This window comes from Arenicella xantha, from assembly GCF_003315245.1.
GTDB classification, from domain to species: domain Bacteria; phylum Pseudomonadota; class Gammaproteobacteria; order Arenicellales; family Arenicellaceae; genus Arenicella; species Arenicella xantha.
In genome coordinates this window covers 641,350-699,020 of record NZ_QNRT01000001.1, presented here as the reverse complement: position 1 = coordinate 699,020, position 57,671 = coordinate 641,350, and the positions used below count along the sequence as shown (strand labels likewise).

The 57,671-nt window shown below is 48.5% G+C and carries 35 protein-coding genes (2 of these 35 only partly in view); 20 read left to right on the top strand and 15 right to left on the bottom strand.

All coding sequences use genetic code 11. From position 1 onward, the window contains the following. The 3 genes from DFR28_RS02925 to DFR28_RS02915 all read left to right on the top strand — a co-directional run. Nucleotides 1-1,103: the 3' portion of a vWA domain-containing protein gene (locus DFR28_RS02925; RefSeq protein ID WP_211316827.1), read on the top strand. The gene continues 298 nt to the left of window position 1, outside the view; only the last 1,103 of its 1,401 coding nucleotides appear in the window; its start codon lies off the left edge, out of view; it ends in the stop codon at nucleotides 1,101-1,103. Between the two features lie 75 nt (nucleotides 1,104-1,178). After that, nucleotides 1,179-2,948 (top strand): sensor histidine kinase, encoded by a 1,770-nt coding sequence (locus tag DFR28_RS02920; protein WP_113952795.1) that lies wholly within the window; start codon nucleotides 1,179-1,181, stop codon nucleotides 2,946-2,948. Then, nucleotides 2,945-3,649, top strand: coding sequence for a response regulator transcription factor (locus DFR28_RS02915; protein ID WP_113952794.1), 705 nt, complete (start codon nucleotides 2,945-2,947; stop codon nucleotides 3,647-3,649). The genes DFR28_RS02920 and DFR28_RS02915 overlap by 4 nt, the downstream gene beginning before the upstream one ends. 32 nt (nucleotides 3,650-3,681) lie before the next feature. Here the strand turns inward: DFR28_RS02915 and DFR28_RS02910 are convergent, their stop codons facing one another. Further along, nucleotides 3,682-4,773 carry a Gfo/Idh/MocA family protein gene (locus DFR28_RS02910; RefSeq protein ID WP_113952793.1) on the bottom strand — a complete coding sequence of 364 codons (1,092 nt, stop codon included), beginning with the start codon at nucleotides 4,771-4,773 and terminating at the stop codon, nucleotides 3,682-3,684. Between the two features lie 45 nt (nucleotides 4,774-4,818). After that, nucleotides 4,819-7,089 carry a beta-glucosidase BglX gene (gene bglX / locus DFR28_RS02905; RefSeq protein WP_113952792.1) on the bottom strand — a complete coding sequence of 757 codons (2,271 nt, stop codon included), beginning with the start codon at nucleotides 7,087-7,089 and terminating at the stop codon, nucleotides 4,819-4,821. Between the two features lie 500 nt (nucleotides 7,090-7,589). On the opposite strand from bglX, the gene DFR28_RS02900 reads away from it, so the two are divergent. From DFR28_RS02900 to DFR28_RS02870, 7 genes are all read left to right on the top strand, one after another. Then, a complete protein-coding gene (locus DFR28_RS02900) occupies nucleotides 7,590-7,772 on the top strand; it encodes a hypothetical protein (protein ID WP_147250911.1) in 183 nt (60 codons plus the stop codon). Then, nucleotides 7,753-10,707 carry a TonB-dependent receptor gene (locus DFR28_RS02895; protein WP_113952790.1) on the top strand — a complete coding sequence of 985 codons (2,955 nt, stop codon included), beginning with the start codon at nucleotides 7,753-7,755 and terminating at the stop codon, nucleotides 10,705-10,707. The genes DFR28_RS02900 and DFR28_RS02895 overlap by 20 nt, the downstream gene beginning before the upstream one ends. 313 nt (nucleotides 10,708-11,020) lie before the next feature. Further along, a complete protein-coding gene (locus tag DFR28_RS02890) occupies nucleotides 11,021-12,583 on the top strand; it encodes a tryptophan halogenase family protein (RefSeq protein WP_113952789.1) in 1,563 nt (520 codons plus the stop codon). Nucleotides 12,584-12,602: 19 nt separating this feature from the next. Continuing rightward, nucleotides 12,603-14,111 carry a tryptophan 7-halogenase gene (locus DFR28_RS02885; protein ID WP_113952788.1) on the top strand — a complete coding sequence of 503 codons (1,509 nt, stop codon included), beginning with the start codon at nucleotides 12,603-12,605 and terminating at the stop codon, nucleotides 14,109-14,111. An 89-nt stretch (nucleotides 14,112-14,200) separates the two neighbouring features. Beyond that, nucleotides 14,201-15,709 (top strand): tryptophan halogenase family protein, encoded by a 1,509-nt coding sequence (locus DFR28_RS02880; RefSeq protein WP_211316826.1) that lies wholly within the window; start codon nucleotides 14,201-14,203, stop codon nucleotides 15,707-15,709. A gap of 61 nt (nucleotides 15,710-15,770) precedes the next feature. Continuing rightward, complete coding sequence (locus tag DFR28_RS02875) at nucleotides 15,771-18,599, top strand: Kelch repeat-containing protein (RefSeq protein ID WP_113952786.1); 2,829 nt, start codon at nucleotides 15,771-15,773, stop codon at nucleotides 18,597-18,599. A gap of 54 nt (nucleotides 18,600-18,653) precedes the next feature. After that, on the top strand, nucleotides 18,654-19,229 hold the full coding sequence (locus DFR28_RS02870; RefSeq protein ID WP_342773276.1) for a CoA transferase: 576 nt from the start codon (nucleotides 18,654-18,656) through the stop codon (nucleotides 19,227-19,229). A 12-nt stretch (nucleotides 19,230-19,241) separates the two neighbouring features. Here the strand turns inward: DFR28_RS02870 and DFR28_RS02865 are convergent, their stop codons facing one another. The 3 genes from DFR28_RS02865 to DFR28_RS02855 all read right to left on the bottom strand — a co-directional run bounded on the left by DFR28_RS02865 (nucleotide 19,242) and on the right by DFR28_RS02855 (nucleotide 21,858). Beyond that, entirely contained in the window at nucleotides 19,242-19,574 is a 333-nt protein-coding gene (locus DFR28_RS02865) for a YciI family protein (protein WP_113952784.1), read from the bottom strand. A 104-nt stretch (nucleotides 19,575-19,678) separates the two neighbouring features. After that, complete coding sequence (locus DFR28_RS02860) at nucleotides 19,679-20,215, bottom strand: DUF2937 family protein (protein WP_113952783.1); 537 nt, start codon at nucleotides 20,213-20,215, stop codon at nucleotides 19,679-19,681. 44 nt (nucleotides 20,216-20,259) lie between these two features. Continuing rightward, entirely contained in the window at nucleotides 20,260-21,858 is a 1,599-nt protein-coding gene (locus DFR28_RS02855; protein ID WP_113952782.1) for a phytoene desaturase family protein, read from the bottom strand. A gap of 246 nt (nucleotides 21,859-22,104) precedes the next feature. Here DFR28_RS02855 and DFR28_RS02850 point away from each other — a divergent pair, with 246 nt between their 5' ends. Together DFR28_RS02850 and DFR28_RS02845 are read left to right on the top strand one after the other, a co-directional pair. Then, nucleotides 22,105-23,622, top strand: a complete 1,518-nt coding sequence (locus tag DFR28_RS02850; protein WP_147250910.1) for a right-handed parallel beta-helix repeat-containing protein — start codon at nucleotides 22,105-22,107, stop codon at nucleotides 23,620-23,622. A 378-nt stretch (nucleotides 23,623-24,000) separates the two neighbouring features. Further along, entirely contained in the window at nucleotides 24,001-24,396 is a 396-nt protein-coding gene (locus DFR28_RS02845) for a hypothetical protein (protein ID WP_113952780.1), read from the top strand. Between the two features lie 47 nt (nucleotides 24,397-24,443). Here DFR28_RS02845 and yghU read toward each other — a convergent pair whose 3' ends face one another. Continuing rightward, nucleotides 24,444-25,319, bottom strand: coding sequence for a glutathione-dependent disulfide-bond oxidoreductase (gene yghU / locus DFR28_RS02840; RefSeq protein ID WP_113952779.1), 876 nt, complete (start codon nucleotides 25,317-25,319; stop codon nucleotides 24,444-24,446). A 323-nt stretch (nucleotides 25,320-25,642) separates the two neighbouring features. On the opposite strand from yghU, the gene DFR28_RS02835 reads away from it, so the two are divergent. Continuing rightward, nucleotides 25,643-26,860, top strand: coding sequence for a serine hydrolase domain-containing protein (locus DFR28_RS02835; protein WP_211316825.1), 1,218 nt, complete (start codon nucleotides 25,643-25,645; stop codon nucleotides 26,858-26,860). 26 nt (nucleotides 26,861-26,886) lie between these two features. Here DFR28_RS02835 and DFR28_RS02830 read toward each other — a convergent pair whose 3' ends face one another. The 5 genes from DFR28_RS02830 to DFR28_RS02810 form a co-directional block, all read right to left on the bottom strand. Next, entirely contained in the window at nucleotides 26,887-28,662 is a 1,776-nt protein-coding gene (locus tag DFR28_RS02830; protein WP_113952778.1) for a DUF885 domain-containing protein, read from the bottom strand. A gap of 72 nt (nucleotides 28,663-28,734) precedes the next feature. Beyond that, a complete protein-coding gene (locus tag DFR28_RS02825; RefSeq protein WP_113952777.1) occupies nucleotides 28,735-29,397 on the bottom strand; it encodes an LON peptidase substrate-binding domain-containing protein in 663 nt (220 codons plus the stop codon). Nucleotides 29,398-29,528: 131 nt separating this feature from the next. Beyond that, nucleotides 29,529-29,876, bottom strand: a complete 348-nt coding sequence (locus tag DFR28_RS02820; RefSeq protein WP_113952776.1) for a DUF4870 family protein — start codon at nucleotides 29,874-29,876, stop codon at nucleotides 29,529-29,531. Between the two features lie 222 nt (nucleotides 29,877-30,098). Next, nucleotides 30,099-30,308 (bottom strand): hypothetical protein, encoded by a 210-nt coding sequence (locus tag DFR28_RS02815; protein ID WP_113952775.1) that lies wholly within the window; start codon nucleotides 30,306-30,308, stop codon nucleotides 30,099-30,101. 26 nt (nucleotides 30,309-30,334) lie between these two features. Continuing rightward, nucleotides 30,335-30,679, bottom strand: a complete 345-nt coding sequence (locus DFR28_RS02810) for a DUF3622 domain-containing protein (protein WP_113952774.1) — start codon at nucleotides 30,677-30,679, stop codon at nucleotides 30,335-30,337. A 187-nt stretch (nucleotides 30,680-30,866) separates the two neighbouring features. On the opposite strand from DFR28_RS02810, the gene asnS reads away from it, so the two are divergent. From asnS to DFR28_RS02795, 3 genes are all read left to right on the top strand, one after another. Further along, nucleotides 30,867-32,264, top strand: coding sequence for an asparagine--tRNA ligase (gene asnS / locus DFR28_RS02805; protein WP_113952773.1), 1,398 nt, complete (start codon nucleotides 30,867-30,869; stop codon nucleotides 32,262-32,264). Between the two features lie 181 nt (nucleotides 32,265-32,445). Next, the gene (locus DFR28_RS02800; protein WP_113953388.1) at nucleotides 32,446-32,817 is read left to right on the top strand and encodes a VOC family protein; all 372 of its coding nucleotides are present in this window, start codon (nucleotides 32,446-32,448) and stop codon (nucleotides 32,815-32,817) included. 185 nt (nucleotides 32,818-33,002) lie between these two features. Further along, nucleotides 33,003-35,918, top strand: coding sequence for a TonB-dependent receptor plug domain-containing protein (locus DFR28_RS02795; protein ID WP_113952772.1), 2,916 nt, complete (start codon nucleotides 33,003-33,005; stop codon nucleotides 35,916-35,918). 164 nt (nucleotides 35,919-36,082) lie between these two features. Here the strand turns inward: DFR28_RS02795 and DFR28_RS02790 are convergent, their stop codons facing one another. Genes DFR28_RS02790 through DFR28_RS02775 form a run of 4 tightly spaced genes read right to left on the bottom strand, consistent with a single transcriptional unit; the run spans nucleotide 36,083 to nucleotide 41,183 of the window. Continuing rightward, nucleotides 36,083-36,823: a sugar-binding protein gene (locus tag DFR28_RS02790; RefSeq protein ID WP_113952771.1), complete on the bottom strand. Its 741-nt coding sequence runs from the start codon at nucleotides 36,821-36,823 to the stop codon at nucleotides 36,083-36,085. A gap of 41 nt (nucleotides 36,824-36,864) precedes the next feature. Further along, nucleotides 36,865-37,416: a gluconokinase gene (locus DFR28_RS02785; protein ID WP_211316824.1), complete on the bottom strand. Its 552-nt coding sequence runs from the start codon at nucleotides 37,414-37,416 to the stop codon at nucleotides 36,865-36,867. Then, complete coding sequence (locus DFR28_RS02780) at nucleotides 37,413-39,779, bottom strand: GH36-type glycosyl hydrolase domain-containing protein (RefSeq protein WP_113952769.1); 2,367 nt, start codon at nucleotides 39,777-39,779, stop codon at nucleotides 37,413-37,415. Before DFR28_RS02780 ends, DFR28_RS02785 begins: the two co-directional genes overlap by 4 nt. Before the next feature lie 3 nt (nucleotides 39,780-39,782). Further along, nucleotides 39,783-41,183 carry an MFS transporter gene (locus DFR28_RS02775; protein WP_113952768.1) on the bottom strand — a complete coding sequence of 467 codons (1,401 nt, stop codon included), beginning with the start codon at nucleotides 41,181-41,183 and terminating at the stop codon, nucleotides 39,783-39,785. Between the two features lie 503 nt (nucleotides 41,184-41,686). Between DFR28_RS02775 and fbaA the strand changes: the two genes are divergently transcribed. The 4 genes from fbaA to miaB form a co-directional block, all read left to right on the top strand. Further along, the gene (gene fbaA, locus DFR28_RS02770; protein WP_113953387.1) at nucleotides 41,687-42,763 is read left to right on the top strand and encodes a class II fructose-bisphosphate aldolase; all 1,077 of its coding nucleotides are present in this window, start codon (nucleotides 41,687-41,689) and stop codon (nucleotides 42,761-42,763) included. 905 nt (nucleotides 42,764-43,668) lie between these two features. Then, nucleotides 43,669-54,543 carry an SdrD B-like domain-containing protein gene (locus tag DFR28_RS02760; protein ID WP_170131953.1) on the top strand — a complete coding sequence of 3,625 codons (10,875 nt, stop codon included), beginning with the start codon at nucleotides 43,669-43,671 and terminating at the stop codon, nucleotides 54,541-54,543. Nucleotides 54,544-54,558: 15 nt separating this feature from the next. Beyond that, on the top strand, nucleotides 54,559-56,718 hold the full coding sequence (locus DFR28_RS02755; RefSeq protein ID WP_113952765.1) for a C25 family cysteine peptidase: 2,160 nt from the start codon (nucleotides 54,559-54,561) through the stop codon (nucleotides 56,716-56,718). Between the two features lie 271 nt (nucleotides 56,719-56,989). After that, a protein-coding gene (gene miaB, locus DFR28_RS02750; RefSeq protein WP_425455468.1) for a tRNA (N6-isopentenyl adenosine(37)-C2)-methylthiotransferase MiaB crosses the window boundary here: on the top strand, nucleotides 56,990-57,671 show its 5' portion. It continues 608 nt past the right edge of the window; the window shows 682 of its 1,290 coding nt (coding positions 1-682); the start codon lies at nucleotides 56,990-56,992; the stop codon falls past the right edge of the window.

Sequence of the window (57,671 nt, the reverse complement as noted above, 5' to 3'; positions counted from 1 at the left end):
AAGCCGCTATTCTCGCTGTCAGCAAGCTTTCGTCCAACGACGTTGTATCCATCATTACCTACGACAGTACTGTCAATGTGTTGGTGCCAGCGACACGGGTTACAGATAAAGATCGTTTCTACACTGCAATCGAGTCGATTCGAGCGGCAGGCAGCACCGCCTTGTTTGCAGGTACCAGTAAGGGGGCATTTGAGGTTAGAAAGTATCTCGATCGAGAGCGTGTTAATCGAGTGGTGTTGCTGTCTGATGGCATGGCGAATATCGGTCCTGACTCGCCGTCAGCCTTGGGTCAGTTAGGTAAGTCCCTGGCCAAAGAGGGCATGAGTGTTTCGACCATTGGTTTAGGCTTGGGTTACAACGAGGACCTGATGACTCAACTCGCGAATTACAGTGATGGAAACCATGAGTTTGTTGAAAACTCAGCTGACCTAGCACGCGTGTTTGATAAAGAATTTGGTGACGCAATGTCGGTTGTTGCGCAGAACGTACAAATAGAAATCATCTGTGAGGACGGTGTTCAGCCGATTCGTATTGTCGGGCGTGATGGCAGTATTATTGGCAATCGAGTTGTAACGTCAATGAATCAACTTTATAGCGCACAACAAAACTACGTGGTTTTGGAAGTGGCGGTGCCAGCCTCTAAAGCGGGCCAGCAGCGTCAGGTGGCAAGCGTCAAAGTAACTTACGATAATATGGCGAACCAGCAGTCTGAAACCGCCAATAATAGTATTGCGGCAACCTTCACTCGTTCAACTCAAGAGGTTAAACAAGCCATTGATAAAGTAGCTTATGAGTCGGCGATAGAGCAGGTGGCAAATGAGCAAGCAGCGCAAGCGGTAGAGTTACGAGACAAAGGCGATATTATCGGCGCGCAGGCTGCCCTGAAGTCCAACGCGGCGTTTTTAGATGATGCAGCTGGGTTGATTGAATCGCCTAAATTAGAACAACAAAGCCTAGAGTCACTTGAGGAAGTCCAAGTGGTGGGTCAACAGGGTTCTTGGAATAAAAACCGCAAGCTATTGAAGGAGAAAAACTACAAGCGTTCTAAGCAACAATCGCTACGTAGTTCATCTAGTTCACAAGATCAGTCGGGTCAAGAATAGAGGGCCGTAGCGGACTCGGCGTGTGCTACTATTTTTGTTTATGATTAGTTTAGTACGCGCCTGGCGCTGCATGTAATGAAATACAAGTTCCCACTATTGTTTGCCATTCTGGTGGTTGTGCCGCTGGCGGTTTTAGCCAGCTTAGCGGCGCGCTTGTACTCACAAGAAAGTATTGTGCAAGATCATCAAGCTCAAGTGTTGGCGGATCTAAGGTTGCGCGAGGCGAGCAATGTTATTGATCGTTACTTCGATGGGCTTAAGCAAGATTCATTTAATGCTTTGCAGTTTCTAGAGATTGAGGGTAACGCACTTAAGTCTGAGCAAATCAGCGCGATCAGGGGGTTAATTCAAGCGGACCCGATTCTCGATCAAGTATTCGTTTTGAATGCCGACGGTGAGCGTCTGTTTCCGCCGAAAGCAGCCTTGGCTTCGCGCAGTGAAGAGAACTTTGTCTTAAATACCCAAACTTTGTGGAACGACCAAGATGCGTTTCGAGTGCGAGCGATTGAAGCACCGCTAATGGCCGCTAATACGAATGATCGCTCCGCTATTACGAGTCCAGCCGTTACCAGCTCAACAAACAGCAGCGTTAATTTGTCTAAGTCGATCGATGAGTATCGAAGTAGTCGTGTCTCGGCTCAGTCTCTCGCAGACGCTTCTGAGCGAGTCACGCAACAATCGGGTTGGACCACATGGGATGTCGGTACCGAAACTCAAACATTTTTTTGGTATCGTGATGCTGCTAATAATTTGATCGGTCAAAAGCTCGCTCAGGCGTATTGGTTATCTGAGTTGATAAACCGTTTACCCGACGACCGTGATGCGCGAGCTCTGTTAGGTGATGCGAGAATTAAACTAACTGATCGAAGTCAGGAGACGGTGTATCAATGGGGGCCGTATGAGCCGAGCGTACACGGTCATGTTGAACCCAATGCGCAGAAATTATTGGGGCATCCACTCGACGGTTGGCGGCTCGCTTATTTCAATTCAAAGGCCGGCGTTATTGGTGGTTTCAAGCAACTAGTATTTATTAGTTCGTTGTTGGCATTAGGTTTAGTGTTGTTGGGCTTGAGTGTTTATATTTGGCGCGAGATGCGCCGTGATTTGCGTGTGGCAGAGCAGCGCGTCACGTTTGTTAATCAAGTGTCGCATGAGCTTAAAACACCGTTAACTAATATCTGTATGTATTCGGACATGTTGGACTCGGAAGTCAACGAAGCCGAACAGATCGACCGTGCTCGGGTAGGCAAATACAGCGAGGTGGTGCGCTCTGAGAGTCAGCGTTTAGCCAGACTCATTAATAATGTGCTTGGCTTCTCAAGAGCACAGCAGCACGATGTACAGCTGCGGAAAAGCAGCGTCATTGTGGACGAGGTGATCCGCCAAACTGTGAAAGTATTCGAGCCCGCGTTGAACGCTAAAGGTATAGCGGTCGAATTGGTTTTGGATGCTAGTACGCCCGTGCTGATTGATGCTGGTGTGCTGGAACAGGTACTCAATAACCTGTTGAGTAATGTCGAGAAGTACGCGGCCAGTGGCAAGTGGTTGAAAATCACATCGCATATTGATAATGGTGCGGTGCAGCTTGATGTAATCGACGCAGGCCCCGGTTTAGGTTATGGCAACGACCGCCTGTTTGAGCCGTTTGAACGTGGCGACTCTCGCCTTAACCAAGGTATCTCTGGTACCGGAATTGGTTTGAGTATTTCGCGCCAACTAGCTCGTGCGCACGGTGGCGACTTGACGGTTAAAACTACTGAACGAGGTGCTTGGTTTATTCTGACATTGAGCGCTGATGATAGCGATGAACTCGATCAAAAATCCCATACGGACCGCGCGCTATGAAATTGCTAATTGCCGAAGACGATTCTCTGATACGTGAGGGTTTAAGCGATATTCTCGTGGCCGAGGGCTATGACTGCATACTAGCCGAAGACGGAGAGCAGGCGTTACGCATATTTACTGAGCAGCAACCGCAAATGGTGTTGTTGGATATTATGATGCCAAATATGGATGGCTATAATGTGTGCCGCGAAATCCGACGTCTCGATCAGCACACGGCGATTATCTTTATAAGTGCAAAGTCAGAGGAAATTGATCGCGTGTTGGGCTTAGAGTTAGGTGCTGATGACTACATTATGAAGCCATTTGGTAAGCATGAGGTGGTGGCTAGGGTGCGTGCCGTGACACGGCGTTATCGCTTGTCTGAGCAGAACTCAGCTGATAGCGAACTTGAGGTGTTTGCGATGGGTGACTTGCGTGTCAATCTCAAGGAAATGCGGGCCGAACGTAATCAGCAGTGTGTCGACTTGAGCTTGCGTGATTGTAAGATTCTACAGTTGTTGCACGCTAACTGCGGGAATGTCGTTAGTCGAGAGCAGCTATTTAATGTGTGTTGGGGGCGCGATTATTTGGCCAGTAGTCGTACCCTAGATCAGCATATTTCAATGCTTAGAAAGCGAATTGAAATCGACCCATTAACACCGAGTATTATCAAAACAATACACGGTGTTGGTTATCGTTATGATGCGTCAAACACTGTTTGAGAGTCTACAGCTAGCTTGACTGTAGCTAAATACTAAATAAGCACTCGTCGAGATTGATTCTTGGCGGATTCAAATATGGCTTCAACAATACGAATGTCTTTTTGCCCTTCAATGCCAGGAACCAGTGGTTCGACCTGGTTGATAATCGCCAGGGCGTCGTCATCCATCTGTCGAGCCTGTTGGTGTTCGACGGTTTTTACTAATTGAGTGCCATCACTCGTTTCGCCGCGAACTCCTGAATAGGATTGAAACGGTTCCAGTTTGTACCAGCCATTCTCGCAATCTGCTCGCAGTGTATTCATTGATTCATAGACGCTGGTGGCGCATTCGGCGCGAGCACCACTGGGGAACTCTAATTCAAAAAATGTGGCCTCATCGACTTCGCTGAAGGTCTTCGGTCGATAAATTTTGTGTCGTGCGGTTACCGCGATTGGTTCTTCGCCGGTGGTGTAACGCGCCGCATTGAGTGGGTAGACGCCCATGTCGTACATGGCTCCGCCGCCCATTGCTTTCTGGATTCGCCAATCATCGGCCGACGGTGCGCCTCCTTTATAGCCAGCGCGCGCCACTACCTGTTTGATTGCTCCGAACGGGCGTTGCTTAGCGTATTGCATGAGTGTGCGAGTGTTGGGTTCGTGTTGTAAACGATAGCCGATTGCTAACTGCACTTTGTTGCGGGCGCAGGTGTCAATCATGATTTGGCAATCGTCAGCCGTTAGCGCCATTGGTTTTTCACACCACACGTGCTTGCCGGCGTTGGCGGCAATTAGGGTATATTTTTTGTGTAGTGAGGTGGGTACAACAACATAAACCACATCGATATCAGGGTTGTTAGCGATTTCGTGCATGGTTTCGTAACTATACACATTGCTGTCTTTTATGCCGTATTGTTGTTGCCAGCGCGGGATTTTGTCGGGGCTGCCGGTGACAATGCCACGTAATTCACAATGACTGGTCAACTGCAGTGCAGGGGCTAGTTGGCCTTGGCTGTATGAGCCTAGGCCAACTAATGCGACACCGAGTTTACGGCGTGGCGCTGGGGCGTTTGCCCATAGTGTCTGGGTATTTGCCAATAGAGAGGCACTGCCAGCCCAGCTTAAAAAACGTCTACGATTAAATGACATTGTGTTCTCCTCTCTAGTTGAGTATTGCTCTAGTTGGTGTGTTGTTTATTTCATCGACAGTGTGAATTGCCCAGTTAAACCTTCACGAGAGTTCGATCCAACCAATATATCAAACTCCCCAGGTTCAACGATCCAGTTTCCTTCTCGGTCAAAGAAGCCGAGTTTGGATGAGTCTAAAGTGAAGTTGACGGTCTTGGTTGCGCCAGGCTCGAGTTCGATTTTCTCGAAGCCTTTTAGCTCCTTGATGGGGCGGGCGACCGAGGCGACTTTATCGTGCATGTAGAGCTGTACGACTTCTTCTCCAGCGCGCTTGCCAACATTTTTAACCGTCACACTCACGTCTACCTTGGCGGGGTCATCGGCGTTGATGCTTAACTTGCTATAGTCGAACTGGGTGTAACTTAATCCGTGGCCGAATGGGAACAGTGCTTCGCTAGGGCTGTCGGAATAGTGCGACCAGAATACATTGCTGTCTTTGTCGATTGGGCGACCCGTGTTCATACGGTTGTAGTAAAGCGGCATTTGCCCAACATTGTAGGGAAAGCTAACGGGTAGTTTTCCTGATGGGTTGTAGTCTCCGAAAAGCACCTCAGAAATCGCGTTACCACTCTGCGAGCCGAGTTGCCAAGTTGCCGCAATGCTGGGGATATGTTCCGCGGCCCACGGTAGTGCCAATGGTCGGCCGCTGGCAATTAGTAAGACGATATTTGGGTTTACTGCATAAACGGCTTCGAGCATTTCTTGTTGTAAGCCAGGTAGACCTAGATCGGTACGACTCCGTCCTTCGCCGGATTGGAAGCCATGTTCGCCGAGGAGCATTACTACAACATCAGATTTTTTCGCCAACGCGACGGCTTCGTCGATGCCCGTTGCGTCGGTTTGGTTGACAGTGATTTCTTGTACGAAGCTCTCTTCGCCAGTAACGACTTTAACGCCTTGCGCAAACTCTATGTCATCTCGATACTTTGCTAAGCCTTCTAATAGTGACACCGCCGAGTTGTCGATCGAGCCGAAACGCCAGCTACCAAGTGGGCTGTTCTTATCGTCGGCAAAATCGCCAATTACTGCAATTTTCCCGCTAGTTTTTGAGAGTGGCAGCAAGTTGCCTTGATTTTTCAGCAGAACAATCGAGCGCTTGGCGACATCTAATGCGGCGGCCATATGGTCGGCATGTCCTAATAAGGTGGCTTCGCGTTCTTCGTTAATGTACTTGTACGGATCATCAAATAAGCCAAGCTTGAACTTAAGTCGCAGAATACGTCGCACGGCGTCGTCGACTAAGGCAATGTCCACTTTACCTTCATTTACTAGGGCTTCGAGATGCTTAACGTACATGTAGCTTTCCATGTCGACGTCTGAGCCGGCGGTTACGCCGAGTTGCGCTGCATGTTTTAAATCTTTAGCAAAACCGTGTTGCATCATTTCTTTGCCTGAGCCCCAATCAGACACAACCAAGCCATTAAAATCCCAAGCGCCTTTTAGAATGCCTCGTTGTAAGAAAACATCGCCAGTGGCAGGAATTCCATTTAACGTATTGAAGGCGTTCATAACACTTGCGACGCCAGCATCGACTGACGCTTTAAATGGCGGCAGGATCATATTGTATAAAGTATTTGTGCCGACATCGACGCGATTGTATTCGCGCCCAGCTTCGCCGAAACCGTAGCCGGCAAAATGCTTGGCGGTGGCAGCGATGGTGTCGATATCAGTTAGGTCATCACCTTGAAAGCCGCGCACTCGTGCAACCGCGACTTTTTGACCTAGAAAAGTGTCTTCTCCGGCACCTTCCATGACGCGACCCCAGCGCGCATCGCGCGAGATGTCGACCATCGGCGCAAAGGTCCAGTTGATGCCGCGTGCAGAGGCTTCAATCGCACCGATTCGAGCGGATTTTTCAATAGCGTTTAAGTCCCAGCTTGCGGCTTCAGCCAAGGGGATCGGGAATACTGTTTGGTGGCCATGAATAACGTCTAAGGCAAATATTAACGGAATGCCGAGGCGTGATCCTTCTACCGCAAGTTTCTGGGTGGCGCGCACGTCTTTGGTGCCGGTAATGTTCAGCACCGACCCGACCATGCCCGTGCGAATGTGTTCATACTTGTTCTTTGCATCGCCCTCAGCTGGAGCGGGTCCGGTGACCTCCCAAAAACCATTGTATTGATTCATTTGGCCGGCTTTTTCAGCCAGTGTCATTTTGGCGAGTAACTCATCGACACGCTGCTCTATATCGTTAGATGCCGAGCTGGTAAATGGTGATGCCAGGAGCATTATGCTGGCCAGTGCAGTTGATAGTTTCGCGGGCAATGAGTGGGGCATGGGGAGTCTCCTTCGTTGACAGCTCTAAGCGGCTGATGGTGTGTATATTGTTTATCAAAAGGCAGTCTGGCAGTTTTTATTATGTAAAACCAGTGCTGCGATTACGTCAGCTGGCAAAATCAGCTGCATTTTTATGCAATATGTAAAACGATTACAAATCTAGCTATTGTTCTAAATATTAATTTAAGTCTTTGATATTAATGAGTTAATTTATAGTGATTTGGTGTTCATTGTTATGTGGTACGACAATAAATAGACAAACGCTCTGTTGATGCACGAATAAAATGTAACATAATTACATAAAGTTGTCTTTTATTGTGGGTAAATACCCTGTCTAGGCTGTTATTAGTTCAATATAAACCAATTTTTGGTCAATAAGGCTATTTTTGGCGAAAAAGCGGAAACCGTTTACATGTAAGTTAACTAACTGTATTTAAACAATAAAGTTGATTTGTTTGGTGGCTTTTAAAGTAATTATTGAAAATTTTTTACAAAATCAGATGACATCGATTACTGATTGTCATAAGGTTATTCGTAAGTGGTGCCAAAACCACGACAAGAGTGATGCATTACAACCTAGCAATAACAAGATTAAAGCGTTGGGTTATGAGGTCGTTCTGCGTCAACTTAATAATAAAACCATCAGAGAAGGAGAATTAGATCATGACGAAACGCATATCTAAGAACGCCTTCGAGCTTTCTGCTCGAGGGTTCCCGTATAAGAAGACCATGCTTGCCATGTGTGTCGGTGCTGCCATTCAGCCGGCTACTTGGGCGCAAACCGTTGAGGCCGATGCAGTCGAAACTGACGACGTTAAAAAGTCTAGTGAGGCGATGCTCGAAGAGGTAACGGTATACGGTGTTAGAGCAAGTTTAAAATCAGCTCAAGACATCAAAAAGAATGCTGACACTCACGTTGATGCGATTTCGGCGTCAGATATTAATGCACTTCCTGATGTTTCAGTATTAGAGGCATTACAGCGTGTACCAGGTGTGTCGATCGAGCGTTTTGCTGCGATTAATGACCCTGATCACTTTTCGACTGAGGGTTCCGGCGTGACGTTACGCGGCTTGCCCAATACTCGCTCCGAGTTTAATGGTCGTGATACATTCTCAGCAAACTCCGGTCGTGGTTTGTCATTTCAAGACGTCTCACCAGAATTGTTAGGCAGCGTCGAGATTTTCAAGAACCAAACCGCCGATATGATCGAAGGTGGTATTTCTGGCACGATCAACCTTAATACACGCGAACCATTCGATTCCGAAGAGCGAGTATTGAGCATCTCCGCGCAGGCCAATTATGGAGACCTTGAGGAAGAATGGACGCCATCTTTTAGTGGCTTGTACAGTGACCGTTGGGAAGTTGAAGGCGGTGAAGTCGGTGTGCTGGCTAGTTATTCAAACTCGGATTTGGATTTTCGCTCCGACGGTGCGCAGTTCGGTTTTCACAAGTTTGATGAAACATCTGGTCGCTATACGCCAATCAATGCGGGTATTCGTACGACCTCTACTCAGCGTGAGCGCGAAGCGGTTTCGTTGGCTGTTCAATTTGAAAATACTGACGGCACATTTAGCGTATTAGGCGAATATCTCCGTTCTGATTCAGCAACTACTTGGACTGAGTTTGCATTCTTCTCAGATGACGCAGCAGGCAGTCCGTCGGCGGATTCGGTCTATGATGGTAACGGTGTATTTCAAAGCGGCACGATCGAAAATATTTCAGGTGGTTTAGGTCCGCAAACAAGACAGCAAACGTCAAATTTGTTGACTCAAGATTTCTCGTTGGAGTTTGAATTCCAAGCCACTGATAAGTTGAAAATCAGCACAGACCTCCAGTATGTCGACTCCGAAACTGACGTGTTAGATTTGTCAGTGTTTGGCGGTATTGTTGGTGGCGGACTCAGTGTGGATTTAGCTAACAATGGTGGTAAACCAGGTTTAACGTTCCGTGCACCTAATGGACAAGGCCCTGATTTCTTCACTAATCCAGCTAATTATTTCTGGCTGGCCGCGATGGACCATGTGGAAGAGTCTGAAGGTGATGAAGCGGCTATTCGTTTGGATTTTGATTACGAGCTTGATTCGGATTTTGCAAAATCAGTTGAAGCCGGTGTACGTTGGTCTGAACGAGATCAAACCACTCGCTGGTCTAACTATAACTGGGGCAACCTGTCAGAAACTTGGGCAAATGGTCAATCTACCTTCGACGGTACTGCGAATGGTGCGGGCTATGCGAATAGTCAGGCCAGTGCATTTACTTTCGATAATTTCTTCGCCGGTGGAGTGCAGGGCATACCGGGTGGCACGGTTCTCGCAGGTAATGCTTCGCTAGTAAGTGATTATGGTACGTTCCGTAATAACTTTGATGTTCCTAATGTATTTCGCGCGCCGTTATTCGGGCGTGAAGGCGATGCTAACAGTCCGTATATTGCGGCGGAAATCAACTCTACTACTGAAACCAATACCTCAGCGTATGTTCGGCTAAACTTTGGAATTGATGGCGATAAGCGCATGGACGGCAACGTCGGCTTGCGTTATGTCAACTTAGATACGTCAGTTGGCGGTGGTATCACCTACCCATTGATTCTTGTTGGGAATAACCCGAACAGCAATTTCACTGCTGATCAATTGGCGTTTGCCAACGGTTTTAGTAGTTCAGAAGCAGCCGAAAGCTCTTACGATGCTATCTTGCCTAGTTTGAACATCAAGTATGAGCTAACACCTGAGTTGATCGCGCGCTTTGGTGCGTCAAAGGCGGTTTCGTGGCCTGACTTAGGCAACTTGCGTTACAACTACAATATTACCTCAAGTATCGATACCATTGACGGTCAAGCCACATTACGTAGCTTTCGACAAGTATCTGGAAATCCGTTCTTGAAACCATTGGAATCAATCAATTTGGATCTGTCATTTGAATATTATTTTGATGATGCGGATTACGTATCAGCTGGTGTATTTCATAAAGACATCAAGAACTTTTTCTCGACCACTACTACGACTCGCAACATCACCAACCCAAGTTCGGGCGTGACCCAGCCGGTTGAAGTAAGTCAGCCATTTAATGTGGGCTCGGCAACGTTGAGCGGCTTTGAGTTTGCGTATCAACAGTTCTTTGATGAATTGCCAGGTGTCTGGAGTGGTTTGGGTATGCAGTTCAACTACACCTACTTAGATCCGAGTAATGTGCCACAGCAGAACTTGCGCCCTGAGCAGTTTGGTGGTGAAACCGACGTTGATCGTGCGGCTGTTCCTTACGATAATTTACCATTACAAGGATTGTCAGAAAGTCAGTTCAACATTGTTGGCTTATTTGAAAACGATAAATGGGAAGGTCGATTGGCGTACAACTGGCGTGACGACTATTTGTTAACGATTCGAGAAGTTAATTCTTCGAATGTTGGCTTTGATGTCACGACTTTCGCCGATGCTCGTGGTCAGTTAGACGGTTCAGTTTTCTACCGTGTCAACGATGATTGGCAGGTTGGCTTGCAAGGCACTAACTTGTTGCAAGACGAAGTAACAACTTCCAGTCAAGTCGATGCTAGTGGTACACGCGTGTTCAGACACTCTTATGTATATGATCGTCGATTCACTCTCGTAGTGCGCGGCAGTTTCTAAGGTGTTATAGGTCTTTGATGATGAGCCGCCTCAGGGTTACTTGGGGCGGCTTTTTTATATGGCGCGGGTTGCTCTGATTGAGTTTGCTGGTTTGATATAGTCAAATAGACTTATAGATCTGTGTGGGTTAAGCTGCCATTGATTAAACTAGCCCGAGTGCTATTCTGTGTCTAAGATCTAGAGCGATTTGCTCAATATTAAATCGACCGTGTCCTATTTCTGTGGGCGTGCTTAGTCGGTCTATTAGAGGGGTTCTTGAGCATCTCGCACTTCTTATACTAAGTGACGCGATTCTATTAGGTGTGCTTGTCAAATGATTGAAAACGCAAATAATGCGATTAATAAAGTCGTCATCGTCGGCGGCGGTACTGCTGGCTGGATGACTGCGGCTGCGCTGTCAGAAGTGTTGAGTAACACTGGCTGCGAGATTACTCTAATTGAATCAGAACAAATTGGAACCGTTGGGGTAGGTGAGGCGACATTGCCACATCTACGCTTTTTCAATCAACGCTTGGGCATCGATGAGCCAGAGTTCATGCGAGCCGTTAACGCCACTTACAAGCTTGGAATTGAGTTTGCCAACTGGGGACAAAAAGGCGATTCCTATATTCATCCGTTTGGCGATTTTGGCAAGCCGCAAAACAACATAGCTTTTCATCACTATTGGGTGAAATCTCATTTGCATGGCAATAAGACACCGATAGGCGACTTCTCTCTGCCAGTGGTGGCGTCACAACAGGCTAAGTTTGATTTTCCCGCGCAGGATTTGAATTCGTTGCTGTCTACTTTCTCATTTGCGTATCATATCGATGCGGGCTTATATGCGAAGTACTTGCGTGAGTACTCTGAGCAACGTGGCGTGACTCGTAAGGAAGGTAAGGTCATAGGGGTTAATCAAGATGCCGAAACTGGTTTTATAACGTCGGTTGAAATCGATGATGGAACACAGATCGAAGGGCAGCTGTTTATCGACTGCTCTGGATTTCGTGGTCTGCTTATTGAGCAAGCGCTAGAAACTGGTTATGAAGATTGGCAGCATTGGTTGCCATGTGATCGCGCGGTGGCAATACCGTGTGCTGCGAACCCAAACCAAGCGTCAATACCGTACACGCGTGCGACCGCAGACGAGGCTGGTTGGCGCTGGCGCATTCCACTACAACACCGCGTGGGGAATGGTCATGTTTACTGCAGTGACTTTATGTCCGATGAACAAGCTGAACGCACATTGCGGACTAACTTAGAAGGTGAACCAGAGAGAGACGCAAACTTTCTGCGTTTTACCACCGGCCGTCGCAAGAAAATGTGGAATAAAAACTGTGTGGCGATTGGCTTGTCAGCGGGTTTTCTTGAGCCGCTCGAATCCACCGGTATTCACCTGATTCAATTGGCCATCATGAAGCTGATTGAGTTCTTTCCAGATCAATCGATTGATCCGGCGTTCAGTGATGAGTTTAATCGGGTCATGCAAATGGAAATTGAACGCATTAAAGACTTTCTAATTCTTCACTACAATGCTACCGAACGTGACGACACTGAATTCTGGAACTATGTACGAACCATGTCGCTACCTGATGAACTGCAACGCAAGATGGAGCTGTTTGAACGCACAGGTCATGTAGTTAAGTATCAAGAAGGGTTATTTTTGGAGCCGAGTTGGATTGCGGTATATCTAGGGCAGCGAAAAATACCTCGAGCTTACGATCCGCGATTGGATGCGTTGAGTATCGATCAGCTCGATGCGCAGCTGGAAAAGCTCAAGCAGTCGATTGTTCGGGCAGTGAATGGCATGCCTAGTCATAGCCAGGCAATTAAACAGATCGGTGATCCGGCCAATCTAGGTTGGAAAAATACCTCCATGAATTTGTATGGCCACTGATGAGGTCGAGTGAAGAATAATGGCGGATAAGCAGTCAGGCGCAATATTGAAGATTGCCATTGTTGGCAGTGATTTACATGCTTGGAGTACGGCGGCTCGGTTAGCGGTGGCTCTGCGCAATCAAGGCGTGACCATTACTGTGGTGGCCGCAAGTGAGATTAATCCGCCGCCAGTGGTCGCATTTGGAACCAGCGCGCATGCATATCACCAAGCGCTGGGAGTGCGCGAAGTCGATCTGATTAAGCATCTTAATGGCGCGTATCGCTACGGAACACGTTACCTAGCTTGGGGCAGTGCCGATGATGATGTGATTCATACCTTCTCGCCATGTGGTGAAATGTTGGAGCGGGTCCATTTTCATCACTTTTTAAGTCGCCTGCGATTGCAAGGCGAGACGATTGATCCTGAGCACTACTCATTGGCCGCTAGCGCCAGTCGACAAAATAAATTTACCCATCCTCAAGCCAATACACCGTATCAACTTATTGATTACGCCATGCAGTTTGACGGACATCGCTACGCACAGTTTATTCGTTCTTTCGCGTTGGATAACGGCGTGAAGCATGTCGTTGCGGGTGTGCACCAAGTTGTTAGGAGCAAAGACTCCGGTGATATCCAGCGCCTAGTGCTTACTGATCAGTCCGAACTAGAGGCTGACTTTTTGTTTGATGCGAGCGGCTCTATTGCGGCTCTCATTAGTGGTGCGCTACATGTGCCATGGAAGTCGTGGTCGAATTGTTTGCCTTATGATCAACAGCTTGAGCTGATGCGGAATACCCGCGCGGCGACACCGGTGGTTAATAAGCTAATCAACAATGCAGCAGGGTGGTTACGTACGGATGCGGTACCGGGTGTTACATTTGCGCAACAGGTCTACTGTTCTAAATCCACCACTGCAGATCAAGCGTTAGCAGCAGCTGAACAGGCGTGTGCTGGAGACGAACCATTGCGGGTGAGCGGTTCGCGTGAGTTGCAAGTCGGCATCCGTACGCATAGTTGGCAAAATAATTGTGTGGCAGTGGGGGCCGCGGCAGCAAGTCTGACGCCGTTATATTTTGATGAGTACCACTTTACCCATACCGCGCTCGATCGTTGGTTGTCTTTATATCCACTGTGTGGGGACTCGACACTCTCGGCCGAAGAATATAACCGTATGACACGCTTGGAGTATGCGAGCGCACGAGATATTCATACCTTGCGTTTACTGACTGAGCGACCGAGCAGCGAACCAACTTCGTCGCCCGCGCATGAGGTGGTGTGGCCGAACAGCTTATTGCATCGCGTGGCGCTGTTTGAACAAACGGGTCAGGTGGCGTTTTACGAATCTGATTTGCTGGAAAAGCATCAGTGGGTTTCATTGTTTATGGCATGTGGTATTTGGCCGCAACGCTATGACCCGTTGGCGGCCAAAATTTCGCTGGATGATTCGCGACGAGTCGTGGGTGCGATTGCTGACAAGATAGTGCAATCGGCACATAAAATGCCTGATCATGACGCTTTGTTACGAGCAATCCGTAATACCCAATAGGCTGTTATACATCTAACAACTATACATCTAACAACAACCGCAAGGGTGAAGAGCCGCAACTGCTCAAACCCATGAGACAGAGAGTTAAATTGGATAATCGAATACGCAAAATCGTGATTGTTGGTGGGGGTACCGCCGGGTGGATGACCGCCGCAGCGCTGTCAAAAGTACTCATCAATAATTATTGTGAAATTGAGCTAGTAGAGTCAGAGGCTATCGGAACCGTGGGCGTTGGCGAAGCGACAATTCCGCAAATTTCACGTTTCAATACTCTGCTAGGAATTGATGAAAACGAATTTGTACGCGAGACGCAGGGCACCTTTAAATTGGGTATTGAGTTTCGCGATTGGGGGCAGCTAGGCGATTCATACATACATCCCTTTGGTGTATTTGGAGTGCCGATAGAGTCTGTTCCGTTTCATCATTATTGGTTAAAAATGCGGCAAGCCGAAAAATTCTCACGTTTGCAGGATTTTTCTTTAGCATGTGTCGCCGCACCAAAAGGTAAGTTCACACGGCCGATGAATATACCGAAATCTCCGCTTTCGCAGATAGCCTACGCTTTTCAATTCGATGCTGGTTTATACGCAAAATATCTACGGCGTTACTCTGAGGCGCGAGGCGTTAAGCGCACCGAAGGTAAAGTAAGCCAAGTTCATCAGCGTAGTGATGACGGCTTCATTGCGTCGGTAGAAATGGAATCGGGCGAGCGTATTGAGGGTGATCTGTTTATTGATTGCTCTGGCTTTCGTGGCCTGTTGATTGAGCAGACCTTAAAAACTGGTTATGAAGAATGGACCCATTGGTTGCCATGTGATCGAGCCGCAGCGGTGCCGTGTATGAGTGCTGGGCCGCCAGAACCTTATACTCGGTCGACTGCGCGTGATGCTGGCTGGCAATGGCGCATCCCACTACAACATCGCACCGGTAACGGTCACGTCTATAGTAGTCAATTCACCGACGACGATACGGCTATTGAGACACTGTTGTCTAGTTTGGACGGTGAGCCTCTTGCTGATGTCAACAAGCTGCGCTTTGTTACTGGTCGTCGCAAACAGTTCTGGAATAAGAATGTAGTGGCTATTGGACTTTCGAGTGGCTTTATCGAACCGCTAGAGTCGACCAGTATCCATCTAATTCAGTCGGGTATATCGAAGTTGATTGGATTGTTTCCAAGTCGAGATTTCCAGCAGCCAGATATTGATAAATACAATCAACAGTCGATCTCTGAAATTGAATCGATCCGAGACTTTATTATCCTGCACTACAAAGCGACGCAGCGCGATGACACCGAGTTTTGGAATTACTGTCGTACGATGAGTCTGCCAAGTAGCCTCGATGAGCGGTTGGCGTTGTATAAGAGCAATGGCCGGCTTTATCGTGAGGGCGACGAATTGTTCTCAGAAACCAGCTGGCTCGCAGTCCTGGTGGGGCAAGGAATTCTGCCGGCGAGCTATCATCCTTTGGTTGATGCTTATGACTCGGATGGCATGGAGCGCTATCTCAGTGGCGTGTTAGACGTGATTGATCGATCGGTCGACTCCATGCCAACCCATGCAGAATTTATTCAAAAACACTGTGCGGCCGGACCGCGCTAATTCTTAATTGAAACGGTTATGCCTCTTTTAAAGGGGCGCTTATTACTACATAGAGGTGTGTATGTCTCGGAAGTCTTTTACGTGGCAGGTTGGGCGAATATTATTGTTAGCGCCATTGTTGCTTGGTTTATTCGCTTGTCAGCCTGACGAGCCTTGGCAATGGGAAAGCGTTACGGTGATTGGGCAGCCTACTGCGCGTCATGAGGCGTCGATGGTGGCGCATAATGGCAAGATCTACCTGCTCGGTGGTCGACGTATTAATCCGGTGGATGTGTTTGACCCCCAAACAAATGAGTGGGTAGCTAAGGCCTCAACACCGATTGAGCTGCATCACTTTCAGGCGGTCAGTTTAGGTGATGCAATCTACATTGTGGGAGCCATGACCGGGCAGTACCCCAATGAAACTCCGCTCGATAAAGTGATTGCGTATTATCCTGCGAGCAACACATTTAAGTATCTGCACGAGATTCCAGTTGAACGTCGTCGTGGTGGCGCTGGAGTCGCTGTGCATAACGGCAAGCTATACGTAGTCGGTGGGATTACCAATGGTCATGTTGATGGTTATAAACCATGGTTAGACGAATACGACCCAGTAAGCGGAGAGTGGCGAGTGCTGCCTGATGCGCAGTTTGCGCGAGACCATGTGCAGGCGGCGATAAACAATGACAAGCTTTATGTGTTTGCCGGCCGCACCAGTCGACAACGCACCGACGAAGTTATGTCGTTATTGGTTGAGCACGGTGAAGTGTTTGATTTGAATGCTGAGCAGTGGTTACCGGTGACCAACCAGTTGGCATTGCCGCACCTTCGTGCGGGCAATATGTTGATGTTTTGGAATAATGAAATAATCATTGGTGGTGGCGAGAGCCATCTTCAAGAATCAGCGCACCGAGAAGTTGACGCATTTGACACGAAAACTCAACAATGGCGTCGCTGGCCCGACCTGCTAGAAGGTCGGCACGGCACTGGCTTTGTTGTACTAAATGATTATGTGTACACCGCATCTGGTTCTGCCAACCGTGGTGGTGGTCCTGAGCTAACCAGCATGGAGCGACTAAAGTTACCGCTAGCGTTAGATTCCGGTGCAAGCAACAAGGGGGAGCTGCCCGTTACTATTGATGAGACGCCGGTCTATCAGTTGTGGCATACCGTTGAGTTGGATTTTGTTGGACCGGACACTTCTGAGTCGGACGTCGATAATCCGTTTTTAAATAAGCGACTCGACGTTGAGTTTACCCATGCATTATCACAAAAAACGATTCGTGGCTTCTATGCTGCAGATGGTAATGCCGCCGAAACAAGTGCTGATTCCGGCGCTATTTGGCGAGTGCGCTTCACGCCACATATCAAAGGCAAATGGACGTATCGTGCAAGCTTACGCTCTGGTGAGAATATTGCCATTCAAGAACTCAGTGACAGTATGACTGTGTTGCCGCTTGAGTCGAGTGTTGGTGAGTTTTTAGTGGTCGGTAGCGATAAAGATCAGAGTGATTTCCGTGCCCACGGACATCTTGCGGTTGACCGCAGCTATTTTCGCTTTCGCGATACTGGGGAATACTGGATCAAAGCCGGTGCCAATAGCCCTGAGAATCTATTGGGCTATTTTGAGTTTGATGGCACCTATCGAGTTGGACGCGCCGACCGTGATGGCGACGCGGTGGCTGGTGAGGGTCTGCATCAGTTCAAGCCGCATGCGGCTGATTGGCAACTGGGTGATCCGAGTTGGCAAGAAGGCAAAGGCAAGAACCTAATCGGCGCAATGAACTACCTAGCGGCAAAAGGAATGAACGCCAGTTATTTCCTTACCATGAACATTAACGGCGATGGTAACGACGTTTGGCCTTATGTTAAGCATGATGAATTGAGTCGTTTTGATGTGAGCAAGTTGGCGCAATGGGAAATTCTGTTTGAGCATATGCAGTCCAAGGGTATTTTGTTGCATATTGTTACGCAGGAAACCGAGAATGAACGATTACTTGATGATGGTGATGTCGGGCCGCAACGGCAGTTGTATTTGAATGAAATGATTGCACGTTTTGCGCACCATCCGGGTTTGATTTGGAACTTAGGTGAGGAAAACGGCCCAGCTGAATGGTCGCCCGTTGCGCAAAGTGATGACCAGCGCCTGGCCATGTCGACCTATATTAAGGCGCATGACCCATATCAACATCCAGTGCTGCTACATACTCACTCTACGCCGGATGATAAAGACCGGATTCTGCCTCCACAACTGGGGCACGCGGACCTCGATGGTTTGTCGTTTCAAGTGCATCTGCGCGAGCAAGTGTACGATGAGTTAGTTCGTTGGCGACAGCGTTCGCGCGAGGCAGGGCATGAATGGCTAATTACCATGGACGAAATTGGCGAGTGGCATACTGCCGCGTTGCCTGACAGCTTGGACCCAAACCACGATACGTTACGCCGTTATGCGCTTTGGGGCAGTTTGATGGCTGGTGGAGCTGGAGTTGAATGGTACTTCGGTGCTAAGTACCCAGCGAATGATTTAACTTCAGAAGACTGGCGATTGCGAGACCGTCTATGGACCATAACCGATCATGCGCGTGGGTTCTTTCAACGTCATGTACCATTTTGGGCGATGCAAGCCACACCGAACCTCACGTCAGTTGAAGGGGCTTATATGTTTGCCAAGCAGGGCGATGTTTACCTGCTATATAGCCCTGTTGCAAATGACCTAAAGTTAGATCTGACCAGTGTGACTGGCGAGTTCGCGGTGCATTGGTTCGATCCGTTAAATGGTGACGATTTGCAAGTGAGTGATGTAAAAACCGTGCAAGGTGGAAGATTACGTTATCTAGGGCAGCCTCCGAGTGATGCGTCGCGTGATTGGGTAGTGTTGCTGAGAAGGTTGGTATCGACGCACGAGGAATAACATAATGGCGGGTCCGTTAGCAGGTATCACGGTGGTGGAAATCACCAGTATTGTATTGGGCCCCTATGCCTGCCAAACCTTGGCGGCACTGGCTGCCCACGTGTTTTATCGACTCATCGGCGCCCTTATCGCACTAAAGACGGATTATATATGGCGATGCTCCCGTATTGGGATGCCCATTGGCAGAGCTTCTGTGAACTTTCAGGGCATCCGGAGCTGCTTACTGATAAACGTTTCTCGAATATGCGCGTGCGACTAAAAAATATCGATGAAGCGTATCGCATAACCGGGCTGTTAACCGCTGAAAAGACCCGTGATGAGTGGCTTAGCTTATTGCAAGACTCCAATGTGCCGCATATGCCAGTGAGTACTTTGGACGAGTTAATTGATGACCCACAATTAGTTGGCTCCGACTTTTGGCAGAATTTTGAGCATCCCACCGAAGGCTCGATTCGCATGACCGGATCACCGTTCGGATTTAGTAAAACGCCGGCTAGTTTGCGTTACGCACCGCCGCACTTGGGCGAACATACTGGCGAAGTTTTACGCCAAGCGGGGCTGTCAGATGTGGATATCGATGCCATGATTACGGCCGGTGTGGCCACCACTAGCGGGTCGTCGAGTCGCTAGTACGGCGAGTTATTAACTCGGTTGTGGTTGCACGCCGGGCACGCCGGTAATCCAATATCCCGCGGAAGGGTTGAATTTTACAAAGGCTACTTCGCTGTAAACCCCTGCTTGCGCGAAGGGGTCGTACTTCATCAGCTTACGAGCAACGGCAAGATCGTCGGTATCGAAAATAAAACATGTGCCTTCTTGCGTGTTGTCTTCGATCGCTTGAGGGCTTTGACACATTGCGCCGGTGACACACACTAAGGCCAGCACGGTATCGATATATTCATTGTGCGCTTTTTGGTAGCGGTCACGGAGTTCGGCGGCATTATGTGCATCTTGACACATCACGAGAACGGGCATGATTGGGTCTCTTTATCTTGTTGTTAAGGTGAACACTATCACACTCGGCACGCCTCTGCGTGTGGGATCCTAGCCACGATACTAGCGCGTCGAGTAATGATTGTTTAGATCGATCGTCGCGGCCGATGGGGGCGATGATTCTGATTTGGACGAATGAACATGAGCTTCAAAATCGACAGTAATAATTCTAAGCATAAGCCGATCAACAAGCCCGTGAGCAGGCCTGCAATAATCGCATCTTGATTTAACGCGATAGTGAAATCATAGCTGGCGATGGCTTGACTGCGAATCTCTGATACTGGATTCAAAAAGGTTTGCACGTACGGCGACAAGCGCGATGCTGAAAAAGCCGTGAGGGCTTGTTGTAACTGCTTATTACGGGCGTACAGCGTTGCGATGTTGCGTCCGCCGTTATTAATGATCTGGTCAGGGTTGGCTTGATAGTGCGTAATTAACCGTTGTAAATCACCATCGAAGTAAGTATCAGCATCTCGCTGGAAATCTTTAAGACCTCGGTCAGACTCTAAAGTATGAGCCGCTAAGCGTTGGCCATATTGGTCGACAAAGCTCGGTACTTGAACGCCGATCAACACACCACCGACAAACAGCGCCAGGCGAAAATATTCGAATAACCTTTTCATGCTCTGAGCTTAGCACCTTCATTCGCGTGGAAGCAATTGAATGACTACCACGAGCGCGACCACCATCGACGATCGCGCAGGATCTGTTGCGCCGCATTGTGCCCAGGTGCCCCGGTGACGCCGCCGCCTGGATGCGTACCACTGCCACACATATACAATCCCTTAATCGGTGACCGGTATGCACCGTGGCCAAGTACTGGCCGTGCTGAGAACAATTGATCTAGCGTCATTTTGCCATGAAATATATCGCCACCGATCAAGCCGAATTTACGTTCAAGGTCGAGCGGCGACAGCACTTGGCGACCTAGCACCGAGGCCTTGAATCCCGGAGCGAATTGCTCAACGCAGTTGATAATATGATCGGCGGCAACATCACGCTCGAGGTCCCAGCTACGTCCATCTGGCAGCGTATAAGAAAACTGCTGGCAGAATAGACTGGCGACATGTTGATCGACCGGTGCAAGACTGTTATCCAAGGTTGATGGAATTAGCATCTCAATGATCGGCTGTTGTGACCAGCCATCGCGTCGCGCGGTACTCCAAGCTTGGTCCATATAAGCTAGGCTCGGCGCCATGATTATGCCGGAGGTTAAATAGTCCGGATTATTGGGCGCTTGTGTAAAAGTGGGTAATTCACGCAGCGCTACATTCATCCGAAAAGTTCCTGAGTGCGACTGATAGCTGGCAACGCGTTGCTGAAAGTCTGCATCCAGAGTCGATGAATCGAGTAACTGCTGGAACAGCAGTTTAGGATGTACCGACGAGGCAATTCGAGGCGCTAGATGTATGGCGTTATCGGTGCGAACCCCAACGGCTGCGCCTTCAACTACGGTTACCTCATGGACTGGGCTCGCCGTCTCAATATGTACTCCTTGCTCTTCACAGGCTCGCTGCATCGCTTGAGTGATTGCGCCCATGCCGCCGATTGCATGTCCCCAAGCTTCGCGCACGCCAGCCGCTTCACCGAATACGTGGTGTAGCAATACATAAGCCGACCCCGGTTCATACGGCGAGGCGAAATGACCGACTACCGCATCAAACCCGAATAAGGCTTTAACCGTTTCATTTTCAAAGTAAAAGTCAAGAATGTCGCCCGCGGACTTGGTGAAAAAATCGAGTAAGTTGCGTTGGGTCTCGAGCGATAACTTGCCGCTGATGTGACCTAGTTTCAATAATGCGAGTAGGTCTGCTAAGCCGCCATCAGCGTTTGGCGGCGCGACCAGTAGAAACTGTCGAATGCAGTCGACGATCTCAGTTAAGGCGTGCTGGTACTTTGGGTATTGCCGTGCGTCATGTGGGCTCAAACGCTCGATCTCTCGCTCGGTGATGCCATTGCGGCCAGCGAGTAAGTGGTCGTTTTCGGTGGGTAAAAAATTGTCTATTTTTCGCAATATTACCTCGAGTCCATGGCGCTCTAATTCCATGTCTTGAATCACTTTAGGTTGGAGCAGCGATACGGTGTAAGACGCCACCGAGTTGCGAAAGCCCGGATGAAATTCTTCGGTAATGGCTGCGCCACCGACCATGTTGCTGCGTTCTAATACACAGGTTTTGAGCCCTTGCTTGGCCAGATAATAAGCGCAGGTTAAGCCGTTATGGCCGCCCCCAATTATGATGACATCCCACTGTTTAGGTGAACTCATGATCTATTGCTTTGGTTGCTAGTGGCTCAATGATACACCGGCAGTTGAGTTGCTGACTATTGCTCGCAGATAACACCTGAGGTTTGCCGAGAAACCTAGATCGAATCGATTTATATCTAGTGAGAGCTCCGTCCAATGATATTCATAGTTTGGGTCGTCGTTGATTATTCTGTTATGGTGAAGGTGGTTATGGGAGGGGCTTAGCGCATGCTGAGTGAGGGTTTGTTAAACGGATACTATTTATTTATGCAAACGAATCTATTGCCCCGAAACCAGATATTAATGACTATTGGCGTGTTGGTTAAGAGCGCGTTGATCAAGCTTGTGTTCGGCATATCAGTGATCACTGCGGCATCTGCTCAAACAGTGTATGTGGCTACCAATGGTGTTGATCAAGCATCCAACGGAAGTTTACAGCAACCGTGGGCAAGTATTAGGTATGCGCTTGGTCAAGTCAGTGACGGCGCAACCATCATGGTCGCTCCGGGTACCTATGAGGGGCGTGTCAGCCTCGATCAAAAATTCGCCAATGGAGTGGTGATTCGATCGAGTAGCGCCTACCAAGCAAAACTGCGGCATGATGATGGTGCGGTGGTCATTTGCTTTACTTGCGCGGGTATTACTCTGGAGGGATTTGATATTGCGCATAGCCCAAACAACACTGGCGCGCTGGTGATTCAAATTCAGAACAGCAGCGTTTCTCGAGTTGTGTTGCGTAATAATATTATTCACGATAGCACCAATAATGATCTGCTCAAAATCAATAATGGCGCTCGTCAGGTGATGGTAGACGGCAACTTATTTTATAACCAACAAGGTTCCGACGAACACATTGACATCAATAGTGTTGAAGACGTCACGGTGCAAAACAATGTGTTTTTTAATTCACGCTCGCAGTCGGATACCAGTTCTTACATTGTTATCAAGGACAGCAATGCTGCGAGCGACGGTGTGTTGGGGGCAAAAAACATTAAAGTGCAGCGGAATATCTTCTTCAATTGGTTGGGTAATGATGCACAGAGTTTTGTACGAGTCGGCGAAGACGGCACGGCCAATTTTGAGGCGGACGGTGTGGATATTGAAAATAACCTGATGCTGGGAAACTCTGATCAGCTAATGCGTAGCGCGTTTACCGTGCAGGGCTCAAGGAATGTGCGGTTTCGATTTAATACCGTGGTTGGCGATCTGCCTTCACGGAGTTTTGCTGCGCGACTGCTGGTCACTGGGAGTAATCAAGCGAATCAAAATATCGAGCTCAGTAATAATATCTGGTCTGATCCCACCGGCAGTCTTGGTCAAGAAGCTTTCAACGACGCTGATGTGTTCGATGCGCCGCAAGGCGACAACGCTAGCGTGAATTTGGCTAATAATGTTTATTATAATGGTGGAAATGCCATTCCAGCGGATGCATCGCAAGGTGTTCGGTTTGCTGATGATGCTTCTCCGCGTGTCGGTAATCCATTGCTGCCTGCGCAAACAGGTATTATTTTACCGGTCTACGCTGGCGCCCAGTTCGCCGGCGGCTACGATTCAATTCGTTCGGTATTCGAACAATTGGCTAACCGCTATGGTCGGCCTGCGAGTGGCAGTATTGTTCGTGATCAAGGCCTCGTGTTGGATGCGCCTGAGTTCGACTTATTGGGCGCTCGACGTGACGCACAGCCTGATATTGGTGCAGTGGAGATTGGCGCAACGCCACCTAGAATTACTCCGATACCTAAGCAGGTTTCGTTAGCTTGGTTGTTGTTGCTGATCGATGAGTGATTCGGTCTGTATCGGGCATTGAATTAAGTGCCGCAGAGACACTCATCCTTGAGCACGTTCTCCGTATGCGTTGGCTTGCGGTTAGGTGTGCCTTCGCCAATTAGTAAACATGCAAACAACACGTCGGTGTATTTATTGCTTGTTTTGTTAGTCTTCTACGGTTTAGTGCATGGCTTGAGCGGGTTCTCCCACCTTTGACGATAAATAATTATGTTTTTCTAGGTTTTCCTCCTTTTGGTAAGTTTTCCCGTTTATCGGGATTAATCGACCGAGTATCAAATGGCAATGTTATACGCTTTAAAAATGCACTACAGTGAAAAGGTGGTAGGGGTCAACGTAGTCTTTTAAGCCTGCAAGTGAAGTGAGCAAGGATCTGATATGAGTTACCAATTGTCGATTACGCGGCGCCCTACTAAGTCGAGCCTCGAAGGTTTGCCAAGGGTCGGCACGGAGCATGGAATCCCACTTGGCGATTGGCTTGCAGTTATTGAGTCCGATCAATCATTTAGTTTTATCGTGGATGAGGGAGATACTGTTTCGGCACTATTTCAGGCAACTGATGCGCTTGAGGAAATTGTTTGGGTCGACGGCAGGGCTCACGCCTGCCAGCCATCAGATCAGCTGGTAGCCAAATTGATGAATCTTGCGCAACGGCTTAATGCCGAGCTAGTAAGTTCAATGCTCAAAGATAATGACTCGCCGGCAGAGTATGGCGATTCAGTAGTAACGTTCCCACACGGCGCAACGGCACACCGCATGACGATTATTCCGTAATCTGTCATGCGGTTGGTCAAGGTCTAATCTAACTAGACCTGCTTGGATTAAGCGGTATCTTCGAGTTTGTCTTGAGTTCTATTTTCAAAATCGCTGGCGGCATGGCGTTCATGCAATTGACCCTCAAGCGGCCCCCATGTTCGATTGACCATTTGTCCGCGTTTTACTGCATCGCGACTGCCAACTTGTTCGGTCCAGCGCATTACGTTCTCGTAGCTTTGGGTCTGTAGAAACTCCGCGGCTTCGTACACTTTGTTAGCGGCGAGCGCGCCGTACCAAGGCCAGATCGCTATGTCGGCGATAGAGTAGTCATCACCGCCCATGTATTCATTGTCCGCCAAGTGTCGGTCTAGCACATCTAATTGCCGTTTCACCTCCATTGAGAATCGATTGATGCAATATTCAATTTTCTCTGGGGCATAGGCGTAAAAATGACCAAACCCGCCACCAAGATACGGTGCGCTACCCATTTGCCAGAATAACCAAGACAGTACTTCGGTTCGCTTTTGCGTGTCGCTAGGGAGTAAGGCATCAAATTTCTCGGCGAGATACATCAGAATAGAGCCTGATTCAAAAACACGTATTGCCTGCTCTGCACTGCGATCAAGTAGTGCGGGAATTTTCGAGTTTGGGTTAATTGCAACGAAGTCGCTGCCGAACTGATCCCCTTCAGTAATGCGAACTGGATACGCATCGTACTCAGCGCCGGCATGACCTAGCGCCAGTAGCTCCTCTAGCATGACGGTTACTTTGACGCCGTTCGGTGTGGCCAGCGAGTAGAGTTGTAGTGGGTTTTCGCCTACCGGTAACGTGAGGTCGTGGGTCGAACCGGCTATCGGGCGGTTTATGTTAGCGAACCGTCCGCCGCTTTCTGAATCCCATGTCCAGACTTTCGGTGGGGTATAGGTTGTTGTATCGCTCATTACTGGTTTCTCTCGATTAAAAAATAATTAGGTTGATTAAGCCACCGACGTAACAAAAGTCACTCGCGAAATTAGCATCGTAGACGCAGCATTTCTGGCCAACATGGCGTGTTCGACAATAGTATCGCTAATGTTTGATGATATTGACATCACAAGCGGTGCTTGTACCAAACTTGCATTTGTTAATATAGAAAGGCGCGAACGCTAAAACCTTACCATTAATCGATATTTCGGGTATTTGTTTTGTGCGTGTTTAATCGCTGCGGTAAAGTGTCAAAAACAAAAACAAAAACAAAAACAAAAACAATGATAGGAGTGGAAGTATGAAAATGTTAACAAGCAAAGCGCTATTGGCTGGTTTGCTTAGCGTTGGGGTCTGGGGGCTTAGTCATGCGGAAGCGGATGCGATTAATGCCGAGCCGAGTCAGGAAGTGTCATTCCCAACAGACAAAAGCATATTATTTTGGAGCCAAGATCAACGCTTAGCGGCATTTGCAATGATGGATAAAATAGCGCCTACCCGTGTTATTAGCGCGGGCCCAACGCCGAGTACTTTAGCGTTAGGTACGCCGTTAGCGGTGCAGTGGAAAGTGGGTGATCAAGCATTCGATACCGACCGCTATATGCAAGAACAAAATTCAGTTGGCGTTATTATTTTACAAGGCGGTAAGATTCGATTTGAAGAGTATCGTGATGGGCATTCAGCGGAACAACGTTGGACCTCTTTTTCGGTGGCGAAATCGCTGACTTCGTCGCTTGTTGGTGCTGCGCTTAAAGACGGGGATATTGCCAGTATCGACGACCCTGTGACGCGCTATATCCCCGAGCTAATTGGCAGCGGCTATGATGGTGTCAGTGTCGAGCAATTATTGACCATGCGATCCGGCGTGGCGTGGACTGAGAACTATGCAGACCCCGAATCTGATGTCGTGAAGTTTGGCGACCAGCCGTCGGTCGATGGTGTGGATCCGACTGTGCTATACATGAAGGAATTGGTTCGCGACGCCGAGCCCGGCACTCGCTGGCAATACAATACTGGGGAAACTAATCTGATTGGCGTGTTGGTTTCTAAGGCCACTGGTAAAACCTTGTCTGACTATTTGAGTGAGAAAGTATGGAAGCCCTACGGTATGTCTAGCGACGCGTATTGGGTTCTCAACGCGGGTGGCAGCGAAATCGCCGGATGTTGCTTGTCAGCTACGCTGCGCGATTATGCTCGGGTTGGACTGTTTGCCTTGGGCGATGGCAAGGTCGACGGAGAGTCTGTGGTATCTGATGGCTGGTTCCAACAAGCGGGTCATAAGCAAGCCGATATTGGCCAGCCAGGATTCGGTTATGGTTATCAGTGGTGGACTTACGATGATGGCAGCTATGCGGCACAAGGCATTTTTGGCCAAGGCATTTTTATTGATCCTAAGCGTGACTTAGTGATCGCGAGCCACAGTAATTGGAAAGTAGCATCTGGTGATGATTATAAGAACCAACGTAACCAATTCTACTGGGCGGTTCAGCGCGCTATTGACGCTGAAATCACCCAGTAGATCTGGTTAGTGCTTGCTAAGAGTGTTTAGCTAAGACGGCTCACTTGCTCCTTGATCCAAGCGTCGATAATGCGCTCTAGTAAGGAAAGCGGGATCGCGCCATTTTCGAGAACTTTATCGTGAAAGGCACGAATATCGAACTGGTTACCCAAAGCGGACTCCGCTCGAGCGCGGAGTTCGCGTATTTTTAGCTCGCCGGTTTTGTAAGCTAAGGCCTGACCGGGCCATGAAATATAGCGATCTACTTCAGACGTAATATTATTCATCGACAGGCCTGAATTCTCCGCCATATAGTCAATCGCCTGTTGGCGACTCCAGCCTTTGCTGTGAATACCCGTGTCAACGACTAGACGACAAGCGCGCCACATCTCATATGACAGACGTCCAAAATTGGTGTACGGCGTTTGGTAAAAACCAACTTCAAGTCCTAAACGCTCGGCATATAGGCCCCATCCTTCGACAAATACCGTTTGCCCGCCATAGCGACGAAAGTTAGGTAAATCAAGTTCTTGCGCTAGGGCTATTTGTAGGTGATGGCCTGGCACCGCTTCGTGCAGTGACAGTGCTTCGAGTTGGTACAATGGGCGAGTGTTGAGTAGCGTGGTGTTTACGAAGTAAAAGCCGGCTCGAGTGCCATCGCCAGCGGGTCGGTTGTAGTACGCCGTGGTGGTTTTTTCAGCGATGTCTAAGGGGATCTCTTTGAGTCCGTATGGCATGCGTGGCAATTTGCCAAATAGCTTAGGCAGCAGGCCATCCATGCGCTTAGAAATAGTCGCGGCCACTTGCATTCGTTCCTCAGCCGTTTTTGGGTAAAAATCAGGGTTGTCACGCAAGTACACGAGCCATTCTTCAAAGCTACCATCAAACTCCGCTTGTTTGATCACGTCCATCATTTCCGCTTTGATTCGTGTAACTTCAGACAAACCAATCTTATGAATGTCGTTGGCAGTTTGTTCGGTAGTGGTGTAACGTTTCACTCGGTAATCGTAATAAGCTTTGCCGCCAGGCATGCTGTCAGTACCCACTTGTGAACGACATTTAGGCGCGTATTCTTTTAGATAGAATGATTCAAACTTACGAAATGCTGGAAGCACCTTGCTGCTGACTGTGGCTTGAGCAGTCGCTTTAAATGCATCGAAAGTGGCTTGGTCAATTACGTTTGGTTTTTGCTTGAACGGTGCTAAGAATACGCTGTCATTGACCGACTCTGGCAGGTGAGCGCTGATCGAGTCTTCATACCCCTGCATCGTGATGCAAGGTTGAACCCAGCCAGCTTGTAATCCGGTACGGATGCGAGCGGTGGCTTTATCCATGTATTCTGGAACGGCATTTAGTCTTGCCAAATAGCTCTCGTAGTCCGCTTGCTTGAAAAATGGCAGGCGACTTGGCAACTGCGTTAAGTTCATGTGCGGGCCGCCACGATTGGTAATCAACATGTATTTGCCGCCGTGTTCGGCACCAGCAATTGTGTCTTCGAGGTCGAGTTTTAACAGGGCGTGATTAACCTGATGAGCCTCACTCAGTTGCGCAGGGTCGATTGCTTTGAGCTGTTGATAAAACTGTTGCGCGCTGGCAATGCCTTGTTGGTAACTGTCTAGTGATGGATCGGACAGTTGCTGGTCATAATCGCGTACCCCAAGACTGGTGGCAAAGGTTGGGTTTTGCGCTAACTGTTCGTTCCAGTGTGCGTCGAGTAGCGCTTCAAATTGCGAGTTCGCACTTTTTTCAGCGTTGGCCGTGAGGCTGATAAAAGCGGCCAACATTGAGACTGCGACCCATATAGTTCTTCTGGTTTTTTGCATGGTATGCCCTTCTGTGTGGATTGGATGACGACATCCTAGAGCACTGGATATTAATTGACCAGCGGATTGTGCTTACTGGGGGTTGCCTTTGGGTTGCGACTCATCGCTTAGAATGGCGGTGAAAGCGATTAAGCGTTCGGTCGCGGTGGATGTTTCGAGCAGTAGCTGTTTATCCTCAATTGATAGCGGCAAGTGGCTAAACATATTGCTTAACAGACTGTGTGTGCTCAAGCTGCTGAGTACGTCCCAATCAGCCTCGATACTGTTTTCTGCAAAGTAGTGATGGAGTGCTGCTCTAAACGATGCGCTCGGAGTGTCGTCTTGATGATTGGCCGGTTCTACGTCAACAACGTCATAGTCCTGTTCGAAACTCGACCAGTCCGGTGCAACGATTCGATAGCCGCGCAATGAACTTAACTCCTGACGTATCGTAAAGCGGCACACACCGGTTAAGCCAATTTGAATTTGCCCGTTAGGATTCTCGATGTATTGAGTTATACGGCCAGCACATCCGACCTCATACAAGTTGGGATGATCCGTTTGATCTGCCGGTTGAATCATGCCGATCAGTTGGTTTCCTCGCATCGAGTCTTGCACCATCTTAAGGTATCGCGGTTCGAAGATATTCAATGGCAGATTACTCTGTGGCAGGAATACCGCACCGGCTAAAGGGAATATGGGTAACGACTTGGGTAAGTGCTCGAAAGTAGGAATGTATGGATGTAGTGTTTGCATGGGCTTCAGCGCTTGGTCTGCATTCTAATACTGACATTTAATCAGAGTGCGTGTTCAAGGAGTGAGAAAGGCCAAATCGAGAACTTAATATTGGCACCATGCTGTCAGTAGTGTGCAGAGCGCGAGCAGACTTAAATAGGATAGGGCTTATCAGCCATGATTTTTATCAAGCCGTTGACCATGCGATACAGCGCCCATAACCAAACGATTCCCAGAATCGCAAAGCCGATAAAGATAAACGTAAGTATACCGCCGATTATGGTCCACAGCAGAGACCACCAAAAGGTCCGGATCGTATTCGTGTAATGACTGTGATACATCGTACCAGCCGAATCTCCGCGTTTTACCATCGCCCAAATTGCACCGAAAATCATTGGTACAGCGGTAAACAGGCCAATCGTCATGAGTATGTAAGCGATTAGTGCGTGAGTCTTAGGTTCGCTATCGTAAGCTGCATCATGATCAATAATTGTACTCATCGTTTCTCCTAGCTAATCCGACAAAACATGTCCATAGTGATAATAATATAGAGTCAAATCTTGGATTATCAAGGAACCGCGCGTGCTTGGTGTTTTCACTGGACTGGCGTCAGAACGTGATCGACGGGTGTGTTATTGGCGTTGCTAGCGTAGAAATCCGTTGTTTGGGTTACGGTCGGGCCGACCGCTTGTGGATCGCTTTTTGCTAGCTAAAGCTTTTTTTTAGTCACGATCTTTAAGTGTCTTTTCAAACGAGACATCATCGCGCCAATTACTTGAGGCTGTTCGCGTAATCCGTTCTTCGCTGGCTCGAGCTGGTGATTTGGCGTTCTGATGTGCGCCGCCTTTACGCATGATCGGCGCGCGCGCAACTGGGTTGCGCGGTGCTTTTGTTGTGCTTTGAGATTTTGTTCGAGCGTGAGTCTTAGTCATGCGAGTAGTCGATGTGATTCGACGTATTAATCGTCGTCGCCGAGCTTCGCATTCAGCTTTCGGTTTTCAGCCAACTCTTTGGCCTGGTTTTTCGCTGCAGCAGTTTTGTCCGCTCTTCGGTTAGCTCGTTGACGTTTGATTTCGTCATCTTCTTTGCGTTGTACGCCGTGGCGCTTATTGCGAGTTTTTAAGGTCGCAACGAAATCAGTCAGTGCTTGCTCGGCCCATGTGCGTGCAGCTTGCTCGCTGTCGAAACCATCTTGCTGCTTGCTTACCGTGGTCTTTCTGGACGTGACTTGACGGGTTATCTGAGCGATCCAAGTATCATTTGATTGCTTGATTTGAATGTCGTATTTTTTGCCAGTTGCCATGCTATCTACTCCCGCTGGAGTGTAATGTTGCGAGAACGAGAGGCTAGCAGTTTTACACAAAAATGAAATCAGAAATATCAGTCAAACTTGTTTAAATCGTTATAATTCCGTCTAATTTCGCGTTATTCCCGTAATTTGATGGGAGCGCGACTCGAATTTGCTCCAAAAAACCAAAAGAGATTTTAGAATGAATAAATTTTCAATCGCTGAAATAGTCAAAGGTGCTGTGGCACTTGGCGAAGAAGTTGTCATCAAAGGTTGGGTAAGAACTCGGCGAACGTCTAAAGCAGGTATTTCGTTTGTGGCTTTGCATGACGGCTCATGTTTTGATCCGATTCAAATAGTGGTCCCGGAAGCCCTTGAAAACTATGAATCAGAAGTGATGCATTTGGGGGCGGGTTGCTCAATTATTGCGACCGGAACGTTGGTTGCATCAGAGGGGCAGGGGCAATCAGTCGAGGTCCAAGCCACCGCACTTGAAGTTGTTGGCATGGTCGATGAACCTGAGACTTACCCTATTGCTAAAAAACGACACACTTTCGAGTTTTTACGAACTCAGGCGCATTTGCGGCCGCGCACCAATGCGATTGGCGCAGTCACTCGCGTGCGTAACACGCTGGCTAATACGATTCACAACTACTTTTATAAAAATGGCTACCACTGGGTAAATACACCGATTATTACCAGTAGCGACGCCGAAGGCGCCGGTGAGCTTTTTCGTGTGTCGACTCTGGATATGGCCAATTTGCCACGTAATGATCAAGGTAAGGTGGATTACGCTAAGGACTTTTTCGGAGGCGAAAGCTTTTTAACGGTATCTGGTCAATTAAATGTCGAAGCCTACTGTTTGGCAATGTCTAAGGTGTATACCTTTGGCCCGACGTTTCGTGCTGAAAATTCTAATACCAGTCGGCATTTGGCTGAGTTTTGGATGGTTGAGCCGGAGATCGCCTTTGCTAATTTGGAAGATGACGCGGCCCTTGCGGAAGACTTCTTAAAACATTGTATTCGCACCGTATTAGAAGAACGCGCCGATGATATGGCGTTTTTCCAGCAGCGTGTCGACAAAGAGGTAATCAACCGCCTGACCAATGTGGTGGATTCCGCTTTTGTGCATATGGATTACACTGATGCGATTGATATTTTGCAGAAAAGTGGCCAAACCTTCGAGTTCCCAGTTGAGTGGGGTATGGATTTGGCGTCTGAGCACGAACGGTTCTTGTCTGAGCAACACGTCAAAGGCCCAGTGGTATTAAAGAACTACCCCAAAGACATCAAAGCATTTTACATGCGTATGAATGATGATGAAAAAACCGTGGCTGCGATGGACGTATTGGTTCCCGGTATTGGTGAAATTATTGGCGGCAGTCAACGTGAGGAGCGTTTAGATCGGCTCGACGCAAGATTCCCGGATCAAGAAACGGCTGATCACCTTTGGTGGTATCGCGACCTACGACGTTACGGCACCGTGCCGCATGCTGGGTTCGGTCTTGGGTTTGAACGCTTGATCAATTACGTGACAGGCATGGAAAACATTCGTGATGTTATTCCATTCCCTCGTTCACCAGGCTCTGCTTTATTTTAGAGTGCGCGGTTAACTTTACTCGGCCCGTCTATAACTAGGCGGGTTGGGCCGTTCACAGTAAGTGCTGAGCGCTACGCCAGTATTGGAATGGTCTGCAGCGCTTCACAATTTAGCCCTGACGATCTTGATCGTTGTTGAAGGAGGCGGTACCTTAGTTCTGGTGATACCACAGGAGTCGAAAATGAAGCTAGGTGCGTTTTCAGTAAGTTTGGCGGTTAAAGACATCGATAAATCGAGGAATTTTTATCGTGCGCTTGGTTTTATTGAAGTCGGTGGCGATATTGCGCAACACTGGCTCATTATGCGCAACGACACACACACGATCGGTCTGTTTCAAGGAATGTTCGACAAAAACATGCTGACTTTTAATCCCGGTTGGAACTCGGACTGTGAGCCTCTTGATGAGTTTACCGATGTGCGTGATATTCAGGCAGCATTGAAGCAACAAGGAATTGAGCTTAGCAGCGAGGTCGACCCATCGAGCAAAGGCGCCGGTAGTTTTATGTTGATTGACCCAGATGGAAATCCAATATTAATAGACCAGCATTTGTGAAATGTTACCCCTAGCACGAGTGCAATAGCTGTCTATGGGGCGTTTCCTGTTTGATTGACGCGGCCTGGTCCTCCGTTTTTTTTGCTGACAAGTGTTGCTTATGGGGCGATTAAATTGCCACTTGTCCGTTAACATGTCCCTCTCTATACTCTAGTTACCCTACATATTAGACAAAAGTGAGAGTTATGAAGAAATATCCTACCGCAAAAAGCCGCTTACTTGTCGGCACATTTCTGACCGTTTGTGCGGTCGCACCGCCAGCTACGGTGCAAGCGCAATCCACATCGGCGGAGCCTTCCCTAGAGGAAATTGTCGTTACAGGTTCGCGTATCCGGCGTGACCCGTTAAATGAAATTGCGCCGATTATGAACATTGGTATTGATGACATTGATCAAACCGGCGTGACTAATCTAGGCGCGGCACTGCAACAATTGCCGATTACCGGGTCGGCTGTGAATACTCGATTTAATGTACCTGGTAACTCAGGTTTTCCACAAGATGGCTCGGGAATAGGCGCAGGCGCTGTGCAACTGTCGTTACGTAACATTGGCGCAAAGCGAACCCTTATTCTGGTAGATGGCCGTCGTTGGATTGCCGGTGCTTCGGCATCGGGTGTTCCAAGCGTGGTGGACATGAATACGATTCCTGCCAACATGATTCAACGCATCGAAATTCTGCAAGATGGCGCTTCAGCTATTTATGGGTCGGATGCGATTGGTGGCGTGGTTAATGTGATCACCAACAAAAACTTTGATGGGCTCAAATTCGATTACCACATAGGTCAATATCTCGGTGATGGCGACGGTCAAGACACCGATTTCTCAGCTTTATGGGGCGGTGGGAATGACGATGCGCACTTTGTGTTTAGCGCTAGCTACACAGAAGAAGGTGAAGTGTTGACATCGGACCGAGCGCGGTCGGCGTTCCCAGTTCCAGACACTACGAGTTGTGACGTGTCGGGCACTCGCTGTTCGTCGTTTACCCCGCAGGGGCGATTTATCCTCGGGCCTAATTTAGGTGGGTCATCATTAACGCTGAATCAAGGCGCATTGAACGATGGCGGGGCGAATGTTCCGGCATTTGATCCGAATAATCCGACGGCCGGTGACTTCAGTTCATTTACCTCAGCGGATCGATTTAATTATAACGGCCCTGGGTTCAATTATTTACGCACGCCTAGTGAACGAGTGAACTTGTTTACCCATGTTGATTATGCGCTTTCAGAAGACATTAACTTATTCGCCAGAGCTTCTTACACCAACCGCACGTCAGATACCCGCGGCGCGCCAGAGCCCTTGTGTTTAGGCAATGACTGCGGCAATGCGATTCTAAATAACTTTTTTATCTCGGCGGACAATCCATATAACCCGTTTGGCGCTGACTTATCAGTCGCGAATGGCAATTTGGATTTCTTTGGGCGACGTCCATTGGAATCGGGACCTAGGCTTTTTTATCAAGACGTTGATACGTTTTTTGTGAGTACAGGTCTAGAAGGAAAGTTCGGTGTTGGTGATCGATCATTTTATTGGGATGCCACGCTGAGCTATGGAGACAATCAAGGTTTTCAAGAGAAGGAAAACTCGCATAATGCGGCACGTTTACAGGTAGCAATGGGTGATCCATCGGTCTGTGCGGCGACGCCGAATTGTGTGCCATTTAATTTCTTCGGTGGTCAAGGCCCTGATGGCAACGGTTCCATTACTCAAGAAATGCTCGACTTTGTAACCTATACCCAGCGGGATTTTAGTGAGCAAACATTGGAGGATTTCGCGTTTAATATATCTGGTGATATCGCATCACTGCCGGCCGGTGAGCTAGCGTTTGCGGCAGGTTTTGAATACCGTGACCATCAAGGCGCGTTTCGCCCTGATCCTATCGCCGCTCGAGGTGAAACGGCCGGTATTCCGTCGGGCGCCACTTCGGGAGCGTTTGATGTTACTGAGGTCTACGGTGAGTTGAATGTCCCTCTGATTGCAGACGCATCATTTGCTAAATACTTAGAACTCAATGTGGCAGTGCGTTCGTCGGATTACAGCACCTCGGGTTCGGAAGGAACATATAAGGCCGGTTTGTTATGGCAGGTCAATGATGCGCTGTCATTGCGCAGTTCGCTTTCAACTGGTTTGCGCGCGCCTGGTATTGGCGAGTTGTTTGGTGGTGCCGCGCGTGCCGATTTTACCTTTCTAGATCCTTGTGCCGACTATCTTGGTCAGCTGGGTTCCAATAATGGTGGCCGCGACGCCGCACAATCGCAAACTATTATCAGTAATTGTGCAGCCCTAGGCGTACCCGCGGGCACGGCGCAAACTAATCCGCAATTGTCTGCGGTGTCGGCTGGTAATGCCAATCTGAAGGCTGAAACTTCCGAAAGCTTGACCGCTGGTATCGTATTTAATCCAAACGTAGATTGGGCTGAACGCTTTACTGCCTCGCTGGATTTTTACGACTTAGAGATCGATGATGCAATTCAAGGCATTGATCCGGGTGATTTGATCAATGCGTGCGTTAATACCGGAGATCCGTTCTTTTGTAGTGGTATTGAGCGCGGTGGTAGCGGTCGCGTCAATCTGGTTAATAATCAATTGCAGAATATTGGTGGTATCGAAGCGTCAGGTGCAGATGTGATGTTTAATTTTCATAGCAATGCAAATGCCGCCGGTCAATTTACCGCCAAGATGAATGCCACTTTTCTGGATAAATACATCGAGCGTACGGCTAACCCAGACGGTTCAGAAACTATCAATGATCGAACTGGTACGCATACCGATGAGACCTTCGAGCGAGCCTTCCCTGAGTTACGAGCGACCACTACCTTGGGTTGGAATAGTAATGCGAACTGGAATGGCTCAGTATCGTTTCGCTATACCGACAGCATGGAAACAGCGTCCGGTGAAACCTTGGATTCAGCATTGTTTACCGATGTGCAATTCAGTTTTATTCCGCCAATTGCCAATGATTCGGTTAAGTTAACGGTCGGCTTGAACAACGCGTTCGATGAAGACCCGCCAGTACTCGATACCAGCTTGGTGGGCTTGAGTTTAGTGTCGCATGACATTCCGGGTCGAGTTGGCTATCTACGAATTAGCTATACACCACAATAAGGCTTAGAGGCGATATAGGCTGGTTTTAGGCGCTTGCTTGACGGAAACAAAGTTAACCGCTTGCTCCAGCCTATTGCTGATTATTTATACCTAAACAAAAAAGGGCTAGCATTTAGTTTGCTAGCCCTTTTTATTTTTTAGGTCTAATGACCGTATGCTGCTGGCTAGTCAACAAGTACCAATGTTTCGAAAACACTGGCATCAATATAACCACGATTCTTATCACCGTCGAGCGCGGGAATATCGTACGAGCCGATAAAGTGCTCGCGGCCTTGTGAGCTGTCGCTGTCGCAATACGCCACCATAAAGCCCATTTTTTTACCGGACTCTAAGGTCACCGGTGTTGCTTTGTTGTTGGTGTCTGAAAAGGTATCTGGATAGATATCGAATGATGCTTCCCAAATAATTTTATTGTCGTCGCCAGCTTGGCGCTTCCAAACACTTGTTACGTGATCGTTTAGATATCTCGGTTTGCCAGATGTGTTGCGGTCAATCGCTTGATTGTCGAGTGCAATGTGGTAGGCAAACGCATTGTAGTTATCTAGATGGTCGCCGCCAGAGTGATCTTCATCTAAAAAGATTTCAAAGGTATCGTCCTCCCAATAGGCTTCGAGCGGGTCAGCGTGAGTGTCGATAAGGATGTCGTCAACTATTTCACCTAGCAGATAGAGCTTGCTCGGCGTCCAAACAATCTTGAAGCGGCCAGAAAAATCTTCCGCCGCCGGTTGCTCGCCAAGCGTTAATTGATCAATGGCTTGCCATGGTGCGTTAGACCAAGCTGCATCGCTTGCATCACCATCTATTACGGGCGGGGTTGATGCCTTTGGTGCGTCATACGCCAGACTCTGGCTGGCCCAAGTCGCTAGGCCAACAGTTAGGCACAATGCAAAGGATAATTTCGTCATTTGAATCTCCGAGATCAGTATTGGTTCTGGTTAGTTGATTGTTAGTGAGCTGTGTTGTGATAGAACAGGTCTATCGCGGCAATGGCATTGCTGACAACCTCCGTCAGCGGCGGGCTAATGTCGATGGTTACCGTTGCCATGTCTGTCGATGGATCTTCCAGAGCGGCGAACTGGCTATCGAGCAAAGCGCTCGGCATAAAGTGGTCGGTTCGCTTTGACATTCGCTCCAAAATTGTCTGCGGGTCGCCGTTAAGATGAATAAATAAAGTGTTCAACGGTGTATCGCGTATCTGTTGTCGATGTGCTTTACGTAACCCTGAAAATGACAATACACAGCTAGTGTGTGAGTCTGCCGTGTTTGCATTTGCAGCTTCGATTACCGCGCGTTTCAGTTTGGCAATCCACGGTTCGCGCATGGCGTCGGTGAGTGGTTTTCCAGCCGCCATATGTGCTTTGTTGGCTGCTGAATGGTAGTCGTCGGCCTCAATGAAATGATAGCCATAATGTGCTGCGATTGACTCGGCCACGGTGGATTTTCCGCAACCACTTACGCCCATAACCACGATTAATCTGGGCGTGCTTTGGGCCGTCACGGAACCTCCACCGTTACAGAATAACGTTTGCCGGTATCGATCGAACGAATGATTGTGTCGGCAAGTCGCTCCCCGTTAACTATGATAGATGTTTGTTTGAGTGCCGGCTTGCGTACGATTTCAATGTGGAAATCAGCACCTCGAAAGTGTCGGTCTAGTGATGCCTGCGGCCAATCTTGCGGCAACTGCGGGTCTATTTTTAAACCCTCTTTGGTGCCGCGTACGCCAAAGAGTCCGTCTATCAAGCAGCGCAGGAACCAGTGGACTGTGCCGGTATTAAACAGTTGGCTTGAACGACCCGCGGTGCGAGGGTATTCACGGTATGCGCCGCGATAATAATTGGGGATAAAAACCGGTAGCTGCCCGCGTTGTTGCAAGTCAGAGTCGTCTGGCCCGGGGATCATTTGTCGTAAAAGGCGAAAGGCTCGGTTGGGCTGTTTGGCTTGATACAAGGCGTAAACATAAAACCCTGCCGCATGGTTGTATACCGAGCCGTTCTCGGCAGAACCTGGATGCTTCTGTGTGACTCGGCCTACGTCTTCGCGCATTTTCGTGTAGGCGGGGGCAAGCATCTGCACGCCATACGGTGTTTCGAGGTCGCGCTCAATGGCGTCAATCATGCTCGCTTGTTTCGCTTCACTCGCCGCGCCACTTAAAATTGCCCACGCTTGCGGATTTAAGAATATGCGTCCTTCTGTGTCCGTTGGCACGCCGAATACTACGTCGTCATCGGTAATGCCGCGTGCATACCAATCGCCAGTCCACAAGTGCGTATTGACGGCGGCATTAAGTGCATCGGCGTTTGAGTTGAATTGCTTAGCCTCTGTTTCGCGTCCGGCGTCTTGACAAATGTTGGCCCACAATTGCGAGGCATAGGCGGTTGCCAGTGTTAGCCAGGCGGAGACGCCTTTGCCCTTATAGCCAACCATATTCATCGGATCGCACCAATCGCCTTGGGCGATATAGTTGAGGTCTCGATGGTCGCGTTGCTCGAACAACCACAACAGCGCTAAGTCGATATGTTGTTGCACAGTCAGTGAGTCGTCAGAGTCAGCAAAGCTGAGCGGCTGATTCAGTATTCCAAGATCGCCGGTTTCGTCGAGGTAAGCACTTAAACAGACTGGTAGCCACACGCAGTGGTCCATGTGCGGTATTTGATTAATGTATTTTAGCTCGGCGGATTCGCTCAACAGGATGCCGTCGGGCATTGCTCCGGAACGCTGTTGTTGACTCAATGCCCGTAATAGCGCATCTCGCGTCCGCTCTGGCTTGAGGTAACTCATGCCCATGGCATCTTGCAGATAGTTTCGTGTTTGAGGGTCCGTGCTGAGTCGATTGACGTCACCATGATAGAACACTTGTCGGCCTAACCAATGATTTACGAAGTCATCGAACTCTGCATCCGGAGTCGCTATTTTTAATGGGCTTTCGCTCTGCTTTAGGTAATTTTTGTATGCTAATAGTTGTTCATCAAAACCGGTCTCTGAGCCAAAGAGTTCGTTGCTAATGCTAGCAATTTCGGCATGATCATTGGCTGGACCAAATGCGAAGCGGAACTGCTTGTTTGCGCCGGGCTGCAGTGTTAATTGGTATTGTAATGCTGCCGTCGGGGTTTCGTAGATAGCATCGCTATTGGAAAGTCGCTCTTGGTGTAGGGCGCTGGGGGCGTGCAGTCCTCCTTCGCCCTCAAATGCGCTTTGCCGCGTTTCCCAAGCGTCAGGGAAAGATTCGGCCAACAGAAACGTGAGGTCTTTAAAGTCTCGTTGTTTAAAGTAGTCTGGGTATTTCTGGTACGGCGTTACGGCTGAGCAGACGATTGAGCTCAGCTCCGGTCGAAACATCGCCGACTGATTCATCCACGACATGTAACCAACAGGAAAGTAAGGCACCAGGCTTAGACGACGCGGTTGTTCACTCAAGTTTGTAACGTTAATTTGCCAAAGTTCTAATGGCCGCGTGGGGCTGAGACTTAGCGTTATTTCAATCGATAAACGGCTCTTTTGGATCTTCCACGCAATGGTGTCTTGCCGCGCGATGAACTCAAAGCTGTCAGGTGCATTGCGCACCGGTTCATACGGCGCAGAGAAAAGCTCATTTGTGTCGAGGTCCTTTAAATAGAAAAAGCGGCCAGGATGATGTGCATAATACGGCTGCTCAGGCTGCATGAAGGTCTTGGCTTCAAGGTTTGGCGCATAGGCGTATTTGGCGGGTTCGGGTTGCATGAACTGCGCGGTTGCGTATCCGCGACAGTTAACTTGCATCATCATGCTCGAATTCCACAAAAATGCGGACGCGGCCGGCATATCGGTCGGCGAGAGTAAGGTTATGCTGCGACGGTCATCTGAAACGTTAATAATCGACATGCTCTAACCTTGTGCGTCTGCTCGTTCAGCTAAGTCACTTTGAATCCGGCTTAGTTGTTGGTCATTTAGTTTGTAAAACAACACAAACACAATGGCTATGGCCGCAAAAATGCCGGGTAGGGCGGTCTGTAAGAAATTTATACCGTCTAACGAGGCGCCATTCTGCGCCTCGTTGGCTTTATAGCCGTAGTAGCCGAGGATACTTAGCATTGCAAATGAGCCTGCTGCGCTGCCTAGTTTTTGCGAGAAGGTAGCGGCGGAAAACGTCATTGCCGTTGCTCGGCGACCCGTGGACCATTCATTATAATCGGCCGCATCGGCGTACATTGACCACGTCAATGGTGACTTTGGCCCAAGTGCTAAGCTAATTAGGATGTTAAGAGTAAACATCGCCCAGATCATGTCTTTAGGCACAAAATAATAGGCGATTGAAAGCACGCTTACTACTGACATAAGGATGATTAGCAATGTGCGTTTGTCGAACACACGTAATAAGAATGGCGTCATAAAGCAACCAACACCGAGCGCGACTGACTGCCAAAAAAGGTAGGGTCCGACCAGCTCTTCTCGCCCGACATAATATTTGAAATAGTAAAACGAAGATCCGGCACGCAAGGTGATGGTGATCATTAGTATCAGCGCTAGGAAAAATAGAATTACCCACGGCCGATTATGGATTAGGTCTTTGATGTCGGTCAGTGGGTTACTTTTTTGTTGTGGGGGCGGTGCAACCCTTTCACGTGTAGTTTTAAATGTGATGAAGAAGATAATGGCAGCAATAAATCCGTATACAGCCACAGTTAGTTGCCAACCAAGTGTGGGGTTGTCTGCGCCAAGCAAGTTGATGAGTTTGGGGGTAAAGAATCCAATCAAAGCAGAAGCCCCAAAAGCAAATATAAACCTAACTGAGATCAGCAAGTTTCGTTCCTTAACGTTGCCGGTAATAACACCAGACAAAGACGAATAAGGGGTGGAAAGAATGGTGTAAAACACCATCATCAAGGAGTAGGTTACGAATGCCCAGACTACTTTTTGGTCGTACGATAAATCTGGCGTAGTGAAAGCTAATACCGAGACCACGGCCATCGGTGCGCTGGCGTAAATAAGATATGGGCGAAACTTGCCGAAGCGGGTGTTGGTGCGATCGGCGACCGCGCCCATAATGGGGTCGGTAAACGCATCAATAATTTTGGTGGCTAAAATCACGGCGCCTGCGGTAGCGGCGGTTAGTCCTAAGGTATCGGTGTAAAAGGCCGCTAAATAGCCGCCGATTAAGGCCCAGTAAAAGTTGAATCCGGCATCGCCTGCGCCGTAACCGAGTCGTTCGGTCCAGCTGAGCTTGGCAAGTCGGTCGGAGGTAGCGCGGCTGGCAGTTGGGAGTGTGCTCGATTCTTGGTCGGTCATAGGTTCGATCTCCTGATCGATTGCGTGGGAGTGCAATGACTTATTGTTATTTTTGTGATCTGAGTATAGCGGATTGCTTAATAAGTGCGGCGGATGGAGGGTTCAAACTTCGTCATAACGTAAATTTGAACGTTCAAGTTTACGTTATGACGGTTAGTTGGTCGCCAAGAATTGTGCTGTCAATCTATAGTGAAGCGGCCTAGTTTTTGCTGCTCCACTATTTTGTGGCTTATCAGCCGTAAGGTCGGTAAGAGGTATTATTTCCCCTCCTTCCTCTCTCCTCCACGTGAGGGGGAATGCAGATGCAACGACGCTATTCTGACCCGTTTAGCGTCGTTGCCTTCGCACTTTAATCGTCGATTTTATGACCACTATCCATGTTATCCATAAGGATTTAGACGACAAATAAATGTCGATGTGTTTACAATACGCCCGAGAGAGCTGCCGGGCTAAATGAGCGTATCATTGGCGTGGTTATTGACAGTAATGAAGCATGTGGAGAAATGACCATGAGCAAGTTTCGTGCGGGCGTGTTATACGGCCAAGAATTAATCGATGTTTATGAAGACGCTAAACTAAATGGCTATGCCTTGCCGGGTGTTAATGCCGTTGGCACCAGCACCATCAACGGGATTTTAGAAACCGCGGCTAAAGTCGAGTCGCCGGTTATTGTTCAATTGTCATTCGGTGGTGGACAGTTCTATGCCGGCAAGAGTCTTGCGAATGATAATTTGCAGGCTTCGGCAGCTGGTTGTATCTCTGCCGCTATGCATGTCCATCAGCTAGCAGAAATGTATGGTGTGCCGGCTATTTTGCATACTGATCATTGCTCGCTTGCAAATATTGCTTGGGTCGACCATCTAATCGAATATCAAGAAGATTACTACGCTCAGTTCGGTAAACCGTTGTTTAGCTCGCACATGCTTGATTTGTCTGAGGAAAGTCTTGAAGACAATATCGAAATCTGTGAGAAATACCTAACTCGCTTAAGTAAAATCGAAGTTGGTTTGGAAATTGAGTTGGGCATTACCGGTGGCGAAGAAGACGGTGTTGATAACTCGGATGTTGATGTCAGCAAGCTCTATACGCATCCGTCTGACGTGTTTTATGCGTATGAGCGCTTGAGCAAAATTAGTAATAACTTCACAGTGGCGGCGGCCTTTGGCAACGTGCATGGCGTATATAAGCCAGGTAATGTCAAATTGTCGGTGGAGATTTTAAAGAACTCACAGAACTACGTGGCGGACCAGATTGATAAAACCGGCACTAAGCCAGTTAGTTTTGTGTTTCATGGTGGTTCAGGGTCATCGCAAGATGATATTCGGCGTTCAATTGATTACGGTGTCATCAAGATGAACCTTGATACCGATATGCAGTGGGCATTTAGTGCTGGTTTAAGGGATTATTTTGCCAAGTATAACGACTACGTTGCGACGCAAATAGGTAACCCCGACGGTGACGATTTGCCTAATAAAAAGTACTACGATCCACGCAAAATGTTGCGACAAGCCGAAGAGTATTTTGTTACGCGTTTAGAAGAGTCATTTGCCGATCTGAACTGTATTGGCCGAAATCGTTGAGCACTTTATCTTTTTAGGTCGCAGTGTGAGTGACGTTAATTCCTGATAAGTTGTCAGGAATGTCTTGATTTTTAAGTAAAAAACTATGCATAAGTCGCTTTGAAACGAGCATTGCTTTTGCTATTATATTTTGCTTGCGGTAATGCATTAGCGCTAGAGGTGGACGCTGATGCTAAAGTGTTTGATTGGCCGGGTGGGGTCTCTAAGCCAAGTTCTTGGCGACTTTTAACTCTAATCTAATCCAGATTTTCGATGTAATACTAGGTTTGCTTTGTGTCGGTAGGGTGCCGGTGCGTGTAAGCAAGGTTAAATTCATTGGGCTAAACATGCGCAGAAAGTGAATTGTTGAAACTTGTAAATTCTGTGTTTCAGCGATAGCTCCTGTGATGCTATTACTGCTACTGTGTCACTAGTTTGGGGTGATTTAGTATAGGTAGGTGCTGGTTTATGAGGTTTTGGTATAAATCAACACTTAAAGAAGTCGTGAATTAGCTCCGTTTGGGGAAGTTGATATGCGATAGAAGTTTTGACGGTTGCAAGGTGTGTTGTAACGAATTGGTTTATAGGGCTGTCTTTGGGTGGGCATCTTGTGAGCTATTTTAGAGTTTGAGGGTCTTTTGTGGGCTCTCTGCAAGTATGGTTTTAACGGGTTGTATGATGGCGAGAGTGCGTTAGCGCTCTCTACTAGGTTCGTTTCGTGTTGGGATTTGGTGGGCGTGTGCGCTGACCATTTTGAACGAAACCGCTCCTTGCTGCCGAGTCGTCATGGCGTCATTTGAAGTATCCCCATTAGCACTTGTAGTCACACCTTGACTACGAGCTAGCGATGTGCGAATCACTCGATTCGCAGTAAAACCCATGCGTTAACGTTTGACAATCGCTTTGTTGCGATGGGTTTTTTATTGATGCGAAATGTATTTTTAAGTGGTTCTAAGCAGGCACTGAAATGTAATGCTCCTAACCTAGATCGAGGCGCCCTGGTTCAGCAAGCCAGTCCGACGACCGCGACGCGAAATATTTTGACTACAACCCGAACGGCGCTCTCGACCATGGTCGTCGCGCTGCTGCTGGGCTCTGCTACGGCGCACGCCGGCGAGCAGTTCATTGTGCCGTTACCCGCCGACCATGCTTTGGACTTCTTGGAAGGCATTGCTTCGGACGCATCATGTAATAATAGTTTCCCATCACCAAACCCAGATGAGCCAATGAATTCGGTCACCGACTTCGTGGTTCGTGTTGCCGGTTCCGTTATTGTGATTGATCACTGGGAGGACGGTTATGAACCTGTTGATCTCGGCGTGATTGCTAGTGATCCGAGTCAGGCGACGCAATCGACCACTCGGATCTATGGAGATGGTTTGGCATCGAATGGCGCGGTTCCTGGTGTTGCCTCCAATAATAATGCTGGCGATGTGTTAACACAGGGGCAAGTGGTTGTATTTCGTGAGTCTTTCGCGATTGCGAACTTGCAATCTGAGATAGAGGTTCGCGGCTTGAGTGGTCGAGCAGAAGACGGCATCGACGGCTCAGATCGTATTTTTGCCACTGAAACAATTAATGTTACACGAGCTCAATGGGCAGGTAGCTACCCGCAAGAATCGGGCACTTTGTTTGCTGGTGCTTTTGAGTTATTCCCTCAATCTCAGTGGGGGCAAAGTTTCACTCTGCCGGTGGGCGAAGATTCTGGTGCGGCGGAGTTTGAGTGGACTGGCGTTACAGTTATGGCCGCCAACGATAATACCGATGTATCTATTGATGCCAACGGCGATGGTGATTTTACAGACCCTGGTGATGTGTCGACAACAATTGATGCTGGCGAAACGGTGGAAGTGCTTGGGCGCAACGATGACGGTAATGTCGGCGTTGGAATGAACCAAGGTGCTAAAATCATTACATCGGACATTGCTCAAGTTAATATTGTTAGTGGGCAGGAGTGCTCCACTTATGCATCACGCTGGTTTACTCTATTTCCAGATGCATTGTTGGGTAGCGTTTATTACGAGCCCGTTTCAACCCCTGCGGGCGCCGCTACTAAAATCTATTTTTACAATCCCTCGACTAACGATATCATCATTAATTGGGAGACTACCGCCGGGGCTCAAACTCCGATTTCCGTAGCTGCTGGCGAGTCTGCGTCACAGATTATTCCGAATCTAACCGGAGCTAAGTTTTTCACTGGCACGAATGCCACGTTCGGAGCATTAACCGTTACCGATGAGGCTGATACTGCGCATGACTGGGGCCATGCGTCCACATCAAACCGATTGATGGGTAATATTGTGCAAGTGGGCTTTGCTGAAGGTGATGACCCTTCTAGAGATGACTTGTATTCCGGTATTGGTGAGAATGATGCGCCGGTCTGGATGGTTGCTGATAATCCTAGTGATCCGACTGATACTGTAATCGATATTTGTGTGGATGTAGCCGGCGATGGAGGGGTAAACACTGACCCAAACACTGGCCGCGATTACGACTATCTGGTGTCGCTTAACCGTCTAGACTCTGCTCGTTTATATGACGGCGGGCGAGATACGCCGAACAATGTGCCGGCGCATATAGATGGCGATCAAACCGGCATGCTGGTGTTTGTTTGTGATGGCAGTGATGCGATTCTTGCAGCCGCGTGGGGACAGGATCCTAATACGGCAAGTGGCGCGGCACCTGCGGTAGACGTTGGTACCACAGTGCGTTCAGTGAGCGCCAATATTGCTTTTATTGGCGACACTATTTTTGAGGACCTTGATTCTGATGGTGTGCGCGATCCAGGTGAGCGTGGTTTGCCAAATGTGTCGGTTCTTATATACCCGCCAGCCGGGGTTAATCTAGGCAACGGGCCGGGCCAGCCGTTGTTGACTCGAACTGATTACAACGGCAGTTATCTGTTCACGAAACTGGTGGATGGTGATTACCGAATCGAAGTTATAGCGCCCTCAGGGTTTCAACAAACATACGACCCTGATGTCGGTGGTGTTTGCGCAGGCGCGACTTGCGATAGTCAATCGTTTCCAGCTATTGAGGATGCTAATGGTCGCTTGGATCAAGATTTTGGATATAACAATGGGGTTCCACTGGGCCAAATCGGTGACACAATTTACTATGATGTAAACGGTAACGGCATTCAGGAAGTGGGCGAAGCGGGCATTTCAGGGGTTGACGTAGAGTTGTGTTCTGATGTGCCTGTTTCGACACCAAAAGCGCAAGATAGCTTTTCACCTGCGGCTTACAATAATAATTCAGCTGATTGGGCGTCTAATTGGACTGAGACTAGCGACGGTGGTTCAGCTACCGGTGGTACTATTTTTATTGACAGCGGCGAACTTCGCCTGTCCGGAAGATTCAACACATCAGTTTCGATTCAGCGACAAGTTAATCTAACTGGATTTAGTAATCCTACGCTAAATTTCTCTTGGAGACCGGGTGTTGCAGACTATGAAAACACTGATCGAATTCGAGCTCAGGTATCGGTGAACGGTGGTGGATTCAGTACTCTTAGAACTTTTATTGGGTCTGACATCGAAGGCACCACTGGAACTGAGTCGCTACCGATGCCTGCGGCTGCGGCCGGCTCCAATAATGTTGTTATTCGATTTCTTGTGGATTCAGATGACTATGCTTTTGGCGGTGAGAGACTTCTTATCGATAATCTCGCGATAGTTGGGGATGTGACACAAAACATCTGTGAAACACAAACAACTGACGGTAATGGTCTCTATCTATTCACCGGCAAGTTGCCCAATAATTACACTGTCGAAGTACTTAACCCGCCAGCGGGTTACAGCAATACTGACGACCCCGGTGGTGATGCCAATAATACAAACCAATTTACGCTCACTGGCAGTGGCGGTAACTTGGAACAAGATTTTGGCTATTACATCCCCGGTGAAGTGATTGGGCATGTCTATTTAGATACCAATGGGAATGGTGTACAGGATGTAGGCGAGCCGAATATCCCGAACTTAGATGTGTTGATTACCGACTCGATTGGTAACTTGCATATTGTTGAGACGGATGCCAACGGTGACTATTCAGCGTTAGTGCCACCGGGTGTGACGCAAGTTGATATTGATGCAACAGACCCACAATATCCAACAGGCTTTATTCAGACTGATGGCGTTGACCCAAGCAATGTGACCGCAGTGGCGGGCGCAACGGCGGATGCCGGCGATGATGGCTACTTCCAAGGTAATATTATTGGCGATACGGTGTTCTTCGATACCGACGGTAATGGCACGCAAGGTGGTGGTGAATCCGGAATTCCAAATCGACGAGTTACGCTAACGCCTGCGGCCGGCGTGGATATTGGCGCAGGCCCTGGTAACTCGATTTTTCAGTTCACTAATCCCAACGGAAACTATAGTTTTGTTGGCCTACCTGATGGCACGTACACGGTGACCGTGACGCCACCATCTGGTTACACGCAAACCGCTGATCCGGACGGCGGCGCAGATAGCACCTCGGTGGTCACCGTGACTGGCGGTGTTACTAACAATGCGCAGGATTTTGGTTATCAGCAAAACGCGGTAGTACCGGCTGGTCAAATTGGTGATCGCATATTTGGCGACTCTAACGGTAATGGCATACAAGACGCTGGTGAGCTCGGTCTGCCTGGCATTAATGTGCAGATCTGTGGTGATCTAGATGGCAATAACGGCACAGCCAATACTTGCCGTATTGAGACGACTAATGCAAATGGTGATTACCTGTTTGGTGATGAATTAGCCTCTGTTGGGGGCGCCGCAAACGCAGCCGATACTGCCTTACCCGCTACTGATGCGGGAGAAGTTTATACGGTTCGTGTGCTTAATCCTCCTGCTGGACAAACCAATACCGCTGACCCTGATAACGGATTGCCGAACTTTAGCCAATTAACGTTAGCGTCTGGCGCGAGTGATTTGGATCAAGACTTTGGTTACTCAACATTTGGGACCGTCACTGGGCATTTGTACATCGACACTAACTCGAACGGTCAACAAGATAGCGGTGAGCCGGACTTAAGTAATGTGGATGTGCTCATTACTGACTCGAATGGCGCAACTCAAGTGGTTTCTACAAACAACTTAGGAAATTACTCAGCGTCAGTACCTGCTGGCACTACCACGGTTGATGTGGACGAAACGGATCCACAATTCCCGTTAAATCATATTCAAACTGAAGGCGCTGACCCTTCTGCTGTGACAGCGGTTACCGGGTCTAGTGTGAGCGCCGGTGTTGATGGATATGCGCCAGGTGGCGTAATCGGCGATTTGGTGTTTTTTGATAGTGCCTCAGGCGGCACACTGGGTGTCTACGACCTCGGTATTGATACACCAATTCCTGGCGTAACCGTTACGTTGACACCACCAGCTGGTATAGATGCAGGTAATGGTGTTGGTGTTCCGGTTACATTGGTAACGGATGCGAACGGAAACTATTCGTTTGGTTCACTGCGTGCTGGTAACTATCAGGTGACAGTTACTCAGCCGAATAATACAGCTCAGACAGTTGATCCTGATGAGTCCGGTGTTTGTACGACATGTGATAGCACCTCTGCAGTTCCATTGGCCACTGGTGAGAGTCGACTTGATTTAGACTTCGGCTACACCACAGATATTCCTCCGGGTGTTTGTCCAATCGGCGTGATTACGTTTGATGAGTACCCATTAGCCACAGCAAACTCCACGACTATATTCAATAGTGAATATGCTACTGGCGGTGCAGATAATACCAATAGCCCGCTACCTGCCGGCTATGGATTCACTATTAGCGCTACCGGCGGAACAGGTCAGGCTGTTGCTTATAATACTAATAGCGGCACCAATGGTAATGATCCAGACCTTGAGTTCTCTAATACAGGTAATGCACTGATTGTTCAGGAAGGTGGAAATACTGGTGGCGTTGGTGAAGGTGGTTTGGTGCCTGATGATGTTGTTGGCGGGCGGATAATCTTTGATTTCGAGACACCGTTAACTGAATTTAGTGCAACCTTAGTTGATCACGAAGGCAACACTGCCGCATTGATTTTTACTGACACTTCCACTGGTGTTTCGGTCAGTGTGACACACGCCGATCTGACCAACGACGGCGTTGCGCCAGTAGGGCCATTTGAACAAGATCCTACTAGCTGCCCAGCACCTGCCGATGAAGTCGTGTGTGTCATGGACAATACCATCACGGCCGCCGAGTTGGCTGCATTTGGTGGTGTGATACTTGAGCGTTTCGATCGAGTCGAGTATCAAATGGAAGCCAGTGGCGGTATTGATGATCTTAATTTCACCTTTGATTGTGGATTTGGCTTAATTGGAGATCGCATCTATGAAGATACTAATGGCAATGGCATCCAAGACGTTGGTGAGCCGGGTATTCCAGGTATAGACGTACAGATTTGTGGTGATCTCGACAATGACGATCTTACGCCGCAAAGTTGTCGTGTAGAAACCACGGACGCAGATGGTGACTATGTATTTGGCGATGAGCTTGCAGCTGATGGCATTACACTGAGTGCCAATGACACGGCTATTCCGGCGACAACCGGCACCGAAGACTACACCATTACGGTATTAAATCCGCCAGCCAATACCTTTAACTCAGCTGACCCTGACGGTGGCAATAACAGCGTTGCGCAATTGACCTTCCCTGGTGGCGTGAGTAATTTCGATCAAGATTTTGGTTATGCCTCATCGCTGGGAGATATCACTGGTAATGTATCGCAAGACAATAACGGCGATGGAGTTGGTGATGCGAACCTAAGTGGCGTTACGGTTCAGCTGTACACCGATCCAAATGGCGATGGCAGCCCAGCCGATGGTGTTTTATACGAGCAAACCGTGACCAATGGTTCAGGCAATTATGCTTTCACTGACGTGCCGGTTGGTGACTACGTATTAGTCGAAATTGATCCGGCTGGTTTGAGTTCAGTTAATGATGTTGATGCAACGCCAGATGTTGGTGGTGATGCCGTCAATGCAAGTATCGTTGATAGCTATTTACCAGTTAGTCTGGCAGCGGCTGAGGGCGTTGATGCGGATAATAATTTCGTTGACGCACAAACTGCCAGCTTAGGCGGCAAGGTCTGGCTAGATGAAGATCTTGATGGAATCCTGGATACTGAAGAAACCGGTATTACCAGTGTAACCGTGCAATTGTTGCGTGCTGGCGTTGTGGTTGCCACGACGGTAACCGACACTAATGGAAATTATTTGTTCCCGAATGTTTTGCCTGGTGACTATACGGTTAATGTGGATGACGGTACGTTACCTACTGGCCTAAGTAATACTGCGGGTATTGGTGGCGTCGATCCTAAGGCAGTCACGGTTGAATCGGGTGATCGCATCCGTAATGTCAACTTTGGTTATATTCCGGCTGGTGTAAATCGCGGTGCGATTGGTGACCGAGTTTGGAGTGACGCCGACGGCGATGGAGTTCAAGATCCTGGTGAGGCTGGTATTGCCGGTGTGTCATTAGACTTAGTTGACTCTAGCGGTGCAGTTGTCGATACCACAACCACCAACGCTAACGGTGACTACCTGTTTACAGATGTTGCTTTAGCGGCAGACTATATCGTGGTTATTTCGCCAGCAGACACCGCTTTGAGTGGTTACACGCCAACCGTTGGCCCGCAAAGCGAAGGCGGTTACACCAGTAACCCAGCCACGCTTGATGCTGGCTTGCGTGTAATTATGGATTTGGACTTCGGGTTTGATAGCCCTGTGACCAATACTGTTCGCGACACGGTCTGGTTTGATGAAGACGGTGATGGCGTATTGAATGATGGTTCAGTTCAAGGTGCCGATGAGCCGCGTATTGCAGGCGTAACGGTTGATATATTGAACGCGTCAGGTGACGTCGTTGCAACGACTAAGAGCGATGCTTCTGGTGTGGTTGAATTCACTGGTTTGCCGGATGGTACTTATACCTTACGGATTACGGACCAAGCATCTAAGTTGACCGGCCTTACCGGTACCACCGATGAAGGTGTAGCACGGGTTTCTGACCCCGTTGTTGTGGCTGGAGGTCAAACTGTAACGGATACTAGCTTTGGGTATAACAACCCTGGGTTAATTGCCGGAACAGTCTACAGCGACGCCAACAGTTCAGCAGACCAAGATGATAACGAGGCTGGTTTTAGTGACATCTTAGTTACGTTGCTTGAAGACACTGATGGCAACGGGTCTTATGAATCAACGGTTAGTGCCACGCGTACCAACCCAGATGGAAGCTACGCCTTTGACGGTTTACCTCCGGGCGACTATCGTGTCGTCGTTACACCGCCAAGTGGTAACAATACTGAAGATCCAGATGGTGTGCAGGACGACATCACGGATATTACTCTGCTGGTTGGCGAAAGCTCGGTAGATAATGACTTTGGCTATGTTGATGCCGCGCTTAACCCAATTTCAGGTACGGTATTTTTAGACACAGATAAAGACGGTGTCGAAGATAGCGGCGAAGTGGGTATCCCCGATATTACCCTTGAGTTGAGTGTGCCGAGTTATGCAATCATTGACGGCTTACTGGACATAAATCGTGACGGCGTGGTTGATAACACTGATGACGGATCGTATCTCGGCCAGACTATTATCGATGGGCGTGTAGACCTCAATAAAGACGGTAACGTTGATGGTTCTGATGATGGCGTATTGAACGGTGTAACGATTATAAATAGTCGTTTTGACGCGGATGGCAACGGATCAGTTAACGCTGCTAACCGACCGACGGATGATCTTATATTGCCATCGGAAGTGATTTCCACTACGACTACCGATGCCAACGGCGATTACAGTTTTACTGGCCTGCCAGATTCGGCGTACACGGTGTCAGTCACTGATGATGCGGCTTTGTTAACTGGTTACGACATTACCAGTGGTTTAGATACGCTCGATGCAGTTGTGGCTGGCGCACCGGTCACTGATGTGGACTTTGGTTATATTCGTGAAGAAGCCACTGGGTCGATAGCTGGTGAAGTTTGGATTGATGAAGACAGCGATGGTACTGCCGCAAATCGAGAATATGATTTAAGCGACGTCGACGTGCATTTGTGCCGTGCTCCTATCGTGGCCGCAGGCGCAACCTTCCCTGACGGCGTGTTGCGATTCCAACGTTATGATGTTGCTAATACCATCGCGTCGGTTGATGACATCGAGTCATTGGGTACGGTGTCATTAGATACGACCTCGGCGTCTTTTGAGTTGTTGCCCGCCGATGTGCCGGATGCGGCTGAAAATTACGCCTATGTCTATACAGGCTATTTCACCGCGCCGAGCACCGGTACGTATACGTTCCAAACTCGTTCGGATGATGGCAGTACCTTGTCTATCGATGGGGTTGTAATTGTCGATAATGATGGAACGCACGCGTCTGCAGCCGTGGCCAACACGGTTGATTTGAATGCTGGGCTTCATTCGATTGAAGTGCGATTCTTTGAGCGTGGTGGTCAAAGTGTTTTTGAAGTTGACTACAGTCTGCCTGGACCGGTGAATTTGGTCGATTTAGGCACCGCGACCTTATCGACAATTGCTGATTTCTGTGACCCGACGCATCCTAACTTTGTAGCAACTACTACAACGGATACCAAAGGGGAGTACATCTTTAGAGATCTGCCTCCGGGTCAGTATGTCGTTGATTCGGACCGCAATGACATTCCATTTGGCTTGGAAGAAACTGTCGATCCAACATCACCAACTTCGCCAGTCAATTTGTCTGAAGGTGAAGATGTAACCGATGTGGATATTGGTCACGAGCCAACTACAGTTAATGGCGTTGCCAGTGGTGTTATGTCTGGTTTCGTTTGGGTAGATGCTGACAACGACGGTCGTTACGACACCGGTGAGGCACCGATTTCGGGTGTCACAATCAATGTCAGAGATACCGCTCAAGCCACTTCGGCGGTTGGTAACCAGCAAGGTCCGGTGGTTTATACCACTACGACCAACGCTGATGGTTCTTGGATGATCTCCGATTTTTCTGCTACGGGCATGTTGGATACCTTCTTGGTTGAGTATGTTCAGTCGGACATTGACACCAATGCTGGTGTGGATCTAATCGACAATCAGCCGACGAATCTACCGCTTGGTGACTATAATTACTCACCGGTGGAGTTGTTGTCTGACCCTGATCACAACATCAGTTTCTTAGACTTTGGTTTTGTGCCGGTCACCTCGGGAAGCTTAGGTAGTATTGCTGGCACGATTTATTCCGATGCGGATCAAAACGGTGACTATTTGGCTGCTACTGATGGTGAGTTACAAGGTGTGTCTTTGAACTTATTGGATAGCGCTGGGAATGTGGTTTCCACGACGGTTACTGGCGCAAACGGCAGCTACCTATTTTCAGGGCTACGTGATGACAACTACACCGTGGTGGTTAGTGACATTAACAATGTTACTAAAGACTTGAATCCGCTGGAGTTAATTCCTACCCCGATTGTCATATCGGGTGGCAATGATGTGGTTGACCAAGACGCTGGATTTATCTCTGATACAGATTTGTTTTCAATTGGTAGTCGTTTCTTTTTCGATACCAATAACAACGGATTTTCAGACGATAACGAGCCTGGTGTACCTGGCGTGATTATCCAGTGTTGGTTAGATGCTGATAATAGTCAGACTCCTGGTGACGCGTCGATTCTATCGTCTTCGGTAGTGCCTCAACCGGGCGTTGACAATCTGATTCGTACGGTTCGAACGGACAAAGATGGTGAGTACTACTGTACTAGTTTGCCAGCCGGTCGTTACATCGTAAAAGTATTGGATGCCGGTGCTTATACCGAGGCCAATGGCGCTAACGTTACTGAGAATGCCGGTGATAACTACGCCAAACATTGGAGCTACGCATTGGAGCTTGGTAATGCCGAGCCTAATTACACGGCTGACTTTGGTGTGGTCGGTAATAATTCTTTGAGCGGTACCGTGGTGATAGAAGATGCCGAATTGGTTGAGCCGGATGATGATGGCACCTTAACGGTCGATGAGCTAGATGCAACACCAGGTGGTGTGAGTCCAGATTCGCCGGCCGCTGGTGTAACTGTCGAGCTGTATGTAGAACAAAACGACGCGTTCATTAAGCTGACTGAAACGGTTACTGATGCTGCCGGTGACTATACGTTTGGCAACTTGCCGGATGGTAATTACCGCGTTGAGGTAATCACTAACGGGTCGCCGATCGACGGTTACGGACAAACCGGTGACCCTGATTTGGCTGGTGAAGCACAACCGGAAGCACGTGTTTGCGATACGCCTACCGCGGCGCTATGTGATAACCGCTCGCCAGCTTATGGGCTGTCTGGTGGAACGGCGTTGAACGACATAGATTTTGCGTACCAGCGAAATTTCACAACCACTCCGGTCACAATGAACTTCTTTAGTGCGACCCGTAACGGCGCAATCGTGGAGTTTAATTGGGAGACCAGCAACGAGGTCGGTCATGCCGGTTTCCAAGTCTATGAGCGTGGAGCGGAAGAGTGGGTATTACTCAACGACACATTGATTATTGGTACGCCAGGTCATGTGCTGAGCACTCGCAGCTACACTTTTCAGGCTAATACTGAAGCCAAATGGTTTGCTTTAGTGGATGTGTCTAATCAAGAAGAAGTGGTTGCGCATGGTCCGTTCCGTGTTGGTGAGGAGTACGGCGCTAACATGGTGACACCAGAAGCATTTGATTGGTCAGGTATCGAGTTAAGTGAACCCAATGTTGATGACGTTCGAAGCGTGATCGATCGACGTATACAAGATTTACTTCGCAGCGGTGAGTACGACGACTTGGCAGATGAGCCAAGCGTCGAATCAACGGCTGAGTCAGAGTAACTAGGAGCTAATGTGATGAGACGTTTATTTATTCAATTGCTTACTGCTGCCACTGCGTTAGGTTTTGCAGCAACAGTTTCAGCAACCGAGTTATTCAAGATTGTAACGACAGAATCGGGAATGCACCGACTCAAATACCAGGAATTGTTTGACAAAGGAGCCGATCTGGCTGGTTTGCCAGTGCGTAATATTGCGCTAACGTTAAACGGAGAGCCGGTACAAGTTCGTGTAGTCGGTCAGTCAGTGGGTAGTAAAAACACCTTTGGGCCTGGCGGCTCCATTGAGTTTTACGCTGAACAGGCCGATAGCCTGTACTCTAAAGAGTCGGTGTACGTGCTGCACTTGGTAGCGCGCGGTGACTCTCGTGGCATGGTTAAATCGATTCCGTCGGCAATAACTCGGGTGGTTGATCGTATTGTTCCGGCGCAGAGTTATTTGCATACTGAAATCGTAGAGAAAAATAACACCTATGATTTTGCTGCTCCATCAGCCACCGATCCATTTCACTTTGGACAGACATTTAGCTTTTTTACTACGCCGTCTTACAACTTCACCTTAGACAATGTTGCTGGTGGTAGTGCGTCGGCAAAGGTATCGGTCGAGATGTACGGCTTGCTGGATTTTGATATAGAAGGCAATGATCATCACTTTGAGGTGTTGGTGAATGGTAATTTGGTTGGCGATCAACAGTTCGATGGCGCAACCGCCACCGTGCTCGATATCGAAGATGTGCCTGTGCAGTCTGGTGACAATGCTTTTCGTTATAAGTATCGATCGATAGCGGGCGTGCCGTTTGACCGTATTACTTTGAACAAATTTTCGGTGACTTATCCGCGCACAACTGATGTGTCGGGCAGCGGATATTTGGAAGGTTATTTTGATACCGAGCAAGCAATGGTTGTCGGTGTGGGCAATGCTGCGAGCGTTTATCGTAAGTTGGAAAATGGTGAATTAGAGCGTTTAGAGCGTGGTGTAGAAGCGCGTGGTGACGGTGTGGTATTCAGTACCGGCGGCGTGGCCGCTGATTATATTGTGGTGGCGGAAGACGCTTATACAGTGCCAGAAATCGAAGCCATTCCTGATTACCAAGATATCTCATCTGGAATCGTCGATTATCTAGTGATTGCGCATCCAAGCTTGATTGGCGATGAATTGCAAGAACTCGCTGATTTACGTGCGCAAGACTATGCCGTTAAGGTGGTAGACGTTGACCAGGTTTATGCGCAATACGGTAACCACATTGTTGGTGCGGATGCGATTGAGAATTACGTGTCGTACGCCGCGAATAATATGCAAGCCAAAATGGTGATGTTGATTGGTAGTGATACGCTTGATTATAAAAAGCTCATTTCCAACTCAATTAGCCTATTGCCGACCAAGTACGTTACTACGCCAGGTGGCGCGTTGACTATTACTCAGACTCCATCTGATGCGGCTTACGGTGACTTAAATGATGACGGTGTTCCGGATATTCCGACCGGTCGTATTTCCGCGCGAACTAAGCAAGAGCTCGCTAACGTTGTCGCAAAAATCAAAGCGTATGAAGCTCGCGAAGGCTACATCGGCCGCACCGTGGTTGCGACTGATAAGCAAGACGTTGGTAATGGCGTGTCGTTTGCGGATGACGCGCAAGACCTTATTGATGCGATTCCGTCGGCTTGGTCAGATGGTATTCGTGCAGATTTTCGGGCGTTTCCAGATGTAGACGGTCACCAGCAAGCGCATGACAAATTAATCAACTTGATTAATTCTGGTGTGTCGGTTGTTTCTTATATTGGCCATTCGTCTCAGCAAAGCTGGTCTTACACAACACCGCCAATGATGCGTGCGGTTGAAGTGGCGGGGCTCACTAATGTTGGTAAGCCTACAGTGGTGACGCAATGGGGATGTTGGAATACTTACTTCGTTGATATCAGTGGGAATACCATGGCTGATGCGTTTCTGTTAACTAAAGATGTTGGTGCCGCTACGGTACTTGGTGCGTCCACGTTGACCAGTTCGACCGGTGAGCGAGCGTTGGGTATCGAGCTGAATAAGCGTTTGTACACAGAAGGTATGACTATCGGCGATGCGGTGATTCAAGCTAAAAAAGCATTGGTCAAGGTTGGCGATTTTCCTGCAGTGCAACTTGGTTGGCAGATTCTGGGTGATGTGGCCCTGAAAATTAATAATTAGCTCTGGCTTCAAGTCACAGTTAAAAAAGCCAGCTTATTGCTGGCTTTTTTGTGTTAAAACCAAATTATCTGCGTTTGCTCAAAAAATAAGCGATTTATTGCATGGTTGGATTTGGAAACTCCGCAATTACAGGTAAAATACGCGCCCTCAATTGCAATGCTATTCTTCGCTACTCATGACTGATTTAGATACAAACGCGCTTAAAGTAGAATCTACCGAACGTTCCGATGCGCCAGCTAAAAAGGTGTTCATCAAGACCTTTGGGTGTCAGATGAACGAGTACGACTCCAATCGGATGTTGGATTCGCTCAATGCATCACATGGCGTTGAGGCGACGACGGATGAAACCGAGGCGGATATTATTCTGCTCAATACTTGCTCGGTGCGTGAAAAAGCCCAAGAGAAAGTGTTCTCGCAGCTAGGCCGATGGAAAAACCTCAAAAACACTAATCCGGACTTAGTAATTGGAGTAGGTGGTTGCGTGGCCTCACAAGAAGGTGAAAGCATCATGAAGCGCGCGCCTTATGTAGACATGGTGTTTGGGCCACAAACCTTGCATCGTCTGCCGCAAATGTATGACTCCGTGCGTAGTACTAAAGAATCTAACGTCGATATTACGTTCCCAGAGATTGAGAAGTTCGACAAACTACCGGCTCCCAAGGTTGAAGGCGTTACGGCATTTGTGTCAATTATGGAAGGCTGCAGCAAGTACTGTTCGTTTTGCGTGGTGCCGTATACCCGTGGAGAAGAGTTCTCGCGCCCGTTCGATGATGTGTTGGCTGAGGTGTATTCGCTGGCGCAACAAGGGGTTCGCGAAATCACCTTATTGGGCCAGAACGTCAATGCATACTGGGGGCCGATGCATGATGGCTCAATGGCCGATTTAGCCTTATTGATTCGTTATGTGTCGGAAATTGATGGTATTGGCCGTATTCGTTATACCACTTCGCATC

Bases quoted from the DNA above. Each gene is read 5' to 3' on its own strand.
- DFR28_RS02835 (WP_211316825.1), top strand. From the start codon at position 25,643: ATGAAAATGTTAACAAGCAAAGCGCTATTGGCTGGTTTGCTTAGCGTT.
- DFR28_RS02895 (WP_113952790.1), top strand. From the start codon at position 7,753: ATGACGAAACGCATATCTAAGAACGCCTTCGAGCTTTCTGCTCGAGGG.
- DFR28_RS02795 (WP_113952772.1), top strand. From the start codon at position 33,003: ATGAAGAAATATCCTACCGCAAAAAGCCGCTTACTTGTCGGCACATTT.
- yghU (WP_113952779.1), bottom strand. From the start codon at position 25,319: ATGAGCGATACAACAACCTATACCCCACCGAAAGTCTGGACATGGGAT.
- DFR28_RS02760 (WP_170131953.1), top strand. From the start codon at position 43,669: ATGCGAAATGTATTTTTAAGTGGTTCTAAGCAGGCACTGAAATGTAAT.
- DFR28_RS02800 (WP_113953388.1), top strand. From the start codon at position 32,446: ATGAAGCTAGGTGCGTTTTCAGTAAGTTTGGCGGTTAAAGACATCGAT.
- DFR28_RS02900 (WP_147250911.1), top strand. From the start codon at position 7,590: ATGACATCGATTACTGATTGTCATAAGGTTATTCGTAAGTGGTGCCAA.
- DFR28_RS02920 (WP_113952795.1), top strand. From the start codon at position 1,179: ATGAAATACAAGTTCCCACTATTGTTTGCCATTCTGGTGGTTGTGCCG.
- DFR28_RS02885 (WP_113952788.1), top strand. From the start codon at position 12,603: ATGGCGGATAAGCAGTCAGGCGCAATATTGAAGATTGCCATTGTTGGC.
- DFR28_RS02820 (WP_113952776.1), bottom strand. From the start codon at position 29,876: ATGAGTACAATTATTGATCATGATGCAGCTTACGATAGCGAACCTAAG.
- DFR28_RS02790 (WP_113952771.1), bottom strand. From the start codon at position 36,823: ATGACGAAATTATCCTTTGCATTGTGCCTAACTGTTGGCCTAGCGACT.
- DFR28_RS02780 (WP_113952769.1), bottom strand. From the start codon at position 39,779: ATGTCGATTATTAACGTTTCAGATGACCGTCGCAGCATAACCTTACTC.
- DFR28_RS02845 (WP_113952780.1), top strand. From the start codon at position 24,001: ATGAGTTACCAATTGTCGATTACGCGGCGCCCTACTAAGTCGAGCCTC.
- DFR28_RS02850 (WP_147250910.1), top strand. From the start codon at position 22,105: ATGCAAACGAATCTATTGCCCCGAAACCAGATATTAATGACTATTGGC.
- fbaA (WP_113953387.1), top strand. From the start codon at position 41,687: ATGACCATGAGCAAGTTTCGTGCGGGCGTGTTATACGGCCAAGAATTA.
- bglX (WP_113952792.1), bottom strand. From the start codon at position 7,089: ATGCCCCACTCATTGCCCGCGAAACTATCAACTGCACTGGCCAGCATA.
- DFR28_RS02890 (WP_113952789.1), top strand. From the start codon at position 11,021: ATGATTGAAAACGCAAATAATGCGATTAATAAAGTCGTCATCGTCGGC.
- DFR28_RS02855 (WP_113952782.1), bottom strand. From the start codon at position 21,858: ATGAGTTCACCTAAACAGTGGGATGTCATCATAATTGGGGGCGGCCAT.
- DFR28_RS02815 (WP_113952775.1), bottom strand. From the start codon at position 30,308: ATGACTAAGACTCACGCTCGAACAAAATCTCAAAGCACAACAAAAGCA.
- DFR28_RS02865 (WP_113952784.1), bottom strand. From the start codon at position 19,574: ATGCCCGTTCTCGTGATGTGTCAAGATGCACATAATGCCGCCGAACTC.
- DFR28_RS02810 (WP_113952774.1), bottom strand. From the start codon at position 30,679: ATGGCAACTGGCAAAAAATACGACATTCAAATCAAGCAATCAAATGAT.
- DFR28_RS02860 (WP_113952783.1), bottom strand. From the start codon at position 20,215: ATGAAAAGGTTATTCGAATATTTTCGCCTGGCGCTGTTTGTCGGTGGT.
- DFR28_RS02915 (WP_113952794.1), top strand. From the start codon at position 2,945: ATGAAATTGCTAATTGCCGAAGACGATTCTCTGATACGTGAGGGTTTA.
- DFR28_RS02830 (WP_113952778.1), bottom strand. From the start codon at position 28,662: ATGCAAAAAACCAGAAGAACTATATGGGTCGCAGTCTCAATGTTGGCC.
- DFR28_RS02910 (WP_113952793.1), bottom strand. From the start codon at position 4,773: ATGTCATTTAATCGTAGACGTTTTTTAAGCTGGGCTGGCAGTGCCTCT.
- DFR28_RS02875 (WP_113952786.1), top strand. From the start codon at position 15,771: ATGTCTCGGAAGTCTTTTACGTGGCAGGTTGGGCGAATATTATTGTTA.
- DFR28_RS02825 (WP_113952777.1), bottom strand. From the start codon at position 29,397: ATGCAAACACTACATCCATACATTCCTACTTTCGAGCACTTACCCAAG.
- asnS (WP_113952773.1), top strand. From the start codon at position 30,867: ATGAATAAATTTTCAATCGCTGAAATAGTCAAAGGTGCTGTGGCACTT.
- DFR28_RS02775 (WP_113952768.1), bottom strand. From the start codon at position 41,183: ATGACCGACCAAGAATCGAGCACACTCCCAACTGCCAGCCGCGCTACC.
- DFR28_RS02755 (WP_113952765.1), top strand. From the start codon at position 54,559: ATGAGACGTTTATTTATTCAATTGCTTACTGCTGCCACTGCGTTAGGT.